Genomic DNA, 57671 nt, shown 5'->3' with positions numbered 1-57671 from the left:
CCACCACCGAGTGGGATGGCAAGTACATGATGGATAACAACTATCAATACTCTAAAGATATCCTGCACTTCTGTCTGGATCGCGGCATTCCGTTTTTATATGCCTCTTCTGCTGCCACTTACGGTGGGCGTACCGATAATTTCATCGAAGATCGTCAGTACGAACAACCACTTAACGTTTATGGTTATTCCAAATTCTTGTTTGATCAGTATGTGCGCGAGATTCTGCCGCAAGCTGATTCGCAAATTTGTGGTTTCCGTTATTTCAACGTTTATGGCCCACGCGAAGGGCACAAAGGCAGCATGGCAAGCGTTGCCTTCCACCTGAATAACCAGATCAATGCGGGTGAGAATCCTAAACTCTTCTCCGGCAGTGAAAACTTCAAACGCGATTTCATCTATGTGGGTGATGTGGCTGACGTTAACCTGTGGTTCTGGCAAAACAATGTCTCCGGCATTTTCAACTGTGGTACCGGTCGCGCAGAATCTTTCCAGGCTGTTGCCGATGCGGTAGTAGACTTCCACCACAGTGGACCTGTGGAATACATTGAATTCCCTGAAAAACTGAAAGGTCGTTATCAGGCATACACCCAAGCTGACCTCACCAAGTTACGTGCTGCGGGTTACGACAAGCCGTTCAAAACCGTCGCTGAAGGCGTCAACGAATACCTGGCCTGGCTCAATCGCTCAGTCTAAATTACTTGCTGCAAGGAATTGATAAACGGTATGAAAATACTGGTCATCGGCCCTTCTTGGGTTGGCGATATGATGATGTCGCAAAGTCTTTACCGTACCCTGAAGGCCGAATATCCGGCAGCAGATATTGATGTGATGGCACCTGCGTGGTGCCGTCCGCTTTTGGCCAGAATGCCAGAAGTGCGTCATGCAATCCCCATGCCCTTAGGCCATGGGGCTTTTGCTTTTGATGAACGTCGTCGCTTGGGTTTAGCCTTACGTGAAACCGGCTATGACCGTGCCTATGTGCTGCCAAACTCATTTAAATCCGCCCTGATACCTTATTTTTCAGGGATTAAGCAACGCATTGGCTGGCGTGGCGAAATGCGCTACTTCTTGCTCAATGATATGCGTATCTTGGATAAACAAGCCTTCCCTATGATGGTTCAGCGCTATGTCGCACTGGCCTATGATAAAGAAAAAATCCATTCAGCCGACGATTTACCGCAACCTTTGCTATGGCCGCAATTGCAGGTTCGGGATGAAGAAATTGCCGAGATTACTGCGTCATTCAATTTGACTGATAACCGGCCAATCGTGGGTTTCTGCCCAGGCGCTGAGTTTGGTCCGGCAAAACGCTGGCCACATTATCACTATGCTACGCTGGCCCAGAAACTGATTGATACTGGCTATCAGGTCGTCTTATTAGGTTCAGCTAAAGATAACGAAGCCGGTGAAGAGATCCGCCAGACTTTGGGCGAAAATTCCCGCGAATTCTGCCTCAATCTGGCGGGGCAAACCTCGCTGGAACAAGCGGTGGTATTGATTGCAGCCTGTAGTGCGGTAGTCAGTAATGACTCCGGTTTAATGCATGTTGCTGCTGCATTAAATAAGCCATTAGTGGCCTTATATGGCCCAAGCAGCCCGGATTTCACCCCACCACTGTCCGATAAAGCTACGGTCATTCGCCTCATTACCGGCTATCACAAAGTGCGCAAAGGCGATAGCGCGCAAGGCTATCATCAGAGTTTGATTGATATCCAGCCAGAACAAGTGATGGCGGCCCTTGAGAAACAATTATCGGCTCGCCAAAGCACTGTCAGTGAGGCCGATTAATGCATGTATTGATCGTTAAAACCTCTTCAATGGGCGACGTTTTACACACGTTGCCCGCACTGACCGATGCGATGAATGCTATGCCAGAGATTCGCTTTGATTGGGTGGTAGAGGAAGGGTTCAGCCAAATACCCAGTTGGCACCCGGCGGTGGATCGAGTGATTCCGGTTGCCATCCGCCGTTGGCGTAAGAATTGGTTTGGTAGTGATACCCGGCAGGAACGCTGTGATTTTAAACGTGTTGTGCAGCAGCGCCGTTATGATGTGGTGATTGATGCTCAGGGGCTAATTAAAAGTGCCGCACTGATTACCCGTATCGCCAAAGGGGTTAGACATGGCCCAGATTGCAAAAGTGCCCGCGAACCCTTTGCCAGTTGGTTTTATAACTGCCGTCATGAGATTGATACTAAACAACATGCTGTTGAGCGCATACGCCAACTGTTTGCCAAAAGCCTTGGCTATGACAAACCTGACAGCTATGGCGATTATGCTATCGCGCAGCGCTTTTTAAGCCAATTACCCAGCGATGCTGGCCAGTATTTGGTTTTTCTGCACGCAACAACCAGAGACAGCAAGCACTGGCCTGAAAGCCATTGGCTGCAATTGATCGAGCTGGTTGCACCCACCGGTTTAAAAATCAAGTTACCATGGGGGGCGGAACATGAGTATCAACGCGCGTTACGATTAGCGGAGCATTTTCCGCATGTTGAGGTCTTGCCTAAACTCAGCCTCCAGCAGGTGGCAGAGGTTCTGGCGGGTGCAAAAGCCGTCGTTTCCGTTGATACCGGCCTCAGCCACCTAACCGCAGCGTTGGATCGCCCCAATATTACCCTGTTCGGTCCAACTGACCCTGGGTTAATTGGTGGCTACGGGAAAAACCAGATTGCGGTGATTTCCGAACAAAAAAGCATGGATACTATTACGGCTGAAACTATTATGGCGCGATTGGAAGCACTGATTTCATAAGCGACTATTGTTTGTTTTCCGTGATTTATTCATGCCAGGAATTCTATCTGCCAGTATTTATCATGTAATAACAAGCGACTCTGGTAATTATCAGATTCGCTTGTTATGGGTTGTCTGATTATCTTTCTAACCTATTATCCAACAAGAGATGGCGGCTAATACATAGCTTCAATTAACATCAACACCTGACTGTTAAGAATTTCTAATTAATTATTTAAATAATTAATAACGCGACTCACTGATATCCTCCGAATAACGGCTCACCAATTTATCGGTCACACCATTAATTACTAAATATCATTCCATCAAAGTAGAGGCTTCAATAAATAGCGATATACCGCCAAAAATAGGCATATTTCCAGATAAAAATATCACCAAATAATAACTTACTGGTATCTATGGCTATACATTTAAGCGCAACAAGAAATAATGATAATCACTCTCATCTTTAAGCACGCAAAATCAATTTTATCGCTGCCCAATTACTGAAATTTGTTAAAAATTATATTCTTTTTTATGAATAGTCTGGCCCTACTCCGGCTATCAGGCTGGCCCAGTTGAAAAGAGCCTTTCTTGCTCAAATATGGTATTATTCTTAATAATCCATATTAATGAAATTGATAGAATGTTGCTGCGTTTATATCAGGTACTGCTCTACCTTATTCAACCTTTGATTTGGCTGCGGTTGCTGTTACGTAGCCGTAAAGCCCCCGCTTATCGCAAGCGTTGGGGGGAACGCTATGGTTTTTGTGCCGGTAAAGTTGTCGCTGGCGGTATCATGCTGCATTCAGTTTCAGTCGGTGAAACACTGGCCGCGATCCCTTTAGTCAGGGCATTACGTCATCGCTACCCATCACTGCCCATTACCGTGACCACCATGACACCTACCGGTTCTGAGCGTGTCCAATCTGCGTTTGGTAAAGATGTTCACCACGTTTATCTGCCTTACGACCTCCCCGGCTCGGTGAACCGTTTTCTTGATCAGGTCAATCCTAAGCTGGTCATTATCATGGAAACAGAACTGTGGCCGAATCTTATCAATGCGCTGCATCGTCGCAAGATCCCACTGGTGATTGCCAATGCACGTCTTTCTGCCCGTTCTGCCGCTGGCTATAAGAAAATCGGTAGTTTTATCCGTAATATGTTGCAACGCATCACACTGATTGCTGCACAAAATCAAGAAGATGGCGACCGTTTCATCGAACTGGGCCTAAGACGTTCTCAGTTGACGGTAACGGGCAGCCTGAAATTTGATATTTCCGTCACCCCTGAATTAGCAGCCAGAGCCGTAACATTACGCCGCCAATGGGCACCGCATCGCCCGGTGTGGATTGCAACCAGTACTCATGACGGCGAAGAAGCCATTTTGCTGGAGGCTCACAGCCAATTGCTGCAACACTTCCCGACATTATTGTTGATTTTGGTACCTCGTCATCCCGAACGTTTCCCGACAGCGGTTGAACTGACACAGAAAGCAGGGCTGAGTTATACCTTACGTAGCAAAGGTGAAATCCCTTCTGGCAGTACACAGGTTGTGATTGGCGATACCATGGGTGAACTGATGCTGCTATATGGTATTGCCGATCTGGCCTTTGTCGGTGGAAGCCTGGTTGAACGTGGTGGTCATAATCCATTGGAAGCCGCGGCCCATGCCATTCCGGTGTTGATGGGGCCACATACATTTAACTTTAAAGACATCTGTGCCAAGCTGGAGCAGGCTGAAGGGTTGATAACCGTAACAGATACCCTATCGCTGGTAAAAGAAATCACCGTGCTGCTAACAGATGAAGATTGCCGCCTCTATTATGGTCGCCATGCAGTTGATGTGTTGCATGAAAACCAAGGTGCACTACAGCGGCTATTACACTTGCTGGAGCCTTATCTGCCGCAACGGAGCCACTAAATGAGTGCAAGAAAACGCCTGTCAGTGGTGATGATTGCCAAGAATGAAGCCTCATTGCTGGCGGATTGCCTGGCATCAGTGAGCTGGGCTGATGAAATAGTGGTATTGGATTCAGGCAGTGAAGATGAAACCATCGCGCTGGCTCAGCAATATGGCGCTAAAGTCTACTGTAACGAGCAATGGCCGGGTTATGGTAAACAGCGGCAATTAGCTCAACAGTATGCCAGTGGTGATTATATTCTGATGCTGGATGCCGATGAACGAGTAACCCCTGAGCTTAAAGCAGCTATTGAAGCGGTACTTATCGCACCGGAGGAAGGCGCGGTTTATAGCTGTGCACGGCGGAACCTGTTTTTAGGCCGTTTTATGCGCCACAGTGGCTGGTATCCAGATCGAGTAACCCGGTTATATCCGCATCATCAGTTCCAATATAACGATAATTTGGTGCATGAATCGCTCAATAGCGGCTCAGCAAAAGTTATCCCGTTGAGCGGTGATTTATTGCATCTAACTTGCCGTGATTTCTTTGCTTTTCAACGTAAACAACTGAGTTATGCAAAGGCGTGGGCCACTCAGCGCCATCAGCAAGGTAAGAGTTGCAGCTACTTCTCTATTCTCAGCCATACTCTTGGGGCTTTCTGTAAAACATGGTTATTACGTGCAGGTTTCCTCGATGGTAAACAAGGGCTATTGCTGGCAGTCGTAAACGCGCAATATACCTTTAATAAATATGCGGCTCTGTGGGCATTGAGCCACCAATATCAGAAAAGCGAGAACTCATGACCACCAAAGCCATCTATCCGGGGACATTTGATCCCATAACCAATGGGCATTTGGACTTAGTGACACGTGCCGCTGCCATGTTCAGCCATGTCATCCTGGCTATTGCCGACAGTTCCAGCAAAAAACCGATGTTTACACTGGCAGAACGCGTGGCATTGGCCAAAGAAGTGACCGCACCTTTGAAGAATGTAGAGGTTTTAGGATTCAGTGAACTGATGGCTGAGTTCGCCAGAAAACACGATGCTAATATTTTGGTACGAGGCTTACGCTCAGTATCAGACTTTGAGTATGAATGGCAACTGGCCAATATGAACCGTCACCTGATGCCAAAACTGGAAAGTGTGTTCCTGATGCCATCAGAAAAATGGTCGTTTATCTCTTCCTCATTGGTGAAGGAAGTGGCGCGCCATGGGGGAGATATCACGCCGTTCCTTCCGGTATCGGTCACCAAAGCGCTAATGAGTAAACTGGCCTGACTCTTTATTTACGCGATACCCTATATAGCCAAAGTTAATTGGCGTTACCGGTAGGTGGTAAGCGAACATAGCTCACAACCCAGCGGCTTCAAATACGAAGGGTATACGATTAATGCTGGCAGTGGCGGCAAAAAAACGTGCTGCGCTGCCCATGTTTCGCAATTTCAATCAGATGCCCACAACGGCGACATGACTCGCCTGCCCGCCCGTACACCTGCAACTCCTGCGCAAAGTAACCAGGCTTACCGTCTGACTGTAGAAAGTCGCGCAATGTAGTGCCCCCCTGCTCAATGGAATGCAGCAACACGGCTTTTATTGTGGCCACTAGCAGTACAATTTCAGCGTTGGTTAATGAACCGGCGGCACGGTCAGGCAAAAGACCCGCGGCAAACAAGGATTCACTGGCGTAAATATTGCCAACACCAACTACCACTTTATTATCCATCAGCCACTGTTTAATCACGGTGCGCTTATTACGTGATTTATCAAACAGATATTGGGCAGAAAATTCGTCGCTCAGTGGTTCTGGCCCTAAATGTGCTAATACATTGCTGGTTTCAAGGTCTTTTGCCCACAACCAGGCACCAAAGCGCCGTGGGTCGGTATAACGCAATATTTTGCCATTACTGATCACCAAATCGACATGGTCATGTTTTTCAGCTTCAGTTTCTTCAGATAATATCCGTAAGCTACCTGACATCCCCAGATGGACGATAATCCAGCCAGTTGGCAGTTCTATTAGTAAATACTTGGCCCTACGCTGAACACTGAGCACCGGCTGATCACTCAAAGCCAGAATTTCATCGGATACCGGCCAACGCAAACGGGCATTTCTAACCACCGCGTAAAGAATAGTTTGGCCGACAAGATAAGGTTCGATCCCGCGTCGGCTGGTCTCAACTTCTGGTAATTCAGGCATGTAACCTCCCTAAACGTATCTCACTGAACTTTATATAATAAAAAACCCGGCCGAAGCCGGGTTTTCATAATCCACCAAAATTAAAATTATTTAATTTTAGCTTCTTTATAGATCACGTGTTGACGGACAACTGGATCGAATTTCTTCAATTCCAATTTTTCCGGCTTAGTACGCTTGTTCTTCGTAGTGGTATAGAAGTGACCAGTACCAGCAGAAGAAACCAGCTTGATCTTCTCGCGAACACCTTTAGCCATGATTCAGTTCCTTAATACTTCTCACCGCGGGCACGAATTTCGGCCAAGACCGTTTCGATACCCTTCTTATCAATAACACGCATACCTTTAGCAGATACACGCAGAGTTACAAAGCGCTTCTCGCCCTCAACCCAAAAACGGTGAGAGTGAAGGTTCGGCAGAAAACGGCGTTTGGTCGCGTTCATTGCGTGGGAACGGTTGTTACCGCTCACCGGGCGCTTGCCAGTAACTTGGCAGACTCGGGACATGTCTATTCTCCAAAAATCAAATCAGCTCGAGCTTCGTATAGGATTTGGCCGCCTCGTCAGGCTTTAGAGCCCATCTCAGCAAATTCACTGAGAAGACTCACTGTCATCAGGTCAGAAACCCCTGCCACCAGGCTATAAACCTGCTGAGATAGGCTCTTCACGCCAAACCCAAGATTCTCAAAGGTGGCGTAGTATACGCTCTGAAGCGTAAGTGCTCAAGTCCCGAACAGCTAAAGATCCTGAAAGGATCAATTATTATTGCTCTAAAGCCATCCCCGTTCAGCAAATGAGACACATTCACCCCGGCCAACCACTAAATGATCGAGCACACGAATATCTAATAATGAGCAGGCTTTTATCACCTGCGTAGTAATCAAACGGTCGGCTTGGCTCGGTTCAGCCTTACCCGAGGGGTGATTATGCGCCAGAATCAGCGCGGCGGCATTAACCTTCAGCGCTTCACGCACAATTTCTCTCGGATGGACCTCAACGCTGCTAATGGTACCAGTAAACATCTCCTCATGGCGAATAACACGATGCTGGTTATCCAAAAACATGACTAAAAAAATCTCTCGTTCGCGGTGGGAAAGAATATTTTGTAGAAACTTTTGGGTAATTTCGGGATTTTGCAGAACACTTTCCCGCATCAGGTGGGATGAAAAACAACGGCAGGCTAGTTCTGCAATAGCTTGAATTTGGCTGTATTTAGATGCACCAATCCCTTTTTGAGCACATAACGTCTGATAATCCGCCGACATCAGCCCATGAAGTGAGCCAAACTCTTCAATCAGATATTCAGCCATCTGCATTACGTGTACTCCCGGAATACCGGTACGCAGAAAAATAGCGAGTAACTCGGCATCGGTCAGCATGGCTGCACCGTATTTCAGTAATTTCTCCCTTGGGGCTATCTGCCCATACCATTCATCCATCCTTTGGCTCCTGTAATCCCAGAACAGCACATGCAGCATGACAGAAGGCTTTCTGCCTGGCGAACTCATGATTAAGTGCATGCGAAACGCTTCGCAAATTTGATGATTGATGACATCAAGCGACAGCCCGATAGCTAATCTACTCAGTGGTTATGCTAAAATATTGCCTCTTACAGCTTTCATTCGGACAATCATGATGACGGGACTTTCCGGCAAACATATTGTGCTCGGGATTAGCGGAGGTATTGCCGCGTATAAATCTCCTGAGCTGGTACGCCGCTTGCGCGACAGGGGCGCAGAAGTGCGTGTGGTGATGACGACCGCCGCCAAAGCGTTCATTACGCCGCTCACGTTGCAGGCAGTCTCGGGCTATCCCGTCTCAGATGATTTACTCGATCCGGCGGCAGAAGCCGCCATGGGCCATATTGAGTTAGGTAAATGGGCTGATCTGGTCATCATGGCTCCGGCTACGGCTGATTTGCTGGCCCGGGTTGCTGCGGGGATGGCAAATGACCTACTGACCACGGTTTGCCTGGCCACGGCAGCCCCTATTGCGGCTGTTCCGGCCATGAATCAACAGATGTACCGTGCTACGGCCACCCAAGCGAACTTGCAGACTCTCGCTAATCGCGGAATGTTGCTGTGGGGGCCGGACAGCGGCAGCCAGGCTTGTGGTGATGTGGGGCCGGGAAGAATGCTGGACCCGCTGGAAATCGTCGCACTGGCAGACAGTCATTTTTCTGCAAAACAAGACCTGCAACATTTGAGTGTCATGATTACCGCAGGGCCAACCCGTGAAGCACTTGATCCGGTGCGCTTTATCAGTAATCAAAGTTCGGGCAAGATGGGCTTCGCAATTGCTCAGGCCGCCGCCGCGAGAGGCGCTAAAGTCACGCTGATTGCAGGCCCGGTGAATCTCTCCACGCCGACGGGTGTTAATCGCATTGATGTTGTCAGTGCTCTTGAGATGCAGCAGGTCGTGCAGAACACCGTAGCCCAGCAGAATATTTTTATTTCTTGTGCTGCGGTAGCAGATTACCGTGCAGAGCAAGTTTCTGATGAGAAAATAAAAAAACAGGGTGATGAAATCACCCTTAAGTTGTTGAAAAACCCGGATATTGTTGCTGGCGTGGCTTCGATGGCTAAAAATCGACCATTTGTGGTTGGATTTGCTGCCGAAACCCAGAATGTGGAAGAATACGCGCGACAAAAACTAGTGCGAAAGAAGCTGGATCTGATTTGCGCTAATGATGTATCGCTCGCAGAGCATGGTTTTAACAGTGATACCAATGCCTTGCACCTTTTTTGGCTGGCTGGAGAGAAACGTTTACCGCTCAGCGATAAACACCTCCTCAGTCAGCGTTTAATAGACGAGATTGTCAGCCGTTATGATGAAAAAAATCGACATTAAAATTCTGGACCCACGTGTTGGCAATGAATTTCCTTTACCAACCTATGCTACAGAAGGTTCTGCCGGGCTGGATTTACGTGCCTGTCTGGACGAGGCAGTTGATTTACTGCCGGGGCAAACCACATTGTTACCTACCGGCTTAGCCATACACATCGGTGATAGTGCTTTAGCCGCCGTCATTCTGCCGCGCTCCGGTTTGGGGCATAAGCATGGCGTGGTATTAGGTAATCTGGTGGGGCTGATTGATTCCGATTATCAAGGGCAATTGATGGTGTCAGTCTGGAACCGTGGTCAACAGGCTTTTACCATCGAACCCGGTGAACGCATCGCTCAGATGGTATTTGTTCCCGTAGTACAAGCAGAATTCAATTTGGTTGAGGATTTTGACCAAAGTGAACGTGGTACCGGTGGTTTTGGTCATTCTGGGCGCCAATAACCTACCCTAGACCTCAATATCGTAAAAAAGCTATCACATAAGCCGCCGGGGCTTGGTACCCAGTGCGGCCGATATTTGGGTTTTTGTTATTAAGTCATTTTTAGCAAGGGTCTACTCGGACATGGCAGAAAAACAGAATACGAAAAGGAACAGGCGCGAGGAAATTTTGCAGGCTTTAGCGCAGATGCTGGAATCCAGTGATGGTAGCCAACGCATTACTACCGCTAAACTTGCCGCCAATGTGGGGGTTTCTGAAGCAGCGCTTTATCGACATTTCCCCAGTAAAACGCGGATGTTCGATAGCCTGATCGAGTTTATTGAAGATAGTCTGATGTCCCGCATTAATTTGATTCTGCAAGATGAAAAAGAGACGTTTAATCGCCTCCGGCTAATCCTGCTACTGGTATTAGGGTTTGCAGAACGCAACCCCGGCCTGACCCGAATCATGACCGGGCATGCACTGATGTTTGAACAAGATCGTCTGCAAGGGCGGATTAATCAACTATTTGAACGTATTGAAGTGCAATTGCGTCAAGTTTTGCGCGAGAAAAAACTGCGTGATGGGCAAGGTTTTATACATGATGAAGCGCTATTGGCGACTCAACTACTGGCATTTTGTGAAGGGATGCTTTCGCGCTTTGTCCGTTCAGAATTCCGCTACCGGCCAACACAAGAGTTTGACGCCCGCTGGCCACTGATTGTGGCGCAGTTGCAATAAGCTCAGTCGCGGCAGTCACAAAACCTATAAAAAAAGGGCCTGATGGCCCTTTTTGCTGGCTTAGCAATAGAGTGGCTAGATACCGTATTCCTTGCGATATTCACGCACCGCGGCCAGATGATCAGCCATTTCTGGTTTTTCTTCCAGATAACTTATCACATCACTCAACGTCACAATCGCAATCACTTTGCAGTGATAATCACGTTCAACTTCCTGAATCGCTGAAATCTCACCACGGCCACGTTCCTGACGGTCCAATGAAATCATTACGCCAGCCAGGGTCGCGCCCTGTGCATTGATAATCTCCATTGATTCACGAATAGCAGTACCAGCGGTTATTACATCATCCACCAGCATGACTCGGCCTTGTAACGGGCTACCTACCAGACTGCCGCCTTCCCCGTGATTTTTCGCTTCTTTACGGTTAAAACAGTAAGGCACATCGCGTTCATGATGCTCTGCCAATGCAACAGCCGTCGTCGTCGCAATTGGGATACCTTTGTATGCTGGCCCGAACAACAGATCGAACTCCACACCACAATCTACTAAGGCAGCGGCATAAAAACGCCCGAGTTTTGCCAGATCCAGCCCGGTATTAAACAATCCGGCATTAAAGAAATAGGGGCTAATCCGCCCAGACTTCAGGGTAAATTCGCCAAACTTCAACACCTGCTTGTTAAGCGCAAACTCGATAAAATCGCGCTGATAGGCTTTCATGGGTACTTCTCCTCTCCAGATTGTGACTGTTCTTGTTAACTGCTTTATTAACTGACTCGATATCTAAATTGCAGGCAAAAAAAAGGCGACTAGCAAGTCGCCTTAATCAATTATTGTGCTAACACTGCTTTCTGCGCCTGGAAAATAGTCTCTATTCCCCCACGGGCCAGAGCCAGCAACGACAAGAGTTCTTCGTGACTGAATGGTTCGCCTTCTGCGGTGCCCTGCACCTCAATCATCCGGCCATCTTCCATCATCACCACATTCATATCCGTTTCTGCGGCAGAATCTTCTACATATTCCAGATCGCAAAGGGCCTCGCCTTTAACGATACCGACAGAAACCGCAGCAACCAGACCTTTCATTGGGTTCGCTTTCAATTTACCCGCCGCGACCAGTTTATTCAGTGCATCGGCCAGAGCCACACAAGCACCACTGATTGAAGCAGTACGGGTACCACCATCAGCCTGCAACACATCGCAGTCTAAGGTGATAGTGAACTCACCTAATTTTTTCAAATCAACCGCAGCACGTAAAGAACGGGCAATCAGGCGTTGAATCTCTAAAGTACGGCCACCTTGTTTACCTTTCGCGGCTTCACGGGCATTACGGCTATGAGTAGCACGCGGCAACATGCCATATTCAGCAGTTATCCAGCCCTGCCCTTGGCCTTTGAGAAAGCGCGGAACACCCTCTTCGACCGTGGCGGTACACAATACTTTGGTATCGCCAAACTCAACCAATACTGAACCTTCAGCGTGTTTCGTGTAATTACGGGTCAGGGTGAGTGGGCGGACTTGTTGTGCTGCTCGGTCTGCTGGACGCATGGGCTTTCTCCGGCTTTAAATCGATATTGGTCGCGCATTATACGGCCTTAGTGATGTAATGCCTATCCTGCCTGCGCCTCGGAGGCTATAATCGCTGCATCTTTTCTTTAAAACGGGTACGCAACAATGATCCGCAGCATGACCGCTTACGCTCGGCGTGACATTAAGGGTGAATGGGGTAGCGCAGCCTGGGAGCTGCGTTCCGTTAACCAACGCTATTTAGAAACCTATATTCGCTTACCTGAACAATTTCGCAGTCTGGAACCAGTTATCCGCGAACGCATCCGTGGCCGCTTAACGCGCGGCAAAATTGAGTGCAACCTGCGTTTTGAACTGGATGCTAACGCACAAAGCTCTCTGATCCTTAATGAAAAACTGGCAAAGCAGTTAGTTGAGGCCGGTAACTGGGTCAAAATGCAAAGTGATGAAGGCGAGATAAATCCGGTGGATATTCTGCGCTGGCCGGGTGTCATGGCCGCTGAAGAGCAGGATCTGGACGCAATCAGTACCGAGCTAATGCAAGCATTGGATATCGTGCTGGATGACTTTATCGTTTCCCGCGAAACAGAAGGTGCGGCACTGAAAACCCTTATCGAACAGCGCCTTGATGGTGTTAGTGCGGAAGTGATTAAAGTCCGTGCGCATATGCCAAATATCTTGCAGTGGCAACGTGAACGCTTGCTCAATAAGCTGGAAGAAGCGCAAGTCCAACTGGAAAATACCCGTCTGGAGCAGGAATTGGTGCTGATGGCGCAACGTGTCGATGTTGCCGAAGAGCTAGATCGCCTGGAAGCGCACGTTAAAGAAACGCACAATATTCTGAAGAAGAAAGAAGCGGTAGGCCGTCGCCTTGATTTTATGATGCAAGAATTTAACCGCGAATCGAATACGCTGGCATCAAAGTCTATCAATGCCGACGTGACCAACTCCGCTATCGAACTGAAAGTACTAATCGAGCAAATGCGCGAGCAGATTCAGAATATTGAGTAAGTTATCACGCTAGCACTCACTAAGTCTCACTGCCCCTCGAAGTACACCTCAAGCCCGTGTCACTACGGGCTTTTTTAGCGCTATAAATTTTTATGGTCGAATACTTTCTACAACCATATATTCCCCCTTGGGTTGATTGAATTTTCAGCAATGGAAATGTAAATTTAAGAAGTAACAACATGCGTACATATGCCTCAATCCAAGCCAGAGCCAATACTTCAGAAGTTCTGAACTCTGCAACTCACGATGAACCGATGGGAATTGCTTGCAAAGAGAGTAGCGCCGTAGTGGTGAAAAGGTTATTTAATGGTTTGTGATATACACTAACCACAGCTCATGCTTAGTATCACCCGTCCTAGGTTACTATTCAGTCTGAGTCAGGTGAATCAATGGGAAAGGTTTCCCCTCGCCATCCAATTCTGAGCGACCGATTTTTATAAATCCGCATTTTAGATAAAAAGTTAATGCCGCTGGATTTTGCTCATTCACATCCACACGCAACTTTCCCTTTAAATGCTGAGCATGAACCAGCAACGCTTTACCAATACCTTTACCGTGATAAGCGGGATCAATAAACAACGTTTCTACTTTGTTACTATCCAGGCCGATAAATCCTACGATCTCGGTACTATTTTCAAATAACCACACCTCCAGAGCAGGTAAATAGATATCCCGCACCTGTGGCAAATAAAACTGAATATCAGTTTCGGTTAAGAATAAATGTGTTTCTCTTACTGCGAGTTCCCAAACCTCAACCAAACGGGATATATCCGCAAGTGTCGCCTTTCTTATCATCTATACCTCAAATTTTCACCTCAGAGACAAGCGTAATTATCACTGACCGTAGAAGGATGAAACAAGACCGTATTTGTTCCAAACAACGCGAGGTGAGCACTTTTTTCCCTAGCCATCAGGTGTATGTTGAATAAATATAATCAGTTACTGATTAATCGCTTAACGATAGTCGCAAATAATACTCATGTCAGTGTAGAGTATGTAGGTAAGGAGAAAACATGCAGTTAACCGTATTAGTTGATAATAATACCTTGATAGATAAGTACCTTACCGCCGAACCTGGTGTCTGCTATCACTTACGAATTGACGAAAAATCATTTCTTTTTGATACCGGTTACTCCGATGTTTTTCTGAGTAATGCGGCCATTTTAGGCATTAACCTGACTGAGATAGACAGTATTGTCCTTTCTCATGGGCATAACGACCATAGCTGGGGGCTAAACCACCTTGCACAGCATCTTGATCGGGTAAACCATCAATATGCCAAGAAAATAAAGATTGTTGCTCATCCCAATGCTTTTCTGCCGAAATACTATGAAGATAAATCTATAGGGGCTAATTTACCGGCGGATGGTTATCCGATGCTTTTCGAACGGGTCGAACAGCCTGGGGTATATTACCTTACCGATAATTTACTCTTTTTAGGGGAGATTGCGCGTAACAACGATTTCGAAGGGCTAGAGCCTATTGGCGAAACTGTCGATTGCTGCGGCCATAAAGTTGAAGATTTTGTTACCGATGATAGTGCAATGGTTTATACCAGCCCTGAAGGTATCGTAATAATCACAGGCTGCTCTCACTCTGGTATCTGCAATATTATCGATTATGCTATTAAAGTTACCAACGATAAACGTGTGCGTGCAGTTATTGGCGGCTTTCATTTATTAAATGCCAGTAGTGAGATTCTATCCAGAACATCTGACTATTTTAAACAACTCAATGCTAAAGCAGTTTATCCCTGCCACTGTACTGATCTTAAAGCCAAAATAGCCCTAGCTAATACAGTTAATATTGAAGAAGTCGGCGTTGGCATGATACTGAACTTTTAGTAATTAAAGTGCCCAATTTGAGCAGTAATAACGAGAATCATCTGATTATTATAATTCCATAATATTTGTAAGTGTTTGTGTATGGCAAGAGGTTTAAAGCTAATGCATAATCCCTGCTGGAATTTTAACGCTCAAATAAGAAGGATTTCGTAATGCTTAAGAATGTACTTTTTTTCGATGCTTTGCTAACACCAAAAATTCTTACTGGTTTATATTGGCTTTTACTGGTGCTCATCATTATTTCCGGCGTATTTGTAATGATAAATACCAGCGTCATCGGCGGCTTTTTTAGCATCCTTGCTGGTGGCCTTACTTCTCGAATCTGTTTTGAAATGATCATGATCGCATTCAAAAACAATGAATATCTGAAAAGAATCGCAGAAAAACCATAATTGGGATTTGGGTATTCTTACTTCATTTGAAATGGAATACCCTAATTGCTCACCATTTTGCTGTTGTAGTGATGTTAACCCGCCCAAAGTCACACTTCTCTCCCTCGAACAAGCGGCTCTTCTTCATTATTTTATCAATTAAAATATTTTGTACAAATCAATGTAACAATATAAAAAATATGATGTTTTTTTATTTTTTCCATGCTTACCTTTCTTCTTATGCCACAATTTGAGAGCAGAAAGGGCATTTAATATGTTTATGACTACTATCTAATATCAGGTATGAAGAAATTACACATATACTTTATTGGTTGGTCGGTCTAGACAGGGTCGTTTTATAAGGGCCAGAATTACCACCATCACAGGGTAAGCCAGAAATAGCGTTGCTTAAATTTTCTGGCTAAGGTAAGTAAAAGACACATATACACTTTTAGGGGATCGCGTATGTTCGAAGACCAAAACACATCGATCCTTGATACCTATTTTGGTACCCATAGCCCTTTTTGGCGACTGGCTTTTGATAGTCAAGCTTTAGAGTTGTCAGCGATTAAAGGGACTACAAATATTGCTATTCCCCTTAATTCAGTTCAAACAATGAAAATTCGGGGCTTAACCGGCATTACTGCCAGTTTAGATATTGAAATCGAGATTTATGGTAATCCACTTCATTTACATCTGGTGGGCCGTAAAGTTAATGACAAAGAATGGGGCGGAACGGCTTCCGCGTACGCGGATACTGAATCAGTAGCGCGCGATTTAGTAATGGGGCTTTCCTTTGCAGAACAAGTGGTTTCTGAAGCTAACTCAGTCATTGTGATTCTCGATAAAGATGGTTATGTACAGCGTTTCAATCACCTTAGCGAAGAATATACCGGTAAAAAAGAACAAGATGTCATTGGTAAAAATGTTTACGACTTGTTTATGACAGCCAAAGAGGGAGCCTCATCACGTAAAAATATTGAGGGCTTCTTCCAGCGCGGTGCATCTTACGAAGTTGAGCGTTGGGTTAATACCGTAAAAGGAAAACGTCTCTTTTTATTCCGCAATAAGTTTGTTCACAGTGGCAGTGGCAAAAACGAGCGTTACCTTATCTGTTCTGGTACCGATATTACTAAAGAAAGGCGTGCTCAAGAGCGTTTGCGGATTTTGGCTAATACCGACATGATTACTGGCCTGCCTAATCGCCACGCTATTCATGAACGTATTAATAGCGCGATCCTAACTCGTGGTGATTCTTCGGTGGGGATTATTTACCTCGATCTCGATAATTTTAAAAAAGTGAACGACCATTACGGTCATATGTTTGGTGATCGCTTACTGAAAGATGTCTCACTCGCCATTTTAAGTTGTTTGGGTGAAAGTGAAATGCTTGCCCGGTTAGGCGGTGATGAGTTTATTGTTCTGGTCGAGAATGCCTCGATGAGCTTATTGGAGGCAACTACACAGCGTATTCTCAACCGCATGAAATTGCCCTTCCGAGTAGGATTGATTGAAGTATATACTGGGTGCTCTATCGGGATAGCACTGTGCCCTGAACATGGCGATACACTAGAGAATATTATCCGTAGCGCAGATACTGCCATGTACACCGCAAAAGAACATGGAAAACAGACCTATTCGATTTTTTCACAAGAGATGAATAAGAAAGTATCTGAATACGTCTGGCTAGATACCAATTTACGTAAGGGTTTAGAACAACATCAATTACAAGTTTTTTACCAACCCAAGATATCTGCCAAAACGGGTAAAGTTCATAGTGTCGAAGCATTAGTCCGATGGTTATCACCTGAGCGTGGTTTAATCGCCCCACTTGAATTTATCTCCTATGCCGAAGAATCCGGGTTGATCGGACCATTGGGAAAATGGGTACTGCAAACCTCAATGCAACAAGCGGTAAATTGGAAAAAACGTGGAATTAACTTGCGGGTGGCAGTCAATGTGTCAGCCAGGCAATTAATTGATGAAGCTATCGTAACCAGTTTTATTGAGTCTCTTGAATCCAGCGAATTAGAATCAAGTTTGGTTGATGTTGAATTAACCGAAAGTTGCTTAATTGATGATGAAGATGCAGCTATCAATATCATGAAACAACTACGTCACTTGGGTGCTCAGGTTCATTTGGATGACTTCGGCACTGGCTATTCTTCACTTTCTCAATTGGCCCGTATCCCTATTGATGCCATTAAATTGGATCAAAGTTTTGTTCGTAATATTGATAATAATCCTATTTCACAATCTCTGGTTAAAGCCATTATCGTTGTCGCTGAGGCACTTAAAATGCGGGTGATTGCAGAAGGTGTGGAAACTAAAGGGGAAGAAGAATTCCTAGATTCTATTGGCATTGATGAAAAGCAGGGATTTCTTTACGCCAAACCAATGCCCGCAGATGAACTGGAGCATTGGCTGGTAACACAACACCCTCACCTTTCATTGGATTAGGTGCATAACGTTATATTGCTTTTGGCATTGCCGAAGTATGCCGGTCTTGTAACGTAACCAACCGTTCGATATAGGCAATATCTTTCGGCTCAATAGAAAATGCAGAATCAACCCAATCCTCAGTGATATCCATCAGTTCTGAACGAGTTAATTGTAAAACACGTTGCCGGACCCTAATCATCGCTCTCATACCATTTAACTTCGGCCTGATCGTATCTATAAAGGTGCGAGTAGCAAGATAAGCATCTCCCGGCTGAAATAACTTATCAACTAAGCCACGACTCTCATACCATTCCGCTGCATGAGACTCACCCGTCCAAATCAATTGTTCAGCTACCCTCATTCCTGCTTTTCTGGCAACAAGCGAATACCCCCCCATGCCAGGAAATAGATTAAATGCAATTTCTGGGAATCCCATTCTGGCTGTAGTTTGTGCCAGAACAAAATGATGGGCTAATGCTGCCTCAAAGCCGCCACCTAACGCGCTGCCCTCAATCATCGCAATAGAGATAGCACCAGTATCAAAGCCACGGGAAGCCGCATGAACACAATCTACGCATGCACGCGCATATGCCATTAACGCTTCTCGTTTGCGGTTTTTGATCATATGCGCGAAAAAGTTTAAGTCCCCCCCTACATTAAACATATTGGGCACCACCGAACCCGTCACCCAAAAATCAAAAGGTAACTTTGATTCTTTAGCAGCTTGCGCGAGTGTCATAATATTTTCAATTAACTCCAGATTAAAACAAGGGCGCGGATGAGCGCGCAACAACATCCACATGGTATTACGCTCTTCTTCGTAATAGGCCGATATTTGAGATAAGTGGCCAGCCTCAGTAAAAGGGCGGCAGCTAGGAAGATTAATCATATTCATATTCCATCCAATGAGTTAGTTAAACACAAATAGTGCTATTTCTGCCGGATCCTCCTTGAGGACGCGCTAAACTTGCCGGAGTGATGGCAACTTAAGCTGGCAGATAAATAGTGAGTCACTCAATGGATAAATGATGAGAAAAGCAGTAAAAATTTTAACAATACGCATGTTTAGAGCTGTGTTAAGGCGCTAAATAGAATATATATTGCCAAGGCGGTAGAATTTCAGATGAAAAAAGCCTGCCGTTATGGATAAAATACTGGCTGAACTTTATCCCTGACGGATTTTTTATGCTGCAAATTCTGCACTTTCTTTTAGCGTTGATGACTATTGCAATACTGGCGTTGTTAGCCAGTCGTGACCGAAAAAATATTAGACTGCGCTATATTTTTCAGTTATTGGTTTTAGAAATTGCACTGGCTTATTTCTTTTTACACTCAGAAAATGGCCTGGGTGCGATAAAGTATTTTGCTGGATTATTCGAAACACTGATGAAATTTTCCTCAGTCGGTACTAGTTTTGTTTTTGGGGGAATGAACGAACAAGGCTTAGCATTTATATTCATGAACGTTCTTTGCCCGATCATTTTCGTTTCGGCACTGATTGGGATTTTACAGCACTTTCGTATATTGCCACTCATCATACGGGTGGTGGGCACGTTGTTATCCAAAGTAAATGGCATGGGGAAACTGGAGTCTTTCAATGCCGTAAGTACATTGATTTTAGGACAATCAGAGAATTTTATTGCTTACAAAGGGATTATTGCTGATATATCACCACGTAGAATGTACACCATGGCAGCAACGGCGATGTCAACAGTGTCCATGTCGATTGTAAGCGCTTATATGACTATGCTTGAGCCAAAATTTGTAGTAACTGCATTAATATTGAATATGTTTAGTACTTTTATTGTTCTTTCTATTATTAATCCTTACCCTGTTACTGAAGAACCCGAATTAAAGCTAAACAAACTTCATGAAGACCAAAGTTTTTTTGAGATGTTGGGGGAATATATTCTGGCTGGTTTTAAAATCGCTATGATTATAGCCGCGATGTTAATCGGGTTTATTGCCATAATTTCTGCTATTAATGCTTTATTTAGTAGCTTATTCAACATCAGTTTCCAAGAAGTGCTGGGATATCTATTTTATCCGCTTGCTCTGCTGATTGGCATTCCTACTCAGGATGCGTTACAGGCGGGGAGTATTATGGCTACCAAACTGGTGGCAAATGAGTTCGTTGCCATGATTGAATTAAAGAAAGTAGCAGCCGAAATGTCTCCACGTGGCTTAGGCATTCTTTCTGTCTTTTTAGTATCTTTTGCTAACTTTGCCTCAATTGGTATTGTTGCTGGTGCCATCAAAGGGCTGAATGAGCAACAAGGGAATATCGTTTCACGATTCGGATTAAAATTAGTCTATGGTTCAACCTTGGTCAGTTTACTTTCTGCCGCCGTTGCAGGACTTATTTTGTAATAAGGCAAGCTTTCATTCTAAGCCAAAAATAGGGCTATCAGCCTTTTATCTCTCGTAAATTGGAGATAAAAGGCTTGAAATGAATGTTAGAAATCTACGCACACAGTAGTATCAACTCGCATGACAGATTCTTGTGAAAACTGCTGTTTATAGCGGGAGCGTAGAGCTTCAATGGCGTATTCTTTGCCATCTTTATGAATAAGGACTAATGCCTTACTGCTTTCTTTGGCAACTTTCCCATCATTTCCCAACCATTGCCCCTTGGCATCAATTACGGTCAAGCCTTCATCGAAGCGGCTAGTCACATCATTATCGACAAAAGACTGCCATTCAGTGATAGAAATAGCGGGGCCATGAGGCCGATTCAAACCGAAGTAGAGTGTGGTTTGTGTCATTGACTCACCTTTAATACAGGTCGGAGGTACAACTTTCACCGCTACAGTGTTTGCATGACCAGCGTTATCAACACAACCGCCCAGTAATACCCCGATAGCAACCATACCGGCAAACAATGCCCCACGATAACGCAACGGATTAACACGATTGTCCATGAACAAATCTCACTGAAATAAAAGATAAAAACTACCATCCCCTGAATGACTCTGCAATCACGCAAGAGGATCATACAAGCGTACTAATGTACTCTCACAGAGCTTTAACCTACTATTTTTACCCTACAATTATTCATGCCTAATTATTAATACATTCTTTTTTTATTTATATTTATTAGATATATAATTAATAAATTGATTAGTTAAAGTAATCTTAAATATATGACTTAGAAAATCTCAGTCGCGACAACCAGCCTTAGTCACTACTCTGCGGCCTTTACTGCCCTTAAGAAATTTGATTCATTATGCTACTCAGTGTTCTTTATATTATTGGTATTACAGCTGAAGCCATGACCGGGGCACTGGCTGCGGGCCGCCGTCAAATGGATATGTTTGGTGTCATTATTATTGCATCTGCAACGGCAATTGGTGGTGGTTCAGTCCGAGATATGCTGCTGGGCCATTATCCGCTGGGTTGGGTTAAACACCCGGAATACATTGTTATTGTCGCCGTTGCTGCAATCGTCACAACTTGGATGGCACCACTAATGAAGCATTTACGCCATTTGTTTTTGGTGCTTGATGCAATTGGGCTGATTGTTTTCTCTATTATTGGGGCACAAATCGCTCTTGATATGGGCCACAGTACGATAATTGCCGCCATTGCGGCCGTCATTACCGGCGTTTTTGGCGGCGTCCTGCGCGATATGTTCTGTAACAGTATCCCCTTGGTATTCCAGAAAGAAATCTATGCTGGTATCTCATTCGCTGCCGCCTGGATCTACATTGCTCTGCAATACACACAACTGTCACATAATTGGGTTGTTATCATTACACTCGTCACCGGGCTAAGTGCACGACTGTTAGCATTACGATTCCGGCTGGGCCTGCCAATCTTCAAATATGACCATTCAGAGCATTAAGTCAGGTACGTGAAGGTTTACTCCTCAAGTTGGAACCCGCTAATATTCTGTTGCGATAAAAAGTCAGCCATAGCTTGCACCTCTGGGTGGTGTAAGAAATGAGTAATCTGTTTTGCTCGAATCGGCCCAATACCCGGTATTAAACTCCACTCGGCGATACTGCGTTGTTGTAGTGACCGCCATTGAGAATTGACAAGTGTACCCTGCGCAAAACCCAATGCCTGTAGCCATTGGGAAAAGGGTTTTTCCCTTGTGCTTTGAAATTGCTGATAAATATTTTCAGCACGGGCTATCCCTATGCCAGGAACATCCGCTATTTGGTCTTTCGTGAGAGATAGCCACCCCACCAAATCATTGATCAGCCCATGATGGATCAGCTCTCGCCAATATCCACTACTAACACTTTGTATATCTAGTCCTTTTTGGCCACTAAGCCATGTCAAACGAGAGAGAAGTTGCGGCTCACATTCAGGAGGGATAAGGCGAAAACAGCTCAATTGATGAAATTGATCCTCTGCTGGAGGAGTGAACGTCTGCCGTTGGCTTACCCGCCAAACAACACTATCCAACCGTGGAATACCATGCCCGGCCAGTGCGATAACGATTTGATCGCCAGATGTAATATCCCACTGCCGCCAACGCGCGACCGAGCCAACATTCACTCGCCGAATCCATTTGTCATCAATTTTTACTGGTGAAACCTGTAAAACGACTGTCACTCTACCAGTGCGGCCTATCGTGAAATGTATATCTTTAATTTCAGCAAGTTGCTGCTGTGGTGGATATTTCCACGCCACAACCCAGTGCCCCGGAACGGCCTGCCAGTAGCGTCCGGCTGGCTCCTGTTCCTGACGGATAACAACGCCATCAGTTACAAAAGGCAGCGGTGTTTGCAACCAGTGTTTGCGAAAGTGTGCAACATCGCGACTTGATACTATTGGTTTGCTGTATTTAGCGGTCAAGGGGAAGCCCATCGCTTGCAATAGTGTCCCTTTCTCCACCATGCTGCTTGGTCCATCAGGCCATGCCCATATAAAAATGCCCAATTGGGGTAGTAATGCCGCTGGAGACTTACGCATAAGTGCGCCAGCAACTGTCGCCCTGGCATTGGCACCACCAGACGATGCTTGTTGATGGTCGTCCATTTGCAGGAATAGCTCCCCTTGCAGCGTTAACCAGGGAGGAGCGGTAGCAATATATTGAGGAATAGCAGTAATAAATGGTGCTTTGTCAGTCCAGTTCTGGCCTTTCAAACCATTTCCTCGACTGAGAAGTTGCATCAGTTTTCCATCCTGATACACCAGTGTTACTGCAACGCCATCTATTTTAGGCTGCACCCAGAGATTTTTCCGCCCCACCATCCAATCAGCCAGTGCAACTTCATTTTTAAGTTTTTTTAGTCCGGTATGCGCAACCGGATGAAGAAACTTCCCATTACCAGGAGTAAGTCTGTTTTCCTGTTTGTCCGGCAATAAATGGCATGACTGCCATAACTGCAATTTTTCCTGCAATTGATCGTAAACATCATCGGCATGCACGCTAATACCTTGCTGATGGTAAGCCACATTCCACTTATCCAGTTGTTTCTTGAGTGAGTTAATTTCAACCGACATTCTTTCTGGCGGCCATTCAGGGCAGATAGCTTCCGCTCTGGAGGACCAATGTATAAAACTGACTATCAACAGAACAAATATTTTTAAATTCAGCATGCTCATAAGTCCCTTTCCTTGGTGGCCGGAAGTAAAACCTGAAATGTCTTATCCGTCGAAGACCAAAAAAATTAAATGCGGGCGCTACCGAAAAATAGTTTTCTGCTTACAGCAACAAATGAAAATTACGCAATCTTCGCCGCAAAATCAGAAAATCGAGCTGTTTACAGACGAAACATTCAGGTGAAATGTGTTGTAACGCTGCATGACGCGTAGCAGCCGTGTATACTGTGCGGAGATTCACACTTCTGCTTTCTATATACACCCAAAGTAATTGGTGTTGCGGATAGGTAGCAAGCGAGCAAATCCTGATGCGCTGACTAAAGTCAGTGTTTTTGGAGAGAGGGCTGCTAGCGCCGTTGCAACGTCAAGTAAGAAGGGTATATCAACCTAATCAACTGAAACGTCATCATGGTCCAAGGCACGCTATACATCGTTTCCGCGCCCAGTGGGGCAGGGAAATCAAGCCTGATTCAGGCTTTGTTAAAAACACAACCGCTGTACGACACGCAGGTTTCTATTTCCCATACCACGCGTGCAATACGTCCGGGTGAGAATCACGGTGAACATTACTTCTTCATTTCTAAAGAAGAGTTTTGCCAGATGATTGATGACGATGCTTTCCTTGAGCATGCCAAAGTATTTGAAAATTACTATGGCACCTCACGTTTGGCGATTGAGCAGGTTCTTGCAACCGGTGTCGATGTATTTTTAGATATTGATTGGCAAGGTGCGCAGCAAATTCGCGCAAAAATGCCCACTGCACGCAGTATTTTTATTTTGCCGCCATCCAAGGAAGAATTGGATCGCCGCTTGCGAGGCCGTGGGCAAGATAGCGAAGAGGTTATCGCTAAGCGAATGGCGCAAGCTGTCGCCGAGATGACCCATTACGCTGAATATGATTATTTAATCGTAAATGATGATTTCAATCTGGCTTTATCTGATCTGAAAACCATTATTCGCGCAGAACGACTGCGTTTAGGCCGCCAGAAACAGCGGCATGACGCTTTAATCACCAAATTATTGGCAGACTGAACCGAGTTTCAGTATCATGCCCCGTCATTTCGTCACCTGTGGAGTAGCAGAATTATGGCACGCGTAACTGTTCAAGACGCTGTAGAGAAAATTGGTAACCGTTTTGACCTGGTGTTGGTCGCTGCTCGTCGGGCACGTCAAATCCAGTCCGGCGGTAAAGACGCACTGGTTCCAGAAGAAAACGATAAAGTTACTGTGATTGCGCTGCGCGAGATTGAAGAAGGCCTGATTACTAATCAGATTCTCGATGTTCGTGAACGCCAAGAACAGCAAGAGCAGGAAGCCGCAGAGATCCAAGCGGTAACCGCGATTGCTGAAGGTCGTCGTTAATTAGACAGCGAGTCTGCCTTGTACCTGTTTGAAAGCCTGAATCTGCTGATTCAACGTTACCTGCCAGAGGAGCAGATTAAGCGCCTCAAACAGGCATATCTTGTTGCACGTGATGCTCACGAGGGTCAGACACGCTCCAGTGGTGAGCCTTATATCACTCATCCTGTTGCTGTGGCCTGTATTCTCGCGGAGATGCGGCTCGATTACGAAACCTTAATGGCGGCGTTATTACATGACGTCATTGAAGATACTCCTGCTACATATCAAGATATGGAGCAGTTGTTTGGGAAAAGCGTAGCCGAGCTGGTCGAGGGTGTTTCTAAACTCGATAAACTGAATTTTCGTGACAAGAAAGAAGCTCAGGCGGAAAATTTCCGCAAAATGATCATGGCGATGGTGCAGGATATCCGCGTTATTTTGATCAAACTGGCTGACCGCACACATAACATGCGAACGCTGGGTTCCTTACGCCCAGATAAACGTCGCCGCATTGCACGTGAAACCCTTGAAATATACAGCCCACTGGCCCATCGGCTGGGTATCCATCATTTAAAAACCGAGCTGGAAGAGCTGGGTTTTGAAGCGCTCTACCCCAATCGCTATCGCGTAATTAAAGAAGTGGTGAAAGCCGCACGTGGTAACCGCAAAGAGATGATTCAGAAAATCTTGGCGGAGATTGAAGGGCGTCTGACTGAGGCCGGTATTCCTTGCCGAGTCAGTGGTCGTGAAAAGCATCTCTATTCCATTTATTGCAAAATGAACCTGAAAGAGCAGCGTTTTCACTCCATCATGGATATCTATGCTTTTCGGGTAATAGTCAAAGAAGTCGATACTTGCTACCGCGTGTTGGGTCAGGCTCACAGCCTGTATAAGCCACGCCCCGGTAGAGTGAAAGACTATATTGCCATCCCTAAGGCTAACGGCTATCAATCGTTACATACCTCATTAATCGGCCCTCATGGGGTTCCGGTCGAGGTACAGATTCGTACTGAAGATATGGATCAGATGGCCGAAATGGGGGTTGCTGCACACTGGGCTTATAAAGAGCAGGGTGAGTCTGGCACCACCGCACAAATTCGCGCTCAGCGCTGGATGCAAAGCTTGCTGGAGTTACAGCAAAGTGCAGGCAGCTCATTTGAATTTATTGAAAGCGTAAAATCTGATTTATTCCCTGATGAGATTTACGTTTTCACCCCAGAAGGGCGCATCGTTGAATTACCTGCCGGTGCGACACCTGTCGACTTTGCCTATGCCGTGCATACCGATATTGGCCATGCCTGTGTAGGTGCGCGTGTTGACCGTCAGCCCTACCCGCTTTCTCAGTCACTGAACAGTGGCCAGACCGTTGAGATTATTACCGCTCCGGGTGCTCGGCCAAATGCGGCCTGGCTGAACTTTGTTGTCAGCTCGAAAGCGCGAGCCAAAATTCGCCAGTTGCTGAAAAACCTGAAACGTGATGAATCGGTGAGCCTTGGCCGCCGGTTACTGAATCATGCGTTAGGAAATGGTCGAAAACTGTCTGATATTTCTGAAGATAATATCAAACATGAACTGGACCGTATGAAACTGGCGACGCTAGATGATTTGCTAGCAGAAATTGGCTTGGGTAATGCGATGAGTGTGGTAGTGGCCAAAAACCTGTTGGGTGACCTATCAACGCTGGCGACCTCTGGCACCCGTAATCTGGCAATCAAGGGTGCCGATGGTGTCCTAATTACCTTTGCCAAGTGCTGCCGTCCTATCCCCGGTGACCCGATTATTGCTCATATCAGCCCAGGCAAAGGTTTGGTTATCCATCATGAGTCTTGCCGTAATATCCGTGGCTACCAGAAAGAGCCTGAGAAATTTATGGCGGTTGAGTGGGATCAAGAGACTGAACAAGAGTTCATTGCTGAAATTAAAGTCGATATGTTCAATCAGCAAGGTGCTTTGGCAAATCTGACTGCGGCAATCAATGCAGCCGAATCTAATATTCAGAGCCTGAATACTGAAGAGAAAGATGGCCGGGTATACAGTGCCTTTATTCGCCTGACTACCCGTGACAGGGTCCATCTGGCTAACATAATGCGTAAGATTCGTATCATGCCAGATGTGGTTAAAGTCAGCCGTAATCGTAACTAACGCCTATGAATCCTCAACGCTATGCGCGGATTTGTGAAATGCTGGCTACCAGGCAGCCGGACCTAACGGTTTGCCTGGAGCAAGTACATAAACCTCATAATGTATCCGCTATCATTCGTACAGCTGATGCTGTCGGTATCCATCAAGTACATGCAATTTGGCCAACGACTCAGATGTATACACGACTCTCTTCCGCGGCCGGCAGCAACAGTTGGGTACAAGTCAAAACACACACTCATATTAGCGATGCCATTGCTCATCTGAAATCACAGAACATGCAAGTTCTGGCAACGCATCTGTCTGATAATGCTGTCGATTTTCGTGAAATAGACTATACCCGCCCAACCTGTATTTTGATGGGACAAGAGAAGACCGGTATATCTGAGGAAGCGTTAGCACTCGCGGACCAAGACATCATTATTCCGATGATCGGCATGGTGCAATCACTCAATGTTTCTGTCGCGTCTGCGTTGATTTTATATGAAGCCCAACGGCAGCGGCAAAATGCAGGTATGTATCAGCGAGCAAAAAGTGTCTTGCCCGAAGATGAGCAGCAACGATTACTGTTTGAGGGGGGGTATCCGGTATTGGCACAAGTCGCCAAACGGAAAGGGCTACCTCAACCACATATTGATGAGCAGGGTCAGGTTATTGCCGATGCACAATGGTGGTCTGCCATGCAAGCCACGGAGTCTTAAATGAAAGGCCGCCTGCTGGATGCAGTACCCCTCAGTACACTTTCCGGTGTTGGCTCAAGTCAGGCTGGGAAGCTGGCTAAAATGGGGTTGGAAACCATCCAAGACCTACTGCTTCACCTCCCACTGCGTTATGAAGATCGTACTCGCCTGTATCGTATTGGCGATTTAATGCCTGGCCTCTCGGTTAATGTTGAGGGCGAGGTTCTACGTTCTGATATCACCTTTGGCCGCCGCCGCATGATGACCTGCCAAATCAGCGACGGTAGTGGTATTCTCACTCTGCGTTTCTTTAACTTCAACGCTGCGATGAAAAACAGTTTGTCTCCGGGCAAGCATGTTATCGCCTACGGCGAAGTCAAACGGGGCAATACCGGGGCGGAAATCATTCACCCTGAATATCGGGTGCATGGCGAGAACATTGGCGTTGAATTACAAGAGTCCCTGACACCCGTTTATCCCACCACCGAAGGGATTCGTCAGGCGACCTTGCGCAAACTTATCGATCAAGCGCTGGCGATGCTGGATACTTGTGTTATTGCCGAATTATTGCCGATTGAGTTAAGCCGCTCACTCATTAGCTTGCCAGAAGCTATTCATACCCTGCATCGCCCACCAGCAAATATTCAGTTGACTGATTTAGATCAAGGCAAGCATCCTGCACAGCGGCGATTAATCATGGAAGAGCTAGTCGCTCATAACCTCAGTATGTTGGCTGTCCGGGCCGGCGCGCAAAGCTATCGGGCATTACCGCTATTGGCAGAGCAACAACTCAAACAACGTTTTCTGGCCGCGCTACCTTTCAGCCCCACGCATGCCCAGCAACGGGTAGTGGCGGAGATTGAGCAGGATATGACCCATAACTTCCCGATGATGCGATTGATTCAAGGGGACGTTGGCTCAGGAAAAACATTGGTTGCAGCCCTGGCCGCGCTACGGGCAATTGCTCACGGCAAGCAGGTTGCTTTGATGGCACCCACCGAATTACTGGCAGAACAACATGCCTCCACTTTTCGCCAATGGCTAGAACCGTTGGGGCTGCAAGTGGGCTGGCTGGCTGGCAAGCAAAAAGGTAAAGCCCGTATAGCACAGCAAGAAGCTGTCGCCAGCGGTCAGGTTGCAATGGTTGTTGGCACCCATGCGATGTTTCAAGAACAGGTGCAGTTCTCTGGACTGGCGCTGGTTATTATTGATGAACAACATCGTTTTGGTGTTCATCAACGGCTCGCTTTATGGGAAAAGGGCGAGGAGCAAGGTTTCCATCCACATCAACTCATTATGACCGCGACCCCAATTCCAAGAACGCTGGCCATGACTGCCTATGCAGATCTTGATACCTCAGTGATTGATGAGCTTCCGCCAGGTAGAACACCGGTGACTACAGTGGCAATCCCTGATACCCGCCGCAGTGATGTTATCCAGCGAGTTAAAAATGCCTGTCTGGAAGAGGGTCGGCAAGCTTATTGGGTCTGCACACTGATTGAGGAATCGGAAGTCCTGGAAGCGCAGGCCGCCGAAGTAACTTGTGAAGAACTGAAAATTGCTTTGCCGGAAATTAAAGTCGGTTTAGTTCATGGGCGCATGAAAGGACCAGAAAAACAGGCAGTTATGCAGGCATTTAAACAGGGTGAGTTGCAGCTATTGGTGGCAACCACAGTGATCGAGGTTGGGGTCGATGTGCCTAACGCCAGCCTGATGATAATCGATAACCCGGAACGCTTGGGGTTAGCGCAATTACATCAGTTACGAGGCCGTGTCGGCCGTGGTGCTGTCGCCTCTCATTGTGTATTACTCTATAAAACGCCGTTGAGTAAAACCGCCCAGATGCGTTTGCAAGTGTTGCGTGATAGTAATGATGGCTTTGTCATTGCCCAGCGAGATTTAGAAATCCGTGGACCGGGCGAATTGTTGGGAACACGGCAAACTGGAAGTGCGGAGTTCAAAGTGGCTGATTTACTGCGCGATCAGGCGATGATTCCCGAAGTCCAACGGGTAGCTCGCCATCTGCACCAGCAATATCCTGAACATGCACGCGCATTGATTGAGCGCTGGCTACCAGAGCGAGCGCGTTACACTAACGCTTAATAAATAAGGGGCAGGTAAACCCACCCCTAAGTGCAGTTACCCTACCACCGCTGGGAATATTGGCAGTAAAAGATACAGCTTAATCACGATCGCATTAGCGATATCAATAAAGAATGCGCCAACCATTGGTACCACTAAGAACGCCAGATGAGATGGGCCAAAACGGTCAGTAATCGCTTGCATATTGGCGATTGCAGTCGGTGTTGCACCCAGACCAAAACCACAGTGCCCCGCCGCCAGTACCGCTGCATCATAGTTTTTTCCCATGATGCGATAAGTGACAAAGATAGCGTACAACGCCATCGCCAGTGCCTGAACTGACAAAATTACCAGCATCGGTAATGCCAGTGAAGCCAGCTCCCAGAGCTTCAAACTCATCAGTGCCATTGCCAAAAACAGTGACAGACTGACATTGCCCAGCACTGATACCGCACGATCAAAGACTTTATAGAAGCCGATTGCCGACAACGTGTTACTGAGGATAACCCCGACAAACAGCACACAAACAAAGATTGGCAGTTCAAACATCGTGCCCTGCAACCAACCCGCAATCACATTGCCTGCCATCAGGCAGATAGCTATCATGGCGATGGTTTCAACTAACACCAACGAGGTGATCATGCGCCCCGCCGAAGGCTTTTCAAATGCGGAAGGGACTTCGCTGTCCTCCGGCGTACCATCGGGTGTGGAAGAGCGCTTCACCAGGTAGCGGGCTACCGGGCCACCAATCAATCCCCCCAGCACCAAACCAAATGTTGCACAAGCCATAGCAACTTCTGTTGCATTTTCAAAGCCATAGCGTTCAGAAAAGAGTTTACTCCACGCAGCACCAGTACCGTGCCCACCTGATAAGGTAATTGAGCCAGCTAGTAACCCCATCAACGGGTCTAGCCCCATCAATTTAGCAAGCGCAATACCAATTGCGTTCTGCATGAGCAACAAACCAATGACCACAAACACAAATACGCTCAAAGCTTTGCCGCCAGCACGTAAGCTAGCCAGATTGGCATTCAAACCAATAGTTGCAAAGAATGCCAGCATCAAGGGATCTTTGAGCGACATATCAAAACTGATTTCCCAGCCAAGAGTCTTTTGCATCAGCAACATCAAGAAGGCAACCAACAAACCGCCGGCTACTGGTTCAGGAATAGTGTATTTTTTCAGGAATGGGACAGTTTGTACGAGTTTTCGGCCTAATAATAAAACCAAGCAGGCCGCGACTAGCGTGCCATAGGTATCGAGATGAAACATCTTGGTACTCCATGCGATTGAAATATCGATTAAAAATATGACGTTAGACAGTTCCTTAAAAACGCCAAAACAGTTAAGGAAGGGATTAGAAGAAAAAACGCCGCCCATTACAAGTTTAGTAATAGAAAAATGCAGGTGAGCACCGAATAGAATTATTTTTAAAAACGCAGCGCAACCGATTGCTTTTGTGAGCCGGATCATTAAAATGCCCTCTTTGCCGATCCGGGAATGCCACTCCATGTCTACGCAATCCGCCGAGCTTGATACTCCACAGCAAGCAGCCACTCGCCCCAGCGAATTGATTTACCGTTTAGAAGACCGCCCCCCACTCGCCCAAACATTGTTCGCTGCTTGCCAGCATTTATTGGCGATGTTTGTCGCAGTGATAACCCCTGGCTTATTGATTTGTCAGGCGCTGGGACTACCAGCGGAAGATACCCAACGCATTATTAGCATGTCGCTATTTGCCTCCGGCTTGGCATCGTTACTGCAAATTAAAACCTGGGGGCCAGTTGGCTCTGGCCTATTATCGATTCAGGGCACCAGTTTTAACTTTGTTTCGCCATTGATTATGGGTGGCCTGGCGCTAAAAAACGGCGGCGCAGATATCCCAACCATGATGGCAGCACTGTTTGGTACGCTAATGGTGGCGTCCTGCACCGAAATTATACTTTCCCGCTTCCTGCATCTGGCGCGCCGCATTATCACCCCACTGGTATCTGGTATCGTGGTGATGATCATCGGTTTGTCATTGATTCAGGTTGGGCTGACATCAATTGGCGGCGGTTATGGTGCAATGAGTGACCATACCTTTGGCGCACCGAAAAACCTGCTATTAGCGGGTGCCGTATTAGTCGTGATTATTCTACTGAACCGCCAGCGCAACCCGTATTTGCGTGTGGCCTCTTTAGTCATTGCGATGGCCGTGGGTTACTTGCTGGCCTGGTCGTTGGGTATGTTGCCAGAGAGCCGCCCGGTGGTAGATACCGCGCTGATCACTATCCCAACACCACTCTATTATGGCCTCTCCTTTGATTGGAATCTGCTGGTACCACTGATGTTAATCTTCATGGTGACCTCACTGGAGACCATTGGTGATATCACCGCGACCTCGGATGTCTCTGAACAACCTGTTCATGGCCCGTTGTATATGAAACGCCTGAAAGGTGGTGTGCTGGCGAATGGTTTGAACTCCATGCTGTCGGCAGTGTTCAACACCTTCCCTAACTCCTGCTTCGGCCAGAACAATGGCGTGATCCAGTTGACCGGTGTTGCCAGTCGTTATGTCGGTTTCGTTGTCGCACTGATGCTGATTGTTCTGGGCTTGTTCCCGGCGGTTGCAGGTTTCGTGCAACATATTCCTGAACCAGTGCTGGGGGGCGCCACGCTGGTGATGTTCGGTACCATTGCAGCTTCCGGCGTGCGTATTGTCTCTCGTGAAACACTCAATCGGCGCGCTATTATGATTATGGCTCTGTCATTGGCAGTTGGTATGGGTGTGGCACAACAGCCATTGATTCTACAATTCGCGCCAGATTGGGTAAAAACGCTGCTTTCTTCCGGGATTGCTGCCGGTGGTATTACTGCCATTGTGCTTAACTTACTCTTCCCACAAGAAAAATAATCTTTACATCAACACGTCAATGAAATGGCCGGTCGTAAACGATCCCGGCCATTTTTTTATCGCCGGATAACTGATTGTCTATTGAGCTCATGGACAAATTACGGCATAAACAGGGTTCCGTATCACCGACAGGCGTGGAAAGACCGGATGAAATTTCTCGGGAAAGTGCTGCTAACGTTATTACTACTACTGGTGCTGTCCGTAGTGCTGTGTTACGTATTGCTCCAAACCAGTTGGGCTGCCGGTTGGCTGAGCCGTTGGGTTAGTGATAATAGTGAATATCGCCTCTCTCTGGGTAAAATAGACCACTCATGGTCCCAACCGGGACAAGTCAGTTTCAGTGATATCACTCTGGGCCGGGCCAATCAGCCTCCGTTTCTTGTTGCCCAACAAGCGCTGTTTGGCCTGAGTTGGCGGCAACTGACCGAGCCTCGTCACCTTCTCAGTCTCAATCTGCAAAATGGTCGTTTAATCCTCAGTAACAGCCCATCACCGCTGCCATTACAGGCTGATACCTTGCAGTTGACTAATATGGCCCTCGATACCACTCTTGAGGCGAAAAACTCAGCAACTCAGTGGAAGATTGCGGGTCAGCAAGTGACTGGCGGTTTGGTGCCTTGGCAGCCACAACCGGGTAATAGCCTTGGCGAAAATGCTCAATTTCAGTTTAGTGCCGGTTCTTTAACCATTAACGGTATTACCGCGCAACAACTTTATCTGCAAGGCTCGATACAGAAAAATGCCCTGACCCTAACCAATTTTGGGGCAGATATCGCGCAGGGTGAATTGACCGGTAACGCCAGCCAAGCGGCTGATGGCAGTTGGCTGGTCGATCGCCTGCGGCTCAGCAATATTCGCCTACAAACACCAGCATCGATAGATGATGTTTGGAATACATTCTTACAACTCCCGCCGATTACGCTAAAACGGTTTGATTTAATTGATGCGCGAGTAGAAGGGAAAAGTTGGGCATTTAATGACCTGGATTTGACGCTAAAAAATATCACGTTTAAACAAGGCGATTGGCAAACAGAGGATGGCGAACTGTCCTTCAATGCCGGTGATATTATCAAGGGTAATATTCATCTGATTGACCCAATAGCAACATTTGCTTTATCTCCGGCTGGCGTCGCAATTAATCAGTTCTCAACCCGCTGGCAGGATGGTCTATTAAGAACTCAGGGGAATTGGGCGCGCGATACTCATCGCCTGCAATTGGATGAACTGACACTGGTCGCGCTGGTTTACACTCTGCCTGCCGATTGGAAGCAACAATGGCAACAAACATTGCCAAACTGGCTATCCGAGGTGTACGTCGGCAAGCTTAGTGCTAATCGTAACTTGTTGATTGATATCAGCCCTGACTTCCCCTTCCAGATTACATCGCTGGACGCCGCAGGCACTAACTTACTGTTGGCAAAAAACCATCAGTGGGGTGTATGGTCTGGCTCATTAATGTTGAATGCAGGTAATGCGACATTTAATAAAAATGATATTCGCCGTCCGTCACTGGCCCTCAATGCCAATGAACAACAGATTACATTTAGTGAGTTAAGCGCATTCACCAAAGAGGGCTTACTGGAGTCCACCGCCAGTATTGACCAAACGCCTGCCCGCGCCTTATCACTGGCGCTGACCGGCCGTTCTGTCAATCTGGATATCTTGCAAAACTGGGGTTGGCCAGCATTACCGTTGCATGGCCTGGGCAACCTAAAATTACAGATAAAAGGAAGTCTGGCTGCCGATACACCATTGAAACCTACTGTTAGCGGCTCTCTACAAGCTACTGACGGCAATGGGCAACAAGTCAATCAAACTATGCAGCATGGTGAAGTGCATAGCGTAGCGGGGCAATAAGGGCGTTTTACACTGCCCTACCAGATTGCTGCTGGGTGACAACGCCGATTACATGATATTTTTCATGTAATCGGCACAGAAGTTTGTCCTACATAAGAGGGAACGAACCCGAATATTCAAAGAAACTCTGCGGCACATAATTATTAATCTTATTTTCATAACAATACTCTATAACCTGCCGTTTACTGGTTACACCGGCTTTTCTATAGATGCTTTGGATTATATTGCAGACTGACTTGGTTGATAAATGGATTTTTTTAGCAATCTCTTTACTTGAGAAAGCATGTAAAATATAAAACAATACCTCCCATTCTCTTTTGGTGAATAATGCAGATGGAGGTGTAAAGATAAGTGATATCGGAACTTTTATTTTATTTAAACGCGTTAACATTATATCTTGTACGGGCCGCCCATGACAAATAACTCCTTGGGATATGCCATGTTCATCTATTAGTGGGTATTTGTCACTAAAATAAGGTGTGAAATATGAACGGCCATCATATAGCTGAATATCAACTGATGCTACGCGGTCCTGTGATAATTCTACCTGACGATCCTGCTGCTGAAATTCGTCCTGAAAATCTGCTGATGGCGTAGGAATCTCACCATCTAACCGACCTTCAAGGTTGTATTTTTCAGGTAAATTGAATAATTTATAAACTCGTCTATTGGCATAAATAAATCTTGATTGATTATCTTTTACCGCCCAAGGTTCAGAACTGTGTTCCCAGAACCGGATTAATATCTCAAGCGATTGCTTTAGGTTTTTTTCCATTTCAATCCTCCCATTATATTTAGTTTTACTTACCCAGCCAGTGGGAAGGAACCCGAGTATTCAAAGAAGCTCTGCGGAACATAATTATTTATCTTATTTTCATAACAATACTCAACAACCTGTTTTTTACTGGTCACACTGGCCTTTCGATAGGTTTTTTGAGTTATATTACAAACTGTTCTGGTGGATAAATGGATTTTTTTAGCAATCTCTTTACTTGAGAAAGCATGTAAAATATAAAACAACACCTCCCATTCTCTTTTAGTAAATAATTCTGATGGCGGGGTAAAGATAAGTGAGGTGGGGACTTTTATTTTACCTAAATTTGTTAACAACATATCATGCACAGGTCTTACATGGAAAATAACACCTTGCGATATCCCATCGCTATCTATTAACGGATATTTGTCACAGAAATTAGGCTTAAAATAGGAAAGGCCATCCCACTCATGTATTTCAACCGCTGTTATACGATCCTGCAATAGCTCTACCTTACGGTCATGCTCTTGAAACTCAACCTCAAAATCTGATATTGGAGTGGGAAGTTCGCCATCAGACCGCCCCTCTACACAGTATTTATCCGGTAAAGCTAATAATTTATTGAATCTGTTATTTGCATAAATAAATCTTGATTGATTATCTTTAACCCCCCAAGGTTCTGAACTATGCTCCCAAAACCGTATTAATACCTCAAGCGAGTTTAGTAATGTCTTATCCATCATTACTTTCCCCTTAAATTTACGTTACCTTTCCCCGCAAGCGGAAAAGAACCTGAGTATTCAAAGAAACTTTGTGGTACATAGTTATTAATTTTCTTCTCATAACAATATTCTATAACCTGTTTTTTACTGGTCACACCGGCCTTTCGATAGATATTTTGAATTATATTGCAGACTGATCTGGTTGATAAATTAAGCTTTTTAGCAATGTCAGGGCTTGAAAAAGCATGTAAAATATAAAATAACACCTCCCACTCTCTTTTGGTAAATGACTCTGATGGCGGGGTAAAGATAAGTGAGGTGGGGACTTTTATTTTATTTAAATGCGTTAATATTATATCTTCTACTGGCCTTGCATGAAAAATAAGCCCCTGTGAAATGCCGTTTTTATCTATTAATGGATACTTATCACAAAAGTAAGGTTGAAAATAGGAACGTCGCTCAAATGCATGGATTTCAATCGTTGTCGCACGTTCTTTCGATAATATCGCCTGACGGTCATGTTCCTGAAATTCAGTCTGAAACTCTGCCGTTGGCGCAGGAAGTTCGCCATCTAATCGCCCTTCCACACTAAATTTATCAGGTAAGCCTAATAATGTACCAAACCTATTATTTGCATAAATAAACACTGACTTGTTATCCTTAACCCCCCAAGCTTCCGAACTATTTTCCCAAAATGGTATTAACATTTTAAGCGAGTTTAGTAGTTTTTTATCCATTTGAACCACCCTCTTAACGTTAGTTTTGCCTTACTCTTCGAATAATCATCCGCCCTCGATAATCGATGAACCTACTGGGCCATATCTCTCGAGGGGAAACACCGATAGCGTCTGCAATAATTACTTCTCCCTTGGGCCACGGGCGTGTTAGCGCGTTAGCTAATGTACTTGGCGAAAGCCCGCTCTCTCTTGATAATGCTGCTAGTGAGCCTTTTGCTTTCCGTATTGCAGCTAAAATATCTTGTCTATGCCAATCTCTATCCATTTTAATTCACTCCCATTAAAAAATTTATTATAAATTCCTTAATTAAATGACTCAGACTAGTTTAGATTTATCTATAGTTAGCTATTTAATAAATAATATTAAGGGTTGATTTATATTTATAAATAGCAAACAGCAGATGTTAATTTATTAAATAACGATTACGCTGTATGATCCAGTGCATTAGTTACTCTTTTTTAAAAAAACCAAATAAAACAACCCTGCATTATTTAGCTAAACATAGATTATAGATAATTTAACGATGATAAATTAAAGAAAAGGTTAAGAAAGGAGGTTTATAAAATCACACTAAAAAATATTGAAGTAAACCGATAAACAACTCGATAGCACCGTTTATCGGTTTACTATTTCAAATTACTCATTAATTAACTAATAACTAGCCATAAACCAACAAATTCATAGCCACTGAGTTGTTCAAAGAGTTCAGCTGTTGGATTACCCCAATCATTATCACGAACTCCGGTGGCGGGATCGTAATAAAGTCCGTCGGAACCACGAGCTAACATGTGAAGAGCTTGCGGGCCGGAAGCCACACAAATCAATTGTACTTGCCCATGAACCGGCTCTACATAAACAGCATCCGTATGTACATTTGGCTCCCCTACCACCGCCACACAGGCAGCTTGCTCAGCTGGATACAACGCCCCCAAGGCATATAAGCCAGCAGCGGTGATATTCACCGATACCACCCGTGCGAAATCTATCGCCACAGCAGCCATTGCCGCAGGTGAGTTATATCCGCCACCCGAAACGTTTGCCCCACCATCGGGGTTAAGTATCCCAGTCAGACCATAGATCTTATCCTTAGCGTTAATAAAATCATCGTCTTGTTGAATGACATTATTATTTTCTCCATAAGTGATAATGGTACTTTCCGGCCACAGTGCAAATGCAGCCAATGTGGCAGTTAATGCATAAGCACCACACTCATTACTGAGCGGTGGCTGAGTCAGTTGACTAACAGGATTCGGAAATTGGCCCAATAATAGATTTAGCGAAATACTGGTTGTTAGATTAGGCATATAGCCTCCTCATAGAAATAATAAATAGGGGAGTACAGGTACGGCACTGTTGATCAGGCAGGCCGTACACGCGTGTTTTTATCAAGCAGCGCTAACCGTCCAGGTGCCCTGAGGGTTATAAGTAACATTGAATGCGGTCACACCTTGGGTGGTATCACATATCGCGGACCCAACTGAAGACGTAGAGAAGTTAATAACCGTCCCCGCCTGATAGGTACCCGTTTGGACATAAAAACTCAGCACTGGCTGACAATCGATATTTTTGCTTGGTTCTGCATTGATGAAACTCGACAGTACGCTACTGCCACTGGCACTTTGCACCGCCAACCCCGCGTTAAATACATCTGTGACGGGGTTAAATGCAGGAGTGACAATACGATAAGCACCAGGTTGCACCCCCTCGGTATAAGTCGCAGGAGACAGACCAAGAGAAGGATCAACCGACATTACCGTGGTGTTTGCTGTTTGTACTCCAGCGGTAATAGAGGTCAAATCGACAGGCTGGCTTGAGGTGATATATCCTGAATCTTGCCCAACCAACAAGCTTGGTAGTTGAGATTGCGCTCCAGCATAAAATTGCATTAAACATTCAAAGGTCAGTACAGAACCCGAGCTGGCAAAAGGTGATAACACTTCCTGATAAATACTGTTGGAGTAAACTTTAGCGCCACCGGTATAAATCGCCGGTTTTTGGAAGAAAAAGAAATCCTGCGCTGTCGGGCTGTTATTGATTACGTTAATTGTATATAGAGTACTCATAGTGTGTTCCTTATAAATAAGAGGGAGACATCATTAGGTAGTACATCCGATATTCGCTCTACCCACAGTACAAATTGCAACCTGTGTGCCAACTAGATAATCAATTGATTTTTAATAATTAATTAAAATCTAAGGGGTTTAAAAACACCTAGGATGGACGATACTGTCCAAGTGAGAGACGGTGATTGGTCGAAAACGTCCATGCCCCAGAATGCCGCTTCACTCCGGCTTATCCAGTTCAGCCAGCAACTGAATTGCCCGGCTGACAAAAGGTGGAACATGGTGAGAGTCGATGCTTTTCAGAATGGAAGACAGCAAGGCAACCGCTTCAGCTTTTCGTCGCGATTGCCCTAACAAACGAGCCAGTTCACTGGTAGCAATAATTTGTGCGGGAATAATACCCAACGTTTGCGCACTCGCGATGGCGCAGCGAAAGCCTTGTTCAGCGCCAACAATGTCATTCAATGCCAGTCTGGCACGGGCTTTGACGACCATCAACTCACTAAGATAGGCGCGTTCTTGATACTTAAATGCCAAGTCCAATGCCTGTGACATCAGTACATCACATTGTTGCGGCTCACCTGATTGCAGCAATAACTCGCCACGTTTCCATGCCTGGAAGGAGTGAAAAAGCTTTCCTCCTTGGCACAACAGATGGCTATCATAACCCTCAATCATATGCTGTTCAGCCTGAACATAGTCATGCTGCATGAGCAAATAACACCCCTTCAGTACCTTCCCTAACCCCTGATAAAAAGTAAATCCATATTGCTGCGCCTGCACTGCTAATTCGTGGGTCAAGCGACCTAAACTGTCACGGTCTTCGAACAAGCAAGCAAGCCACGCCGCGCCCCGTAAGGAGATAACCCGATGAAAAGCAATAATGTCTTCCCCCATAGCACGTGAGGCCAGTTTTTGGGCTACCTCTCTGGATTTTTTAAATTCACCTAGTTGAAATAAAGCCAGCCCTTTCAGGGTCAGTGCCATGCCAACCAAATCCAATCCTTGTTGATCAGCATACTCGCAAGGGGTAGTCAGTAACTTACTGCGAGCTAAACATGTTAAGACTTCTTGATTATCCCCCAACCAAAATAGGGTACTGGCAAGAGCGATATGTGCTTCACTCCATATTGACGCGGTTTTTTCAGTCAGGCCCCATTGCAGTAACTCCTGAGCCAGAGTGCGGACATGCGGTAAATCAAGGGTCACCAACTGGGCCGACCAACGCCAAAAGAGTAATCCTGCCAGCTCAGACTCATCACCTGCTTTTTTACCTAGCGCGATGGCATCATTATGATATTTAAGCGCATCATGGCTTAACCAACCATAAAGTATTTGATAGCTGATACTGAGTTGGCGATAGAGCTTGTAATGAAGCTGTCGAACCTCTTCATCCAAGGTGATTCCCAGCAGTAGTTGTAACCCTTTCTGTAAATCAACGATGGCTTCATGGTAGGCGGAGCAATTCATTAACCGCATACCTTCCTGCAAGTGTTGTAATGCTATTGGCCGTTTATCCATCCGGCCATGAATTCGCCGTTCCACTGACTTACGACTAATCCCTAATAGTTGTGCCGCTGCTGTTTTATTACCGGTAGTACGCTGCAACGCTCGGTCTATCAATAACTGCTCCACCGCAACGAGCTTATCAGCCCCCGGCAATGCCAGCATGGCATCAGCAAGCAGGTCAGATGACACTTTCACTTCGAGTTGTGAGGTTGGCATAAAGGTATCCAACACCTCACGCGTAATTAAATGGCTATCAGATAATGCCGCAAGCCTGTCGACCAGATTGCGCAACTCCCGCACATTACCCGGCCAAGGATACTGCTGTAAGTAAGACATAGCCTGGGAATTGAAAACTAACGGGTGAGTTTGTAACCCTGAGAAATAGTCAATTAATGCGGGGATATCCTCCCTTCGCTGGCTGAGAGCAGGAATATCCAGAGTAATGACACCTAAGCGGTAATAAAGGTCTTCCCTAAAAACACCACTTTTTACCTGAGCAAGTAAATTTCGGTGAGTGGCAGCGACCACTCGCCCATTAAAGTGGCGAATGTCGCTGCTGCCGATAGGCCGGAAAGTACGAGTTTCCAATGCACGCAATAACTTAGGCTGTACTGACAAAGGCATTTCACCTATTTCATCTAAAAACAGCGTGCCATTACCGACCATTTCCAGATGACCACGCCGATCGCCAGAGGCACCAGTAAACGCACCTTTGACATGACCAAATAGCTCAGCTTCAACCAAATGCTCAGGGATTGCGCCACAGTTGAGATCAATAAATGGAGCTGAAGGATTTTTGCTACGTTGGTGTATCAGTTGGGCAATAACTTCTTTTCCACACCCAGTAGGGCCACAAATCAGTAAAGTTTGTTGTGATGGCGCAACCCGGTCAACTAAACGTAAAAGTTGCTTAAATGCTGCGGATGAACCAATAACATTAATTGATGTTTTCTCATTACATACCATCATAACTCCCTCCTTGACACCAAGGATGGGGAATCAAAATCGAACCATCTGGAGGTGATTGCTGTGATTCAAAAAGAAATAAGACAAGTATCTACGCATGATTTTATTTAATTATATCAATCATATTTAGTATATTGGTCAGTGGGTAACACTGAGAAAATTACTTTTTGATTCGCCTCCAAAAAATGATCAATCAGAAACATGAATATATAACTGTAAGTTATCTATTGAATATTGCACATACCACAGCAAAGAATTCGATAAATTAGTGCGAGGGGTCACAGGAAAAGAATGTATAGATAGAAAGCGGGAGGATAAAAGAAAGTTATAAATGTACACCCGCTCATCTGTTATCAGTAAAGCGGGCATAGCGGAGGGCGTGAATTAACTCACGGCATCCTCTCCAGCAGCAACTGGCAACACCATGTAAGTTCCTGAAAAAACAGCACCAGCATCTTCATCACCGAATAGATTCACGTCTAACTGCACTCTGGCACGACGGCCACGGGCCAATCTATCCAGATCACCACTCAGGGAGCTTAGCTCAGCCACTGCCCGGGGCCGACCAGTAACCGGCGCACTGTAACGAATGTGGGCATCAGCGAGAATAATCGTGCCGCCCAAATGGCGCTCACGCAATAATAGCCAAATCAAGCCCCAGCCCGTCAGGGTCGCCAACGAAAAAAGGCTACCAGCAAATAAGGTATGGTGAGGATTTTGATTACCCGCCTCTGGCATGGTAGTGACAAAACGCTGGCCGGTATATTGGCTGATGCGCACCCCCATTTTTTCACTAAGCGGAATATGGTCGTACCAGGCTTGCTGCAACTGACCGCACCAATCAGGGCGATGCAGAATATCGTCCATGGTCACAACCGGTTTTATCATTAAAAAGTGGCGCACAGGTGTGGTTTGCGGGGCGGTTATTTCCCCCTGGCTGACAAAGCCCAGCTTGGCGAAGAAATCTACCGCATCTTCACGCGCGCTACACACAACTCGCTTCACCCCCTCCTGCCGCGCAACTGACTCTAAGGTCATTGCCACCAGCGTTCCCAAACCTTTGGCGCGCACTGATGGGTCAACGGCCAAAAAACGAATCGCAGCCTCATTATCTGCATTGATATATAACCGCCCAATAGCGACAGGTTTACCCTGCTCATCCACCACCATTTGATGATGGGCCATCGCATCATAAGCATCTTTCTCTGAGCCAACCGGTTGGTGCAACGGCTTGCGTAACATTTCCCAGCGGAATTGATAATAATCTTTGAGTTCTTGTTCTGTTATGGGCACACGCAAGTGATACATAGAAGCATTCTCTCTTTAAAATTATCAATAAAATAACCCTCAGTTTTGGGCACTATTCTGCCTCTAGACCTGTAACCAGAAAGTCACTGGGCCATCGTTTACCAAACTGACTTTCATATCTGCGGCAAATAATCCCGTTTCCGTTTTTACACCACGCTCACGACACTGGGCAACAAAATACTGATAAAGCCGATCAGCTTCTGCCGGAACTGCACCACGGGAAAAGCTTGGTCTCATGCCTTTTTGCGTATCTGCCACTAGTGTAAATTGCGAGACGACTAGCACACTGCCACCAGCTTGCAGGACGTTGAGATTCATTTTATCGTTCTCATCGCCAAAAATCCGGTACCCCAAAACCTTTTCACATAGACGCTGTGCTTTTTGCTCGGTGTCCTCTTGTTCGACCCCCAGCAATATCAATAATCCAGGCCCAATCTCACCGACAATATTCCCATCTACGACAACACTGGCGCTAAGCGCCCGTTGAATCAACGCAATCATAATGCCTTACATCTCCTGACTCTGGTTTTCCTCAATGACCACTTTAGACCGCTGTGCTCGATACTCACCCAAGGTCACGGTGATTTCTGCCCCCAGTAACACGATGCACCAACTCCAGTAAACCCAAAGGAATAAGATGGGGATAACCGCCAGCACCCCGTAAATCAACTGATAAGACGGAAACAGCGTGATATACATCGTGAATCCTTTCTTACCCAATTCGAAGAGCAATGCAGCCACCAGCGCACCAATAAGTGCATCCCGGGCAGGCACCCGTACTGTCGGAACCACACTGTACAATAACCAAAAAGAAACCCAGGAAATCAAGAGAGGAAATAGCCGTAATGTCTCATCAATCATGCTGTCTACCTGGGCATTTGCCAGCCATTGCAATGAAAGCAGGTATGAGCTGATCACCATACTGGCCCCGACGAGAATTGGCCCTAATGTCAGTACCATCCAATAAACGGCAAATGAAAACACCAGTGACCGGTGAACCTTACTGCGCCAGATAATGTTAAGCACACTGTCGACGGAGTAAATCAGCAGCAGTGCTGTCACAATCAAGCCGCAGGTGCCCACCACCGTCATACGATTTGAGTTGGCAACAAACTGCTCAAGGTAGTTTTGGATAATATCGCCAGTGGCAGGCATAAAATTGGCAAATATGAAGGCTTTCAATTTTATGCTGATATCAGCAAACATGGGAAAAGCCGCGAACAGAGCAAAAATCACAGTGACCAATGGCACTAGAGAAAGTAATGACACATACGCCAGATGCCCAGCCAGCATGGTTAACCCATCTTTATCTATTCGGGTGTAAAGCATTCGCCCGAACGTAATGTAGGGTTTTAAAGATGCAGATAAGCGAAAACGCAGAAAACTCGCCATGTTTATCTCTCAGTCAATACCGGTGTTTAGGCTCGGTTATGGGTTAGCGTGATATTTAAGGCTAACCCATTAACGTCTGGAGTAAGAACTTATCAGGGAAAATAAGCAGGAATAACCTTTCGGTCTATGACATGAATTGCGGTGATACCTACAATTCTGGCTGCAACAACATTTGCTTCAACATCATCAAAGAATACCGCCTGCTCCGCCGGGATGTTTTCCGCACTCAGCACATGCTGATAAATTCTCGCTTCCGGCTTGCGCATGCCCAAATCCTGGGACAGATACATATGGTCAGCGGCAGCCACCACTTCAGGGTAATGTTGGGGCCAGTGATTACAATGCAGCCGGTTAGTATTGGATAACACCACCACCCGATGCCCTTCCTGACGCAACTTTTGCATAATGGCGATCACTTCCGGGCGCAAAGCGACAAATACCGCCTGCCAGCCTTCGGCAAACTGTTCAAAACTTAGAGATAGCCCCATCTCATCACTGAGCTGGTGAGCAAACTCTTCATCGCTAATTTCACCGCGCTCATGCTGCTGGAAGACCTCGCCCATGGTAAACCGCTCACTCAACGTCGCCAGCGGGACACTGCTTAATTTGCTCCAAACGCCCAATACGCGTTTGAAGTCGATATCGACAATCACATTACCTAGATCAAAGATATACAGCATGGCGCTCTCCCAATTAGATGGTGAGTTTCACTGTAACGGGAAAAGGGAAAACTGAACAGAGAGAGGAAGAAAAAGGAGGGGTCAGTCAGGAAAAATAATATTTTTATAACAATGGCAAAAAAATAGGATGTATCCTCAAAAACCTTGGAGTTGCAACAAGGCAGCAAGTGAACTTATCCCGATGAGCTTACTCAGGTAAGTGATTCGGGTTAGTAAGCGAAGCTAACACAGTTGCAGCTTCAAGGGTGCGGCGAATAGAACTCAGGGCGCAGCTAGCGCCCTAAGTATCAGCAGTACCAAGAAGAATTAACCTTCTTTAGGACCACGACCTGCACGCTTACGATCGTTTTCCGTCAAGTGACGCTTACGGATACGAATTGATTGCGGGGTAACTTCTACCAATTCATCGTCATCGATGAATTCCAGTGCCTGTTCAAGAGTTTTCTTCAAGAAAGGAACCAGAGTGGTTGCTTCGTCAGTACCGGATGCACGCATGTTGGTCAGTTGCTTACCGGTCAGGCAGTTTACAGTCAGGTCGTTAGAACGTGAGTGAATACCGATGATCTGGCCTTCATACACTTCAGTCGCGTGACCAATAAACAGCTTGCCGCGGTCTTGCAGTTTGTACAGTGCGAATGCCACAGCTTTACCCTGACCGTTAGAGATCAGTACGCCGTTTTGACGTTGGCCGATCTCGCCTGGACGCACATCATCGTAGTGACTGAATGTGGAGTACAGCAGACCAGTACCAGAAGTCATAGTCATGAATTCAGTACGGAAGCCAATCAGGCCACGGCTTGGGATCATATAATCCAGACGAATACGACCTTTGCCGTCTGGAACCATGTCCTTCACGTCACCCTTACGCTCACCCATGGCTTGCATTACTGCGCCCTGGTGCTGTTCTTCGATATCCAGAGTTACGCTTTCAAATGGTTCTTGATTACGGCCGTCGATAACACGGTTGATAACTTTAGGACGGGAAACAGCCAGCTCGAAACCTTCGCGGCGCATGTTTTCGATCAGAACCGACAGGTGAAGTTCACCACGGCCTGATACGCGGAATGCGTCAGCATCTTCAGTTTCTTCAACACGCAGTGCTACGTTATGAATCAGCTCTTTGTTCAAACGGTCAAGGATCTGACGTGAAGTCACGTACTTGCCTTCTTTACCACAGAACGGAGAGGTGTTAACGCAGAAATACATAGTAACAGTTGGTTCATCAACAGACAGTGCTGGCAATGCTTCAACAGCATTCACATCACAGATAGTGTCAGAGATGTTCAACTCGCCCAAACCGGTGATAGCAACGATATCACCAGCTTCAGCCATAGTTGCTTCGATACGTTCCAGACCCATATGGCCCAGTACTTTAGCGATTTTACCGTTGCGGGTCTTACCTTCGCTATCGATAACAGTAACTTGCTGGTTAGGCTTAACAACACCACGTTTGATACGGCCGATGCCGATAACACCTACGTAGTTGTTGTAGTCCAACTGGGAGATTTGCATCTGCAATGGACCAGTGCTGTCTACGTCTGGTGCAGGCACATGGTCGATGATTGCCTGATACAGCGGAGTCATGTCTGCCGACATATCATTGTGGTCTTCGCCCGCAATACCCATCAATGCTGATGCGTAAATGATAGGGAAGTCCAGTTGTTCGTCAGTGGCATCCAGGTTTACGAACAGGTCGAACACCTGATCGACAACCCAATCTGGACGCGCGCCAGGACGGTCAACTTTGTTGATAACCACGATTGGTTTCAGACCATGAGCAAAGGCTTTCTTGGTCACGAAACGGGTCTGCGGCATCGGGCCATCCATTGCATCGACGACCAGCAGCACAGAGTCAACCATAGACATTACACGCTCAACCTCACCACCGAAATCGGCGTGTCCTGGGGTATCCACGATGTTGATGCGGTAGTCTTTCCAGTTAATGGCGGTATTTTTCGCGAGGATGGTTATCCCACGCTCTTTCTCCAAATCGTTGGAGTCCATTACACGTTCAGTTGCTTCAGCACGTTCACCGAACGTACCAGATTGTTGTAGCAACTTATCAACCAGGGTAGTTTTCCCATGGTCAACGTGCGCAATAATGGCGATGTTACGCAGATTCTCGATCACAGCTTTTTTGCCTCAGGCATTTAGAAATAGCGCGCTATTGTACACGTATTAAGCGAGGGACTAAACAAGATCACAAACTTCTCTTATAAACAACCTGACGGCGGTTAGTTTGTGATCCCTTTCACGGTGCAAAAATAGCCTCTCGGCCCACCTTTGCACCAATACAGTGCCCAACGACGCAAATGAAGCACCAAAATAGTGCAATATAACTATCCTGGTGCATACTGAATATCAGCAGACCCCTATGATATGGCATAAACGGGGCGTTTGGAAAGTTGGCATAGATTTCGCAACAGACTTTATGACGCAGTTTAGCATGAATAACGGTCATGAAAAATCAGCATGAGCGTTAGCCTGAATAAAAAGATAACTGAACACCCAAACGATAATCGTTCCACGACGACTATGACAAATCCAGGAGATATAAGTATGTCCGCTGAACATGTTTTGACGATGCTGAATGAGCACGAAGTGAAATTTGTTGATTTGCGCTTCACCGATACCAAAGGGAAAGAGCAGCACATCACTATTCCGGCTCATCAGGTCAACGCTGACTTCTTCGAAGAAGGCAAAATGTTTGATGGCTCCTCGATTGGTGGCTGGAAAGGCATTAACGAATCCGACATGGTACTGATGCCAGACGCCAGCACCGCTGTTATGGATCCGTTCTTCGAAGATTCCACACTGATTATCCGTTGTGACATTCTTGAGCCAGGTACCCTGCAAGGCTATGATCGCGACCCACGTTCAATCTCAAAACGCGCAGAAGAATTCCTGAAATCTTCAGGTATTGCAGATACCGTGCTGTTTGGGCCAGAACCAGAATTCTTCCTGTTTGACGATGTTCGTTTTGGTAGCAGCATCCGTGGCTCTCATGTCGCTATCGATGACATCGAAGGCGCATGGAACTCCAGCACCAAATACGAAGGCGGCAACAAAGGCCACCGTCCGGCAGTGAAAGGCGGTTACTTCCCAGTTCCTCCGGTTGATTCTTCACAGGACCTGCGTTCTACCATGTGTCTGACCATGGAAGAAATGGGCCTGGTAGTAGAAGCGCATCACCATGAAGTGGCTACCGCAGGTCAGAACGAAGTGGCTACTCGCTTCAATACCATGACCAAGAAAGCCGATGAAATTCAGATCTACAAATATGTGGTGCACAACGTGGCACACGCATTCGGCAAAACTGCGACCTTTATGCCAAAACCAATGTTTGGTGATAATGGTTCAGGCATGCACTGCCATATGTCGTTGTCCAAGAACGGTACTAACCTGTTCGCCGGTGACAAATATGCTGGCCTGTCTGAAATGGCGCTGTTCTACATCGGCGGTATCATCAAGCACGCAAAAGCAATTAACGCCTTGGCTAACCCAACGACTAACTCCTACAAGCGTTTGGTCCCAGGCTACGAAGCTCCGGTCATGTTGGCATACTCTGCCCGTAACCGTTCAGCTTCTATCCGTATTCCAGTGGTTGCCAGCCCGAAAGCGCGTCGTATTGAAGCACGCTTCCCGGATCCAGCCGCTAACCCATACTTGTGCTTCGCAGCACTGCTGATGGCTGGCCTTGATGGCATCATCAACAAAATTCACCCAGGTGATGCGATGGACAAAAACCTGTATGACTTGCCACCGGAAGAAGAAGCAGAAATTCCAAAAGTTGCAGGTTCACTGGACGAAGCTATGGCTGCACTGAACGAAGACCGCGAGTTCCTGACCCGTGGTGGCGTGTTCACTGACGACGCTATCGATGCTTATATCGAACTGCGTAAAGAAGAAATGGACCGCGTTCGTATGACTCCGCACCCAGTTGAGTTCGAACTGTATTACAGCGTTTAATTTTAGTTTACCCAATAGATTTCAAGGTGTAGGAAGGCGGCAAGCGAGAGAATCCCGATGAGCTTACACCAGTAAGTGATTCGGGTGAGTGAGAGCAGCCAACACACCTACAACTTGAAAGATGAAGGGTTGTTGCCGTGGAAACTTTTGGCCCATCTTCGGATGGGCTTTTTTCTCCACTTTTCGTTTTCGTCATATTTCCTCTGGCTCAGTCACGACTGAACCGATTAGGATGTATTCACCAAAAGAGTGCAGGAGTCTGCGTAATGGCAACAGGCACGCTGCCCGATGCTGGGCAGATCCTTAATTCTCTCATTAATAGTATTCTGCTATTAGATGATGATTTGGCTATCCATTATGCCAATCCCGCTGCGCAGCAACTTCTGGCGCAAAGCTCTCGTAAACTTTTTGGTACACCCCTGCCCGATTTATTAGGCTATTTTTCTCTTAATATCGACCTGATGCGGGAAAGTCTGATCGCCGGTCAAGGTTTTACCGATAACGAGGTGACCGTAGTTGTTGATGGCCGCGCGCATATTTTGTCGCTGACAGCACAATCACTGCCAGAAGGTTTTATATTGCTGGAAATGGCGCCGATGGATAATCAGCGTCGGTTAAGCCAAGAACAATTACAACATGCACAGCAAGTCGCAGCCCGTGATCTGGTTCGTGGGCTGGCTCATGAGATTAAGAACCCGTTAGGTGGCTTACGGGGGGCAGCACAATTATTGTCTAAAGCATTGCCTGATCCGGCATTGTTGGAATATACCAAAGTGATCATTGAGCAGGCAGACCGCTTGCGTAACTTAGTTGATCGCTTATTAGGCCCACAACGGCCCGGTCAACACATCACACAAAGTATCCATCAGGTTGCTGAACGGGTTTGTCAGTTAGTCTCGCTGGAAAAACCAGATAATGTGACGTTAATCCGTGACTATGACCCAAGCTTGCCTGAACTGGCCCATGATCCAGACCAAATTGAACAAGTGTTGCTGAATATCACTCGCAATGCATTACAGGCTTTGGGGGGAGCTGGCGGCACTATTACGCTGCGCACCCGTACTGCGTTTCAGATAACACTGCATGGTATGCGCTATCGTTTGAGCGCTCGCATTGATATTGAAGATGACGGTCCGGGCGTTCCAACGCAATTACAAGATACCGTGTTCTATCCGATGGTAAGTGGTCGCGAGGGGGGAACTGGCCTTGGCTTGTCTATCGCCCGTAATCTTATCGATCAACATTCGGGTAAAATTGAATTCAACAGTTGGCCGGGACATACCGAATTCTCGGTTTACCTGCCTATTCGCCAGTGAGGTTTCTATGCAACGAGGGATAGTCTGGATCGTCGATGACGATAGCTCCATCCGCTGGGTGCTTGAACGTGCACTGACTGGAGCAGGTCTGAACTGTGCAACCTTCGATACCGGTAACCAGGTGTTGGATGCACTCGCGACACAAACCCCGGATGTGTTGTTATCGGATATTCGCATGCCTGGCATGGACGGGTTAGCCCTGCTGAAACAGATTAAGCAGCGCCACCCGATGCTCCCGGTCATCATAATGACGGCACATTCTGATTTAGATGCTGCGGTCAGTGCCTATCAGCAAGGGGCTTTTGATTACCTGCCTAAACCTTTTGATATTGATGAAGCCGTAGCTCTGGTTGAGCGGGCTATCAGCCATTATCAGGAGCAGCAGCAACCGGCACGCAGCCAACCAGCCAGCGGCCCAACCGCTGATATCATTGGCGAAGCACCGGCGATGCAAGACGTTTTCCGTATCATCGGCCGCTTATCTCGTTCTTCTATTAGTGTGCTGATTAACGGTGAGTCGGGTACCGGTAAAGAGTTAGTGGCCCATGCGTTACATCGCCACAGCCCACGGGCTAAAGCGCCGTTTATCGCGCTGAATATGGCGGCGATCCCGAAAGATTTAATTGAATCTGAATTATTCGGCCACGAGAAAGGTGCCTTTACCGGCGCGAATCAAGTGCGCCAAGGTCGTTTTGAACAAGCCGATGGCGGCACACTGTTTTTAGATGAAATCGGTGATATGCCATTGGATGTACAGACCCGCCTGCTACGCGTGCTGGCTGATGGTCAGTTTTATCGCGTCGGGGGTTACGCACCGGTCAAAGTAGATGTTCGTATTATTGCCGCTACCCACCAAAATCTGGAGCTGCGTGTTCAGGAAGGTAAATTCCGTGAGGATTTATTCCATCGTCTGAATGTGATTCGGGTACATCTGCCACCGCTGCGTGAACGTCGTGAAGACATTCCGCGTTTGGCTCGTTACTTCTTGCAAGTGGCGGCTAAAGAGTTAGGTGTGGAAGCCAAAAATCTGCACCCTGAGACCGAAGTGGCGCTAACCCGTCTGCCTTGGCAGGGTAACGTGCGCCAACTGGAAAACACCTGTCGCTGGCTGACGGTGATGGCTGCCGGGCAGGAAGTACTGACTCAAGATTTACCTTCTGAATTGTTTGAAACCAGCACGCCAGATGCTTCAGGTCAGCGGACGCCGGACAACTGGGCAACCCTATTGGCACAATGGGCTGAACGCGCCCTACGTTCCGGTCATCAGGATCTGTTATCTGAGGCACAGCCGGAAATGGAGCGCACGCTGTTAACCACGGCATTACGCCATACTCAAGGTCATAAGCAAGAAGCGGCACGTCTGCTGGGTTGGGGCCGCAACACCTTAACGCGGAAGTTAAAAGAGCTGGGAATGGAGTAGTTGGGAGAAAGAGAGTAATTCCTGCCTAAATTCCCCCTCAAGGTAATGTTGACCATTGAGGGGGACATCATCAGATCACGCGTGAAAACTGCTGCTTGCGCGCCTGTTTCCGTAAATAGATATCGAAACACATACAAATATTACGAATCAGTAAGCGCCCGCGCGGTGTTACCCGAATGCCTTTATCATCCCGCTCCACCAGCCCATCGTGTTCGAAAGGCGCTAGTAGCTCAAAATCTTCAGCAAAATAATCTGCAAAACGAATACCATACTGCTGCTCAATCGGCTGATAACTGATTTGGAAATTACAAATCAGCGTTTTAATCACATCACGGCGCAAGCAATCATCTTCAGTCATCGCCAAACCACGCCACAGCGCATTGCCACGCTGCTCCACGCAGGAATAGTAAGTCTTTAAATCTTTTTCATTCTGCGCATAGCTGTCACCCAACATGCTGATAGCAGAAACCCCCAAACCGAGTAAATCACTGTCGCCTTGGGTGGTATAACCTTGGAAATTACGGTGTAATTCACCTTCACGCTGCGCAATGGCTAATTCATCATCTGGCCGGGCAAAATGATCCATACCAATAAATTGATAGCCAGACTCAGTTAAGAAACTGATGGTGTGCTGCAAAATATCTAGCCGCTGTTCGGCGCTCGGCAGATCGGCATCTTTAATTTTACGTTGAGCGGCGAACAGACTCGGTAAATGTGCGTAATTGAACACACTCAGGCGATCAGGATTCAGCTCTGCCACCCGTTTGAGGGTAAAAGCAAAACTCTCTGGTGTCTGTTTTGGCAAACCATAAATCAAATCGATATTGGTTGAGTTAAAACCAAGGGCTTTAGCGCGGGCAATCAGGGCAAAGATAAAATCCTCATCCTGCTCACGATTAACCAGCCGTTGAACCTCTTTATTAAAATCTTGCACCCCCATGCTTAGGCGGTTAAACCCCTCAGCACGCAGGTGATCAAGGACATCCAGTTCAATTTCACGTGGGTCTACTTCTATTGATTGCTCAGCACCGGGCAGGAAATCAAAGTTTTCACGTAGCAGATTCATCAGGTGGGTAATTTGTATTTTATTCAGGTAAGTGGGCGTACCACCGCCCCAGTGCATCTGGCTAACCTGACGCCCAACAAATAACGCCGCACGCTGGCGGATCTCTTTTTCCAAGACCGCCAGATACTCATCAGCTTTATGCTGTTGCCGCGTCACCAGCTTATTGCAGCCGCAGAAATAACACAGCTTATGGCAAAACGGGATATGCACGTACAGCGACAAAGGCCGTTGTGGGTAACGCTTCACTGCCTGTTGAAAAGCAGATTCATTATAATCTTCACTGAATTCAAGCGCAGTGGGGTACGACGTATAGCGCGGCCCTGAATAATTATATTTTTGAATCAGGGATAAATCCCAAACTATAGCCTGCTCAGACATGTTCATTCCTTCCGATATTTGCGCCTACCGGGCCGGTTAGAGGGCAGATGTTTTCGTTGTCTGGCCGCAGTAGCACTGCGCAACCGCTTTCTTCGTTGCGACAGTAGCCATAGTTTACCCAATAACCACACTAGATAACATGTAAGCAGTAGGGCTATTATCAGGATCACCCAATTCATGGTTTAAAATGTATCTTTTGGGTTACCGCGTTTCAGCAATTGCAAAATGTCTTCCTGCTTTTCTTCTGGCGCTTCGTCATCTTCATCGTCGCCCAATTCAATACCCAATTGTTCCATTAGGGCATCAATACGATCCAACGTCAGATCAACATAAGCCTGATCTTCTTTGCTCAATACTTCATCATTATCCAGACGATCCAGCAATGCATCCAGACGCTCATCGTTTTCCAGCTTAGACAGCTCTTCTTCCGGCGTCAGACGTGGCTTAGCTTCAACTTTAGCCACCGGCTTAGTGGTTGGCTTAGCTTTAACCTTACTCTCAACCACCAGCGGCACGGGTACTTTACTGCCGATACGTGGATCTTTCTCTTGAGTCTCGGACTGGCCCTTCTTATTGCTGCCTTCTACATTGGTTCTCGCCCCTGAGCGATTGCCACTATGTTTCTTCTGACGTTTACGCTCGCGAGCTTCAATATCAAGCTCTACACGGGTCTTTCTAATACGCTTAGGCGTCGCGGTACCTTTCGGGGCCGCAATATTCGCGCGTGGTGCTTTATTTGGCTGCTTCATAACCTGTGCTCTTAAATGGGTAAATAAGTATGGGATCGGATTTAGTATAGGATTGGGCCGGAATCTAGCAGAAAGAAGAGAAAGAAAAAAGGCGGCAGATTAACCTGTCGCCCTTTTTCGCATCTTCTGCGGAAGGATATCCTTACAGCACACTCCCTGCACTGACATAACAACCGGATATCTCCCTCCTGCAATGCGCCATCCTTGCCATATCTGCGGCCCTCAAGGCAACTCAACCAGCGCGCCTGCCAGTATACCTGAACCCTGTTACTTGAAGGGTATAAAAGATAAACCCCCTTTTTTTTGCCTGATGCAGTTATAATCGCTGCATGTAAGCTATCTCTCACGGAGACGACAAATTTTGACTATTAGAAACTATAACTATCACATGACCCACTTCGTCATCAGTGCTCCGGATATCCGCCATCTGCCACGTGATGAAGGTATTGAGGTGGCATTTGCTGGCCGTTCAAATGCCGGTAAATCGAGTGCACTTAATACGTTAACTAACCAGAAAAGTCTGGCCAGAACCAGTAAAACACCCGGCCGTACTCAGCTAATTAACCTATTTGAAGTCGTTGACGGTATTCGTCTGGTTGACTTACCGGGCTATGGCTATGCTGAAGTCCCGGAAGAGATGAAACTCAAATGGCAACGCGCGCTGGGTGAGTATTTGCAAAAGCGTAACTGTCTGAAAGGATTAGTTGTGTTGATGGATATTCGCCATCCACTGAAAGATTTAGATCAGCAGATGATTACCTGGGCGGTTGCGGTTGGCACCCCGGTTCTATTATTGCTGACCAAAGCGGATAAGCTGGCTTCGGGCGCCCGTAAGACTCAATTGAACATGGTGCGAGAAGCGATTATTCCATTTATGGGTGATATTCAGGTTGAAGCTTTCTCTTCTTTGAAGAAGATTGGCGTCGAAAAACTACGGGAAAAACTGGATACCTGGTTTAGCGAGATACCACCAGAAGTTATGATTGATGATTATGACGATGAAGGTGAGTGAGTAAGCGCTAACAGCAGCCCGCAAGGGCTGTTATCCCCAAGGGTGATGTTTTATATCGCCCTGAGTTAATACCTGCCAATACCACTTCCCCCTAGAGTAAAAAAATCATCAACCCGTATTTTCACGGGTAATGCCGGGCTGTTTTCCTATCGGTTCGCGAAAAGTGCTCACAAATCCCAATAAAAAACGCCCCAGTCAATAAATGACTGGGGCGGCTAATATATAGCCAAATCCGATTACGTGAAGTAAAAGGTCTGAAAGATAGAACATCTTACCTCTGTACCCTACGTCTGTAACTCTACATCATTTTTTCGCGGGGCAAAAGAATTTTTTGTTGTATAGTTACACAAATTGGCACGATTCAGCGCACATCTTCCCCGCATAATGGCGGATAAATGTAGCTTAATTACATAAAATGCTTTATTTATCGCCACTTACCCACAAAGCTAGTGAGCCTGGTCCCAGTTATCACCAACACCGACATCCACCTTCAGTGGTACCGCCAGTTGCATACTCTGCTCCATCAGTTCACGAATCTTTTGTTCCGCGCTTTCCAATACACTTTCATGCACTTCAAACACCAATTCATCGTGTACCTGCATGATTACCCGCACCAATGGTTCTGGTTCCTGTTGTAACCAGGCATCCACTGCAATCATTGCCCGTTTGATAATATCAGCGGCGGTACCTTGCATTGGCGCATTGATAGCTTCACGTTCAGCAGCTTTACGGCGAGTTGCATTACGAGAATGAATGTCTGGCAAATAGAGGCGACGGCCATCCAGCGTGGTGACATAACCTTGATCGGCGGCTTGCTTACGTGTGCGCTCCATGTATTCCAACACACCGGGATAGCGCTCAAAATAGAGATCCATGTAGCGCTGCGCCTCTCCACGGGGAATGCTTAGCTGCCGCGCCAGACCAAAAGCGCTCATACCATAAATAAGACCAAAGTTAATCGCCTTGGCACTGCGGCGTTGTTCAGTTGTGACCTTTTCTAGTGGCATACCAAAGACTTCCGCAGCTGTCGCACGGTGGATATCTTTTCCCGCAGCAAATGCAGCTAATAGCCCTTTATCCTGCGACAAGTGCGCCATAATACGCAGCTCAATCTGTGAGTAGTCAGCCGCCATAATGCGATAGCCTTTAGGCGCAATAAAAGCCTGCCGTATACGACGCCCTTCTTCATTCCGCACTGGAATGTTTTGCAGGTTAGGATCACGTGAGGACAAACGCCCTGTCGCGGTCACCGCCTGGTGATAAGAGGTATGGACCCGGCCCGAAATTGGGTTAATCATCAACGGCAGCTTGTCGGTATAGGTACTTTTCAGCTTAGCCAGACCACGATATTCAAGGATCACCTTCGGCAACGGGTAATCTAATGCCAGCTCAGCCAACACTTCTTCATTAGTTGACGCGGCCCCGCCAGGGGTTTTCTTCAAGATGGGCAGTTTTTGTTTTTCGTACAAGATGGTCTGAAGCTGCTTAGGTGATGCCAGGTTGAACGGCTCTTCAGCCAATTCATGAGCCTGTTTTTCTAACTCATCAAGGCGGATAGTCAGCTCTTTTGAATGTGCGGCCAAGATATTCTGGTCAATCAAGACACCAGTACGCTCGATGCGAGACAGAATTGGCAATAGCGGCATCTCAATTTCCTGGAATACCCGCTTTAACCCTTCACTTTGTTGCAGTTTTGGCCACAGCACCAAATGCAACTGTAGCGTAACGTCGGCATCTTCTGCGGCATAAGGGCCTGCTTGTTCCAACGCAATTTGATTAAAGGTCAGTTGGTTTTTACCCTTACCGGCGATCTCTTCAAAGGTAATAGTTTTGTGGTTGAGATAACGTTCTGCCAGACTATCCATATCATGGCGACCAGCAACACTGTCTAAAACGTAAGATTCCAGCATAGTATCGAAAGCGATACCGCGCAGCTCAATGCCATAACGTGCCAGCATGCTTTGGTCAAACTTGAGATTCTGGCCAACTTTAAGGGCTTTATCGTCTTCCAGTAGTGGTTTTAGCGTGGCCAAAACCCAATCCCGGTCGAGCTGTACAGGAGAGTCCAAATAATCATGCGCCAAGGGTAAATAAGCGGCTTCGCCTGGTGCAACGGCAAAAGAGATACCAATTAAATTGCTGCTAAGCGTATCCAGGCCGTCAGTCTCAGTATCAAACGCGAAAACCTCTGCTTTTTTGAGGCGCTCAATCCACTCTACTAAGGATTTCTCATCCAAAATGGTCTGATAATTTTCTTGTGATAGTACTGCGGTGACCTCAACCGCATCAGCTGGCTCTACTGCCACAAAAGCTTTATTACTTGTTTGTGCCGTTGGCCGATCTTTTTTACCGTCCAGCCATTTGCCCGCTTCTACATCCACTAACCAGCGCTTAAATTCATAACGGCTGAATAACTGATGTAATTGATCATCATCTGGGGGGGAAACTTTTAGCTCATCACAAGTCACATCCAATTCAACATCTGTTTTAATGGTGGCTAATTTATAGGAGAGATAAGCAACATCTTTATTCTGCTCTAACTTGGCTGACATGGTTTTGGCACCACGGAATGTCAGTGTGGATATTTTATCCAAATTACTGAACAGCGCATCCAGCCCACCCAAACCTTGCAATAAAGCTTGTGCGGTCTTTTCGCCAACACCTGGAACCCCTGGAATATTGTCTGAGGAGTCCCCCATTAGTGCTAGAAAATCAATAATCAATTCAGGAGGTACACCATATTTTTCACAGACTTCCTGTGGCCCCAAAATAGCGTTATTCATTGTATTGATTAAAGTGATATTTGGCGTAACTAATTGCGCCATATCCTTATCACCGGTACTGATTAATACAGCATGACCTGCTTTTTCAGCTTCCTGCGCTAAAGTACCAATAACATCGTCGGCCTCAACACCGGAGACAACCAATAAAGGTAGCCCCATTGCCTTAACCATTTGGTGCAACGGCTCAATTTGAGCTCGCAAATCATCTGGCATCGGTGGCCGGTGGGATTTATAGTCAGCGAAAAGCTCATCACGGAATGTTTTACCTT

Annotated in this window: 53 protein-coding genes (2 of these 53 running past the window's edge); 27 read left to right on the top strand and 26 right to left on the bottom strand. The window is 46.4% G+C overall.

Annotated elements, in window-relative coordinates; all coding sequences use genetic code 11:
* The 6 genes from rfaD to coaD form a co-directional block, all read left to right on the top strand.
* On the top strand, positions 1-695 hold the 3' portion of the coding sequence (gene rfaD, locus V2A84_RS19615; RefSeq protein WP_083161724.1) for an ADP-glyceromanno-heptose 6-epimerase. It extends 238 nt beyond the left edge of the window; the window shows 695 of its 933 coding nt (coding positions 239-933); the start codon falls outside the window, past its left edge; it ends in the stop codon at positions 693-695.
* Positions 696-725: 30 nt separating this feature from the next.
* On the top strand, positions 726-1790 hold the full coding sequence (gene rfaF / locus V2A84_RS19610) for an ADP-heptose--LPS heptosyltransferase RfaF (RefSeq protein ID WP_083161722.1): 1065 nt from the start codon (positions 726-728) through the stop codon (positions 1788-1790).
* Positions 1790-2755: a lipopolysaccharide heptosyltransferase RfaC gene (gene rfaC / locus V2A84_RS19605; protein ID WP_083161720.1), complete on the top strand. Its 966-nt coding sequence runs from the start codon at positions 1790-1792 to the stop codon at positions 2753-2755. The genes rfaF and rfaC overlap by 1 nt, the downstream gene beginning before the upstream one ends.
* A gap of 625 nt (positions 2756-3380) precedes the next feature.
* Positions 3381-4658 (top strand): lipid IV(A) 3-deoxy-D-manno-octulosonic acid transferase, encoded by a 1278-nt coding sequence (waaA, locus tag V2A84_RS19600; protein ID WP_083163983.1) that lies wholly within the window; start codon positions 3381-3383, stop codon positions 4656-4658.
* The gene (locus V2A84_RS19595) at positions 4659-5441 is read left to right on the top strand and encodes a glycosyltransferase family 2 protein (protein ID WP_372560142.1); all 783 of its coding nucleotides are present in this window, start codon (positions 4659-4661) and stop codon (positions 5439-5441) included. It begins immediately after the preceding gene.
* Positions 5438-5917: a pantetheine-phosphate adenylyltransferase gene (gene coaD, locus V2A84_RS19590; protein ID WP_442849026.1), complete on the top strand. Its 480-nt coding sequence runs from the start codon at positions 5438-5440 to the stop codon at positions 5915-5917. Before V2A84_RS19595 ends, coaD begins: the two co-directional genes overlap by 4 nt.
* Positions 5918-6026: 109 nt before the next feature.
* On the opposite strand, the gene mutM is transcribed toward coaD, so the two are convergent.
* The 4 genes from mutM to radC form a co-directional block, all read right to left on the bottom strand.
* Positions 6027-6836 (bottom strand): bifunctional DNA-formamidopyrimidine glycosylase/DNA-(apurinic or apyrimidinic site) lyase, encoded by an 810-nt coding sequence (gene mutM, locus V2A84_RS19585; RefSeq protein ID WP_083161714.1) that lies wholly within the window; start codon positions 6834-6836, stop codon positions 6027-6029.
* Between the two features lie 86 nt (positions 6837-6922).
* On the bottom strand, positions 6923-7090 hold the full coding sequence (gene rpmG / locus V2A84_RS19580) for a 50S ribosomal protein L33 (RefSeq protein ID WP_004392084.1): 168 nt from the start codon (positions 7088-7090) through the stop codon (positions 6923-6925).
* 11 nt (positions 7091-7101) lie between these two features.
* The gene (gene rpmB / locus V2A84_RS19575) at positions 7102-7338 is read right to left on the bottom strand and encodes a 50S ribosomal protein L28 (protein ID WP_005164747.1); all 237 of its coding nucleotides are present in this window, start codon (positions 7336-7338) and stop codon (positions 7102-7104) included.
* A gap of 263 nt (positions 7339-7601) precedes the next feature.
* Positions 7602-8270 carry a RadC family protein gene (gene radC, locus V2A84_RS19570; protein ID WP_083161712.1) on the bottom strand — a complete coding sequence of 223 codons (669 nt, stop codon included), beginning with the start codon at positions 8268-8270 and terminating at the stop codon, positions 7602-7604.
* 193 nt (positions 8271-8463) lie between these two features.
* Here radC and coaBC point away from each other — a divergent pair, with 193 nt between their 5' ends.
* The 3 genes from coaBC to slmA all read left to right on the top strand — a co-directional run bounded on the left by coaBC (position 8464) and on the right by slmA (position 10835).
* On the top strand, positions 8464-9681 hold the full coding sequence (coaBC, locus tag V2A84_RS19565) for a bifunctional phosphopantothenoylcysteine decarboxylase/phosphopantothenate--cysteine ligase CoaBC (protein WP_442849025.1): 1218 nt from the start codon (positions 8464-8466) through the stop codon (positions 9679-9681).
* Entirely contained in the window at positions 9659-10117 is a 459-nt protein-coding gene (dut, locus tag V2A84_RS19560; RefSeq protein WP_042568893.1) for a dUTP diphosphatase, read from the top strand. The genes coaBC and dut overlap by 23 nt, the downstream gene beginning before the upstream one ends.
* Positions 10118-10238: 121 nt before the next feature.
* Entirely contained in the window at positions 10239-10835 is a 597-nt protein-coding gene (slmA, locus tag V2A84_RS19555) for a nucleoid occlusion factor SlmA (protein WP_005191076.1), read from the top strand.
* Positions 10836-10910: 75 nt separating this feature from the next.
* Here the strand turns inward: slmA and pyrE are convergent, their stop codons facing one another.
* Both pyrE and rph read right to left on the bottom strand, forming a co-directional pair.
* On the bottom strand, positions 10911-11552 hold the full coding sequence (gene pyrE / locus V2A84_RS19550; RefSeq protein ID WP_083161707.1) for an orotate phosphoribosyltransferase: 642 nt from the start codon (positions 11550-11552) through the stop codon (positions 10911-10913).
* A gap of 110 nt (positions 11553-11662) precedes the next feature.
* Positions 11663-12379 (bottom strand): ribonuclease PH, encoded by a 717-nt coding sequence (rph, locus tag V2A84_RS19545; RefSeq protein ID WP_083161705.1) that lies wholly within the window; start codon positions 12377-12379, stop codon positions 11663-11665.
* Positions 12380-12505: 126 nt separating this feature from the next.
* On the opposite strand from rph, the gene V2A84_RS19540 reads away from it, so the two are divergent.
* Together V2A84_RS19540 and V2A84_RS19535 are read left to right on the top strand one after the other, a co-directional pair.
* Positions 12506-13369: a YicC/YloC family endoribonuclease gene (locus V2A84_RS19540; RefSeq protein ID WP_005191086.1), complete on the top strand. Its 864-nt coding sequence runs from the start codon at positions 12506-12508 to the stop codon at positions 13367-13369.
* A gap of 179 nt (positions 13370-13548) precedes the next feature.
* The gene (locus tag V2A84_RS19535) at positions 13549-13686 is read left to right on the top strand and encodes a hypothetical protein (RefSeq protein ID WP_193784755.1); all 138 of its coding nucleotides are present in this window, start codon (positions 13549-13551) and stop codon (positions 13684-13686) included.
* A gap of 46 nt (positions 13687-13732) precedes the next feature.
* Here V2A84_RS19535 and V2A84_RS19530 read toward each other — a convergent pair whose 3' ends face one another.
* Positions 13733-14164, bottom strand: a complete 432-nt coding sequence (locus V2A84_RS19530) for a GNAT family N-acetyltransferase (RefSeq protein ID WP_083161676.1) — start codon at positions 14162-14164, stop codon at positions 13733-13735.
* 218 nt (positions 14165-14382) lie between these two features.
* Between V2A84_RS19530 and V2A84_RS19525 the strand changes: the two genes are divergently transcribed.
* The 3 genes from V2A84_RS19525 to pdeR all read left to right on the top strand — a co-directional run bounded on the left by V2A84_RS19525 (position 14383) and on the right by pdeR (position 18044).
* Positions 14383-15213: an MBL fold metallo-hydrolase gene (locus tag V2A84_RS19525; protein WP_083161674.1), complete on the top strand. Its 831-nt coding sequence runs from the start codon at positions 14383-14385 to the stop codon at positions 15211-15213.
* A gap of 152 nt (positions 15214-15365) precedes the next feature.
* Positions 15366-15605, top strand: a complete 240-nt coding sequence (locus V2A84_RS19520) for a DUF4282 domain-containing protein (RefSeq protein WP_083161672.1) — start codon at positions 15366-15368, stop codon at positions 15603-15605.
* A 444-nt stretch (positions 15606-16049) separates the two neighbouring features.
* On the top strand, positions 16050-18044 hold the full coding sequence (gene pdeR, locus V2A84_RS19515; protein ID WP_083161670.1) for a cyclic di-GMP phosphodiesterase: 1995 nt from the start codon (positions 16050-16052) through the stop codon (positions 18042-18044).
* A 10-nt stretch (positions 18045-18054) separates the two neighbouring features.
* Here pdeR and V2A84_RS19510 read toward each other — a convergent pair whose 3' ends face one another.
* On the bottom strand, positions 18055-18921 hold the full coding sequence (locus V2A84_RS19510) for a crotonase/enoyl-CoA hydratase family protein (protein WP_102970503.1): 867 nt from the start codon (positions 18919-18921) through the stop codon (positions 18055-18057).
* A gap of 290 nt (positions 18922-19211) precedes the next feature.
* On the opposite strand from V2A84_RS19510, the gene V2A84_RS19505 reads away from it, so the two are divergent.
* Positions 19212-20396: a NupC/NupG family nucleoside CNT transporter gene (locus V2A84_RS19505; RefSeq protein ID WP_442849024.1), complete on the top strand. Its 1185-nt coding sequence runs from the start codon at positions 19212-19214 to the stop codon at positions 20394-20396.
* Between the two features lie 86 nt (positions 20397-20482).
* Here V2A84_RS19505 and V2A84_RS19500 read toward each other — a convergent pair whose 3' ends face one another.
* Positions 20483-20947, bottom strand: coding sequence for a DUF3574 domain-containing protein (locus V2A84_RS19500; RefSeq protein ID WP_083161666.1), 465 nt, complete (start codon positions 20945-20947; stop codon positions 20483-20485).
* A 305-nt stretch (positions 20948-21252) separates the two neighbouring features.
* Between V2A84_RS19500 and V2A84_RS19495 the strand changes: the two genes are divergently transcribed.
* Positions 21253-21870: a trimeric intracellular cation channel family protein gene (locus V2A84_RS19495; RefSeq protein WP_083161663.1), complete on the top strand. Its 618-nt coding sequence runs from the start codon at positions 21253-21255 to the stop codon at positions 21868-21870.
* Between the two features lie 17 nt (positions 21871-21887).
* Here the strand turns inward: V2A84_RS19495 and ligB are convergent, their stop codons facing one another.
* Positions 21888-23585 carry an NAD-dependent DNA ligase LigB gene (ligB, locus tag V2A84_RS19490; protein ID WP_372569801.1) on the bottom strand — a complete coding sequence of 566 codons (1698 nt, stop codon included), beginning with the start codon at positions 23583-23585 and terminating at the stop codon, positions 21888-21890.
* A gap of 405 nt (positions 23586-23990) precedes the next feature.
* Between ligB and gmk the strand changes: the two genes are divergently transcribed.
* The 5 genes from gmk to recG are packed head-to-tail and all read left to right on the top strand — an operon-like array spanning position 23991 to position 29845.
* Positions 23991-24614, top strand: coding sequence for a guanylate kinase (gmk, locus tag V2A84_RS19485; RefSeq protein ID WP_005191120.1), 624 nt, complete (start codon positions 23991-23993; stop codon positions 24612-24614).
* 54 nt (positions 24615-24668) lie between these two features.
* The gene (gene rpoZ / locus V2A84_RS19480; protein ID WP_004392061.1) at positions 24669-24944 is read left to right on the top strand and encodes a DNA-directed RNA polymerase subunit omega; all 276 of its coding nucleotides are present in this window, start codon (positions 24669-24671) and stop codon (positions 24942-24944) included.
* Positions 24945-24962: 18 nt separating this feature from the next.
* A complete protein-coding gene (spoT, locus tag V2A84_RS19475) occupies positions 24963-27065 on the top strand; it encodes a bifunctional GTP diphosphokinase/guanosine-3',5'-bis pyrophosphate 3'-pyrophosphohydrolase (protein WP_083161661.1) in 2103 nt (700 codons plus the stop codon).
* 5 nt (positions 27066-27070) lie between these two features.
* Positions 27071-27763: a tRNA (guanosine(18)-2'-O)-methyltransferase TrmH gene (gene trmH / locus V2A84_RS19470; protein WP_083161659.1), complete on the top strand. Its 693-nt coding sequence runs from the start codon at positions 27071-27073 to the stop codon at positions 27761-27763.
* Complete coding sequence (gene recG, locus V2A84_RS19465) at positions 27764-29845, top strand: ATP-dependent DNA helicase RecG (RefSeq protein ID WP_083161657.1); 2082 nt, start codon at positions 27764-27766, stop codon at positions 29843-29845.
* Positions 29846-29881: 36 nt separating this feature from the next.
* On the opposite strand, the gene gltS is transcribed toward recG, so the two are convergent.
* Positions 29882-31096: a sodium/glutamate symporter gene (gene gltS, locus V2A84_RS19460; RefSeq protein WP_083163981.1), complete on the bottom strand. Its 1215-nt coding sequence runs from the start codon at positions 31094-31096 to the stop codon at positions 29882-29884.
* A 238-nt stretch (positions 31097-31334) separates the two neighbouring features.
* Here gltS and V2A84_RS19455 point away from each other — a divergent pair, with 238 nt between their 5' ends.
* Together V2A84_RS19455 and V2A84_RS19450 are read left to right on the top strand one after the other, a co-directional pair.
* A complete protein-coding gene (locus V2A84_RS19455) occupies positions 31335-32720 on the top strand; it encodes a uracil-xanthine permease family protein (protein WP_083161655.1) in 1386 nt (461 codons plus the stop codon).
* A 147-nt stretch (positions 32721-32867) separates the two neighbouring features.
* The gene (locus V2A84_RS19450) at positions 32868-34577 is read left to right on the top strand and encodes an AsmA family protein (protein WP_083161653.1); all 1710 of its coding nucleotides are present in this window, start codon (positions 32868-32870) and stop codon (positions 34575-34577) included.
* Positions 34578-34665: 88 nt separating this feature from the next.
* Here the strand turns inward: V2A84_RS19450 and V2A84_RS19445 are convergent, their stop codons facing one another.
* The 12 genes from V2A84_RS19445 to typA form a co-directional block, all read right to left on the bottom strand.
* Positions 34666-35352 (bottom strand): helix-turn-helix transcriptional regulator, encoded by a 687-nt coding sequence (locus V2A84_RS19445; RefSeq protein WP_083161651.1) that lies wholly within the window; start codon positions 35350-35352, stop codon positions 34666-34668.
* A 29-nt stretch (positions 35353-35381) separates the two neighbouring features.
* Positions 35382-36071 carry a helix-turn-helix transcriptional regulator gene (locus V2A84_RS19440; protein WP_442849143.1) on the bottom strand — a complete coding sequence of 230 codons (690 nt, stop codon included), beginning with the start codon at positions 36069-36071 and terminating at the stop codon, positions 35382-35384.
* Positions 36072-36073: 2 nt separating this feature from the next.
* Positions 36074-36790, bottom strand: coding sequence for a helix-turn-helix transcriptional regulator (locus tag V2A84_RS19435; RefSeq protein WP_083161649.1), 717 nt, complete (start codon positions 36788-36790; stop codon positions 36074-36076).
* Between the two features lie 19 nt (positions 36791-36809).
* Complete coding sequence (locus tag V2A84_RS19430; protein WP_083161647.1) at positions 36810-37055, bottom strand: helix-turn-helix domain-containing protein; 246 nt, start codon at positions 37053-37055, stop codon at positions 36810-36812.
* A gap of 383 nt (positions 37056-37438) precedes the next feature.
* Positions 37439-38095, bottom strand: coding sequence for a hypothetical protein (locus tag V2A84_RS19425; RefSeq protein WP_442849023.1), 657 nt, complete (start codon positions 38093-38095; stop codon positions 37439-37441).
* 81 nt (positions 38096-38176) lie between these two features.
* Positions 38177-38854: a hypothetical protein gene (locus V2A84_RS19420; RefSeq protein WP_083161643.1), complete on the bottom strand. Its 678-nt coding sequence runs from the start codon at positions 38852-38854 to the stop codon at positions 38177-38179.
* 219 nt (positions 38855-39073) lie between these two features.
* On the bottom strand, positions 39074-41332 hold the full coding sequence (locus V2A84_RS19415; protein ID WP_083161641.1) for a sigma-54 interaction domain-containing protein: 2259 nt from the start codon (positions 41330-41332) through the stop codon (positions 39074-39076).
* A gap of 381 nt (positions 41333-41713) precedes the next feature.
* Entirely contained in the window at positions 41714-42637 is a 924-nt protein-coding gene (gene fabY, locus V2A84_RS19410) for a fatty acid biosynthesis protein FabY (RefSeq protein ID WP_083161639.1), read from the bottom strand.
* A 63-nt stretch (positions 42638-42700) separates the two neighbouring features.
* On the bottom strand, positions 42701-43138 hold the full coding sequence (gene dtd / locus V2A84_RS19405) for a D-aminoacyl-tRNA deacylase (RefSeq protein ID WP_083161637.1): 438 nt from the start codon (positions 43136-43138) through the stop codon (positions 42701-42703).
* Between the two features lie 6 nt (positions 43139-43144).
* Positions 43145-44029, bottom strand: coding sequence for a virulence factor BrkB family protein (locus V2A84_RS19400; protein ID WP_083161635.1), 885 nt, complete (start codon positions 44027-44029; stop codon positions 43145-43147).
* Positions 44030-44121: 92 nt separating this feature from the next.
* The gene (gene yihX, locus V2A84_RS19395) at positions 44122-44709 is read right to left on the bottom strand and encodes a glucose-1-phosphatase (protein ID WP_083161633.1); all 588 of its coding nucleotides are present in this window, start codon (positions 44707-44709) and stop codon (positions 44122-44124) included.
* Between the two features lie 306 nt (positions 44710-45015).
* Positions 45016-46839 carry a ribosome-dependent GTPase TypA gene (gene typA, locus V2A84_RS19390; protein ID WP_042568870.1) on the bottom strand — a complete coding sequence of 608 codons (1824 nt, stop codon included), beginning with the start codon at positions 46837-46839 and terminating at the stop codon, positions 45016-45018.
* A 429-nt stretch (positions 46840-47268) separates the two neighbouring features.
* Between typA and glnA the strand changes: the two genes are divergently transcribed.
* The 3 genes from glnA (at position 47269) to glnG (ending at position 51414) form a co-directional block, all read left to right on the top strand.
* A complete protein-coding gene (gene glnA / locus V2A84_RS19385; protein ID WP_004392048.1) occupies positions 47269-48678 on the top strand; it encodes a glutamate--ammonia ligase in 1410 nt (469 codons plus the stop codon).
* Between the two features lie 266 nt (positions 48679-48944).
* Entirely contained in the window at positions 48945-49994 is a 1050-nt protein-coding gene (gene glnL / locus V2A84_RS19380) for a nitrogen regulation protein NR(II) (protein WP_083161629.1), read from the top strand.
* Positions 49995-50001: 7 nt separating this feature from the next.
* Entirely contained in the window at positions 50002-51414 is a 1413-nt protein-coding gene (gene glnG / locus V2A84_RS19375; RefSeq protein WP_042568869.1) for a nitrogen regulation protein NR(I), read from the top strand.
* A gap of 70 nt (positions 51415-51484) precedes the next feature.
* On the opposite strand, the gene hemN is transcribed toward glnG, so the two are convergent.
* Both hemN and yihI read right to left on the bottom strand, forming a co-directional pair.
* On the bottom strand, positions 51485-52858 hold the full coding sequence (gene hemN, locus V2A84_RS19370; protein ID WP_083161627.1) for an oxygen-independent coproporphyrinogen III oxidase: 1374 nt from the start codon (positions 52856-52858) through the stop codon (positions 51485-51487).
* A gap of 182 nt (positions 52859-53040) precedes the next feature.
* The gene (yihI, locus tag V2A84_RS19365; RefSeq protein ID WP_083161625.1) at positions 53041-53607 is read right to left on the bottom strand and encodes a Der GTPase-activating protein YihI; all 567 of its coding nucleotides are present in this window, start codon (positions 53605-53607) and stop codon (positions 53041-53043) included.
* 361 nt (positions 53608-53968) lie between these two features.
* On the opposite strand from yihI, the gene yihA reads away from it, so the two are divergent.
* Complete coding sequence (yihA, locus tag V2A84_RS19360) at positions 53969-54619, top strand: ribosome biogenesis GTP-binding protein YihA/YsxC (protein WP_442849022.1); 651 nt, start codon at positions 53969-53971, stop codon at positions 54617-54619.
* A 446-nt stretch (positions 54620-55065) separates the two neighbouring features.
* Here the strand turns inward: yihA and polA are convergent, their stop codons facing one another.
* Positions 55066-57671 carry the 3' portion of a DNA polymerase I gene (gene polA / locus V2A84_RS19355; protein WP_420073476.1) on the bottom strand. 193 nt of this gene lie beyond the right edge of the window, so the window shows 2606 of its 2799 coding nt (coding positions 194-2799); its start codon lies beyond the right edge, outside the window — the gene reads right to left on this strand; its stop codon occupies positions 55066-55068.

Origin of the sequence: Yersinia sp. 2553 StPb PI (genome assembly GCF_052217105.1) — a bacterium.
Classification (GTDB): Bacteria; Pseudomonadota; Gammaproteobacteria; order Enterobacterales; family Enterobacteriaceae; genus Yersinia; species Yersinia enterocolitica_E.
Note: the sequence above shows the minus strand (reverse complement) of the source record. Positions and strands in the feature narration are given on the sequence as shown.

Bases quoted from the DNA above. Each gene is read 5' to 3' on its own strand.
- rfaF (WP_083161722.1), top strand. From the start codon at position 726: ATGAAAATACTGGTCATCGGCCCTTCTTGGGTTGGCGATATGATGATG.
- rfaC (WP_083161720.1), top strand. From the start codon at position 1,790: ATGCATGTATTGATCGTTAAAACCTCTTCAATGGGCGACGTTTTACAC.
- waaA (WP_083163983.1), top strand. From the start codon at position 3,381: ATGTTGCTGCGTTTATATCAGGTACTGCTCTACCTTATTCAACCTTTG.
- V2A84_RS19595 (WP_372560142.1), top strand. From the start codon at position 4,659: ATGAGTGCAAGAAAACGCCTGTCAGTGGTGATGATTGCCAAGAATGAA.
- coaD (WP_442849026.1), top strand. From the start codon at position 5,438: ATGACCACCAAAGCCATCTATCCGGGGACATTTGATCCCATAACCAAT.
- mutM (WP_083161714.1), bottom strand. From the start codon at position 6,836: ATGCCTGAATTACCAGAAGTTGAGACCAGCCGACGCGGGATCGAACCT.
- rpmG (WP_004392084.1), bottom strand. From the start codon at position 7,090: ATGGCTAAAGGTGTTCGCGAGAAGATCAAGCTGGTTTCTTCTGCTGGT.
- rpmB (WP_005164747.1), bottom strand. From the start codon at position 7,338: ATGTCCCGAGTCTGCCAAGTTACTGGCAAGCGCCCGGTGAGCGGTAAC.
- radC (WP_083161712.1), bottom strand. From the start codon at position 8,270: ATGGATGAATGGTATGGGCAGATAGCCCCAAGGGAGAAATTACTGAAA.
- coaBC (WP_442849025.1), top strand. From the start codon at position 8,464: ATGATGACGGGACTTTCCGGCAAACATATTGTGCTCGGGATTAGCGGA.
- dut (WP_042568893.1), top strand. From the start codon at position 9,659: ATGATGAAAAAAATCGACATTAAAATTCTGGACCCACGTGTTGGCAAT.
- slmA (WP_005191076.1), top strand. From the start codon at position 10,239: ATGGCAGAAAAACAGAATACGAAAAGGAACAGGCGCGAGGAAATTTTG.
- pyrE (WP_083161707.1), bottom strand. From the start codon at position 11,552: ATGAAAGCCTATCAGCGCGATTTTATCGAGTTTGCGCTTAACAAGCAG.
- rph (WP_083161705.1), bottom strand. From the start codon at position 12,379: ATGCGTCCAGCAGACCGAGCAGCACAACAAGTCCGCCCACTCACCCTG.
- V2A84_RS19540 (WP_005191086.1), top strand. From the start codon at position 12,506: ATGATCCGCAGCATGACCGCTTACGCTCGGCGTGACATTAAGGGTGAA.
- V2A84_RS19535 (WP_193784755.1), top strand. From the start codon at position 13,549: ATGCGTACATATGCCTCAATCCAAGCCAGAGCCAATACTTCAGAAGTT.
- V2A84_RS19530 (WP_083161676.1), bottom strand. From the start codon at position 14,164: ATGATAAGAAAGGCGACACTTGCGGATATATCCCGTTTGGTTGAGGTT.
- V2A84_RS19525 (WP_083161674.1), top strand. From the start codon at position 14,383: ATGCAGTTAACCGTATTAGTTGATAATAATACCTTGATAGATAAGTAC.
- V2A84_RS19520 (WP_083161672.1), top strand. From the start codon at position 15,366: ATGCTTAAGAATGTACTTTTTTTCGATGCTTTGCTAACACCAAAAATT.
- pdeR (WP_083161670.1), top strand. From the start codon at position 16,050: ATGTTCGAAGACCAAAACACATCGATCCTTGATACCTATTTTGGTACC.
- V2A84_RS19510 (WP_102970503.1), bottom strand. From the start codon at position 18,921: ATGAATATGATTAATCTTCCTAGCTGCCGCCCTTTTACTGAGGCTGGC.
- V2A84_RS19505 (WP_442849024.1), top strand. From the start codon at position 19,212: ATGCTGCAAATTCTGCACTTTCTTTTAGCGTTGATGACTATTGCAATA.
- V2A84_RS19500 (WP_083161666.1), bottom strand. From the start codon at position 20,947: ATGGACAATCGTGTTAATCCGTTGCGTTATCGTGGGGCATTGTTTGCC.
- V2A84_RS19495 (WP_083161663.1), top strand. From the start codon at position 21,253: ATGCTACTCAGTGTTCTTTATATTATTGGTATTACAGCTGAAGCCATG.
- ligB (WP_372569801.1), bottom strand. From the start codon at position 23,585: ATGAGCATGCTGAATTTAAAAATATTTGTTCTGTTGATAGTCAGTTTT.
- gmk (WP_005191120.1), top strand. From the start codon at position 23,991: ATGGTCCAAGGCACGCTATACATCGTTTCCGCGCCCAGTGGGGCAGGG.
- rpoZ (WP_004392061.1), top strand. From the start codon at position 24,669: ATGGCACGCGTAACTGTTCAAGACGCTGTAGAGAAAATTGGTAACCGT.
- trmH (WP_083161659.1), top strand. From the start codon at position 27,071: ATGAATCCTCAACGCTATGCGCGGATTTGTGAAATGCTGGCTACCAGG.
- recG (WP_083161657.1), top strand. From the start codon at position 27,764: ATGAAAGGCCGCCTGCTGGATGCAGTACCCCTCAGTACACTTTCCGGT.
- gltS (WP_083163981.1), bottom strand. From the start codon at position 31,096: ATGTTTCATCTCGATACCTATGGCACGCTAGTCGCGGCCTGCTTGGTT.
- V2A84_RS19455 (WP_083161655.1), top strand. From the start codon at position 31,335: ATGTCTACGCAATCCGCCGAGCTTGATACTCCACAGCAAGCAGCCACT.
- V2A84_RS19450 (WP_083161653.1), top strand. From the start codon at position 32,868: ATGAAATTTCTCGGGAAAGTGCTGCTAACGTTATTACTACTACTGGTG.
- V2A84_RS19445 (WP_083161651.1), bottom strand. From the start codon at position 35,352: ATGGAAAAAAACCTAAAGCAATCGCTTGAGATATTAATCCGGTTCTGG.
- V2A84_RS19440 (WP_442849143.1), bottom strand. From the start codon at position 36,071: ATGGATAAGACATTACTAAACTCGCTTGAGGTATTAATACGGTTTTGG.
- V2A84_RS19435 (WP_083161649.1), bottom strand. From the start codon at position 36,790: ATGGATAAAAAACTACTAAACTCGCTTAAAATGTTAATACCATTTTGG.
- V2A84_RS19430 (WP_083161647.1), bottom strand. From the start codon at position 37,055: ATGGATAGAGATTGGCATAGACAAGATATTTTAGCTGCAATACGGAAA.
- V2A84_RS19425 (WP_442849023.1), bottom strand. From the start codon at position 38,095: ATGCCTAATCTAACAACCAGTATTTCGCTAAATCTATTATTGGGCCAA.
- V2A84_RS19420 (WP_083161643.1), bottom strand. From the start codon at position 38,854: ATGAGTACTCTATATACAATTAACGTAATCAATAACAGCCCGACAGCG.
- V2A84_RS19415 (WP_083161641.1), bottom strand. From the start codon at position 41,332: ATGATGGTATGTAATGAGAAAACATCAATTAATGTTATTGGTTCATCC.
- fabY (WP_083161639.1), bottom strand. From the start codon at position 42,637: ATGTATCACTTGCGTGTGCCCATAACAGAACAAGAACTCAAAGATTAT.
- dtd (WP_083161637.1), bottom strand. From the start codon at position 43,138: ATGATTGCGTTGATTCAACGGGCGCTTAGCGCCAGTGTTGTCGTAGAT.
- V2A84_RS19400 (WP_083161635.1), bottom strand. From the start codon at position 44,029: ATGGCGAGTTTTCTGCGTTTTCGCTTATCTGCATCTTTAAAACCCTAC.
- yihX (WP_083161633.1), bottom strand. From the start codon at position 44,709: ATGCTGTATATCTTTGATCTAGGTAATGTGATTGTCGATATCGACTTC.
- glnA (WP_004392048.1), top strand. From the start codon at position 47,269: ATGTCCGCTGAACATGTTTTGACGATGCTGAATGAGCACGAAGTGAAA.
- glnL (WP_083161629.1), top strand. From the start codon at position 48,945: ATGGCAACAGGCACGCTGCCCGATGCTGGGCAGATCCTTAATTCTCTC.
- glnG (WP_042568869.1), top strand. From the start codon at position 50,002: ATGCAACGAGGGATAGTCTGGATCGTCGATGACGATAGCTCCATCCGC.
- hemN (WP_083161627.1), bottom strand. From the start codon at position 52,858: ATGTCTGAGCAGGCTATAGTTTGGGATTTATCCCTGATTCAAAAATAT.
- yihI (WP_083161625.1), bottom strand. From the start codon at position 53,607: ATGAAGCAGCCAAATAAAGCACCACGCGCGAATATTGCGGCCCCGAAA.